We start from the raw sequence: 41,576 nt of genomic DNA, 5'->3' as shown, positions 1-41,576 counted from the left end.
CGCACTAATTCAACCAGCTTCTGCTTTAATTCACCGGTGTATTTCTTGTTTGGTATTCCTTTTGGCATATAAAATCACCCCACTTGTTAGTATTATACCACATGTCTAACAAATGGGGTTCACTTCAAAATGTTGGCTTTTTTTCTGCTTTATGGTTTTGTTTAAAGCTGACAGATCCCACGTGGAATATACTGCCCTTTGTTTTCGGCAATAACCCGGCCTTTTTCGACTATGATTTCTCCGTTTAACAGGACAACTTCTGCTCGGCCCTTGGTTTTGACACCTTCATAGGGTGTATAGTCAACATTTTGGTATTGGTCTTTCTGAGTAATAGTGCCCTTATATTCCGGATCCCAGATAACAATATCGGCATCACTTCCAGGTTTTAAGGCTCCCTTCTGCGGATACATGCCAAAAATTTTAGCTGGTGTTTCTGAGAGCTGGGCCGCCATCTGATTTAGGGTCATTTTGTTTTTACACACGCCAAAGGTATACATCAGTACCGGTCGTGTTTCTACACCGGGCATGCCGTTTGGAATTTTACTGAAGTCATTTTTACCAAGATCCTTTCCGCCTTTCATATTAAAGCTGCAATGATCACTGCCGATGGTATCAACAATTCCAGAACCAACAGCCTCCCAAAGCGCTTTTTCGTCCGATGGTTTTCGTGCCGGAGGCGCAAAAACATATTTTGCACTCTCGAAACCTTCCAGTTCATAACAGCTGTCATCAAGCAGCAGATATTGCGGACAGGTTTCAATAAAGACTTTTTGCCCGCGCCGGCGGGCATTCAGGCACTCTGCAAGCCCCCGCTCAGTACTGAGGTGTACCACATAAACAGCAGATTCAGCAGCTTCTGCGATGGCTAAAAAGCGATTGACAGCCTCTGCTTCTACAAAATCGGGCCTGGAAAGGGGATGGGCGGCAGGGCTCGTGCGGCCCTGCCGTTTTTGTTCGGCAATCAGTGCGTTGACAAGATCGCCGTTTTCACAGTGCATGGAGACAAGCCCGCCAAAGGTTTTAACAGCTTCTAAAATCTCAAAAATTTCACGGTCATTGGAGCGTAGATTATCATAGGCCATATAGAGCTTAAAGGAGGTTACCCCTGAATCCTTCATTGTTTTCAGCTCACTGCGTATCGTTTCATTCCAGTCGGTAATGGCCATATGAAAGCCATAATGGCAGGAGGAACGGTTATCCGCCAGCCCATGCCAGTTTTTCAAAGCCTCTGTCAGGCTTTGGCCTTTATCCTGAGTGGCAAAATCAATGATGGTGGTGGTACCGCCGGAAACAGCGCCTTTTGTCGCAGAGACAAAATCATCTGCTGTGTGGGCAGTACCGGTGTCCATATCCAGATGTGTGTGTGGATCGATAAAGCCTGGGAAAATGTACTTCCCAGCAGCCTCGATGATTTTGGCTTCTGAGTCTTCGATCTTTTGGCCTATTTGGGCGATTTTATCATTTTCCACCAAAATATCGGCGTTAACCGTATCTGTGGAAGAAAAAAGAATACCGCCCTTGATGATTGTTTTTTTCATAATAACACCTCATTTTACAATGGAAATTTGCGTATGAAACAAGAGTAGGGACGTCTTATAAGACGTCCCTGATATAAAGTTTTTAAAGGAGATAGCTGTAATTATTGACTACCGCTTTAATAATATCATTGATACCCTGAGGCAGTGTATTGTCACCGATAGAGGCATCAATAACATTGCCTTCAAGGCGGACCTTAACACAATGGTCACCTGTGACCAGAAAACCACTGTTACTGCTGTCTTCAAAGTCGGAAAGGGTGTGATAGAGGGTAAACTTATCTTTGTAAGGTGCACTGTCATATGGACAGAAGGTCTGGCAGTTACCACATTCGTTACACATTCTGTCAACATGGACAATCTGACGCATCTTATGGTGCGGTACAAAAAGGGCCAGATTTGCACGGTTTGGACACACATCCATACAGGATTCACAGACAGTTGAGCATTCCAGACAACGGCTGCATTCTGTTGATTCACATTTTGGTTCGGCCAGAATACCCCGTTTAGCCAGAGCTCTTTCATAATTGCCGGTATTTTTAGAATAGGTGGAAGCAGGTTCGAGCGCTTCGGCTTTTACAATGGTATCGGTAACCTTGCGCGCGTCTGCAATGGCCTGTACAACGGTGGCAGCGCCTAATTGAGCGTCACCGGCTACAAATATATTGTCACGGGCTTCCAGCGTGTCTTTGTTTACTTCGACACGGTCACGGTCTGTCAGAGCGATTTTATTCTGAGCAAACCATTCTTTGTCAATTTTTGCGCCAACCGAGGCGATGACAGTATTAGCTGGAATATCCATGAATTCATCGGTGTTTTCAGGACTTCTTCTGCCAGACGAATCCGGTGCGCCGAGCACCATCTTACGGCAGGAAAGGAGGCTGCCGTCAAATTTTTCAGGGGAGAGAAGCTCATAGAATTTCACGCCGTCTTCCAATGCCATTGCAAGCTCTTCTTCGTCGGCTGGCATATAACGTTTTGTTCTGCGGTATACCAGATGGACATTTTCAACACCTGGGGCTTTTTTGGCAGCTCTGGCGGCATCCATGGCGGTATTGCCACCACCGATCACTACAACGTCCTTTCCAAGTTTCAGGCTGGAAGCATCTTTTCTGAAGCTTTGTAAAAAGTCGAGTACGTTGATTGCCTGTTCACCCTCCAGTTTATACGGGCTTGGCCCCCAGGCGCCGGTAGCGGCGATAACATATTTAAAGCCCTTGCTTTTCAGTTCTTCTACAGAGCTGATTTCTTTGTTTGTAACGACTTCTACACCGTAGGCTTCCATGAGATTTACATCATTTTCTACGATTTCGGCATCGACACGGAACTCAGGAACTACATGGCGTACAATCCCCCCCAGACTTTCATTGCGTTCAAAGATTGTAGCAGAGATCCCATTTCTTGCCAGAAAGTAAGCGGCGGAGATACCGGCAGGGCCGCCACCGATAATGGCCACCTTGGCATCTGTACGTTTTTCAATGGGTTTGATCTCTTTGAGTAAATCGTCATAACCCAGCTCGGCAGCGTTAAGCTTCACATCACGGATACACAGAGGGGCCTCATAGAAATTACGTGTACAGTTGTCCATGCAGCGGTGGTTACAGATGGTACCGGTGATAAACGGAAGTGGATTCTTCGCAGTGATAACTTTAAGCGCTTCCAGAGGCCTGTTTTCGCCCAGAAGTTCAATATAATCCGGGATATCCTGAGAAATTGGGCAGGCTTCAGAACAGGGGGCTGTAAAACAGTCAACCAACGGTACTTTTTTGTCAAATTTTCTGGATGGCAAAGGTTTTATGGCGCCTTTTACATTATGAGGGTTGGTTCGGGCACGTTTTGCGAGCATGGATAAAGCCGAAGGCTTTAGATTTTGTACTTCCTTGAAATTATAAGAGACAAGATCCTCTGCCATTTGGTCAAGTCGGTTGTATCCACCGGGTTTTAACAGGGTGGTGGCCAGGGTGATCGGCCAGACACCTGCTTTAAAGATGTCTTTAATGTTAAAGATATCTGCACCGCCAGAGTAAGAAATACGCAGATCGCCGTCAAAGGCTTTTGCCAGGCGGTTTGCCAGTTCGATTGAACATGGGAACAGGGACCGGCCTGACATGTACATATCTTCGCTTGGCAAAACACCATCAATAACCTTTTGTGGGAAGGTATTTGTGATTTTTACCCCAAAGGCAACGCCTTTATCGGCGGCTTCTTTTTTCAGGCGGGTAAACATGGGGACAGCGTCCTTGAACTGAAGGTCATGTAAGAAGTGATAGTCGTCAAAATCCATGTAGTCATAACCCATGCTGTCCAGAATTTCACGGGCGGATTCGTAGCCTAACATGGTGGGATTACACTTGACAAAAGTATTCAAACCTTTTTCGTTAATCAGGTAGCTGGCGATTCGTTCAATTTCATCGGGTGGACAGCCGTGGAGGGTAGAAAGGGTGATGGAGCGGCTGACAACCGGAGTAATATTTCTGACATAACCAGCGTCAATGTTATCAAACTGATCTAAATGAGCCAGGGTGTAATCCATACATTCTTGCCACACGGCAGAGTTTTCAGCATTTTTCATCCCCTCGATATAATGATCGATTTTTTCAGTCTGAACACCGGCAAAATCATAGCCGACACTCATGTTAAAGATAAAGCCGTCTGGGCTTCCGAAGCCCATTTCCTTGGCTAAAAGCTTGATGGCAAACCAGGCCTTTACATATTCATCATAGGCTTCTTCCACGCGCAGCTCGGTAGACCATTCACAGTTGTAGCATTCATCGCCGGCTGTGATACAGGGCTTGGAAACAAGCGCGGCAAGGTCTTCGCCGTCTACGGGCTGTACAGTTTTTAATTCAAAGAAACGGGCACCGCCAACATAAGCGGCGATGATGTTCTGTGCCAGCTGGTTGTGCGGACCTGCAGCGGGGCCAAAGGGGGTTTCCAGCATCTCGCCAAAAATTGAGAGCGTCTGCTGGTCGTTTTTTTTGTAAAGTTTGTGAACACCAAAAATACTTTTTTCTTTTTTGTATTCACTTAAGATCCAGTTGATCATCTCGCCAAAGGGGATAGGGTACATTTTATCACTCATTTTGATACTCCTTTTTATGGTGGAACATATTTTTATTTTATAACAGGGCAGTGATGTTATCTGTGATTAATGCGATCAGCTAATTTTTTAGCGGCTTCGCGTGATTTTGCCAGAATAGCTTCTTCATCAATGTTCAGCAGCTCACGGTCTTTCATAAGAACCTTGCCGTTAATCATAGTGGTAATGACGGAGCGGCCGCACATACCAAATAGAATATGTGAATTATAATTGTCAGCGTTCATCGGGGTGGTTGGGTTGTAATCTGTTATGATGATGTCGGCAGCGGCTCCCGGGGCAAGCACACCTAATGTTTTGCCAAAAAGGCGTTTTGCGATGGCTGGGTTATTGTTAAACAGCATCTGGGGGATTTCGCCCCAGGCCACATTTGGATCACAATTGAAATGTTTGTGAAGGATATTGGCGACCTTGTAGGATTCGATCATATCATTGGTGTAGCCATCTGTTCCGAGACCGATGAGAATACCGCGTTTTACAAGCTCCAGCACTGGTGGACAGCCGACAGCGTTTCCCATATTGGACTCTGGGTTATGTACGACCATGGTGTTGGTATCTTTGAGAATTGCCATTTCTTCGCCATTGATATGAATGCAATGAACAGCAATGGTGTTTTCGCCTAAAATATTTTTATCAAATAGGCGGTTGACTACACGTTTACCATATTTTTCTAAAGAGTCATAAACATCGTCCAGCCCCTCAGCGACATGTACATGATAACCGGCGTAATCCGGTTTTTCGGCATTGCAGTAATCCAGCGTTTCGTCGGTCAGGGTAAAGGCGGCGTGCAGGCCGAGCATGCCGTGGACCATGCCGGTTTTGTCTTCGTGGGCGGCTTTGATAAAATCAATATTTTCTTTAACGGCGGCTTTCATTTTATCGGCACCGTCTCTGTCAGAAACCTCGTAGCAAAGGCTGGTACGTACGCCCAGCTCTTTGGCGACATCAGCAATTGTGAAGAGGCTGTCCTTAATCTCGCCATAGCTGGCGTGGTGATCGACCACAGTGGTAACACCCTGCTTGATACAGTCGATATAAGTATCGTATGCGCTGTATTTATTGTCTTCGTTTGTCAGGTTGCGGTCAATGGTCCACCATTGGCCATCTAAAATATCCATGAAATTTTGAGGATTAAAGCCTTCAATGGAAAGTCCTCTTGCAAAGGTGCTGTAAATATGGTTATGGGTGTTGATCAGCCCTGGCATGATGACACCGCCTTTGGCATCAATAAATTCAGCATCGGGATATTGTGTTTTCATTTCTTCCGTAGAAGCAACGTTTACAATTTCATTACCTTCCACCGCGACACAACCATTATCTAAATACGTGTTCTTTTCATCTCGGGTAATTAACCGACCATTTCCAATTAAAATCATTGTTTTCTCCTTGATTATTATTATTTTGAATGGATATAGAAAATGGTGTGTTTTTCTATATCACGGATGAATACTGCAAAACATTGAATATGCGAAGGTTTTTATATGAGATGCAGCAACCTTTTAATAGACTTGCGAGACAATAATACTTTATTATCCTAACGATAATTTATCATGTTTTAAAACAAAAAGCAAGCCTTTTTAAAAAAAATTATTAAATCTATTTTGGCAATATAATAAATTTTTATTTTTTTTAAAAACAGGGGTTGCGCTTCTTCAAAAATGGTGTTATGATAGACACATAAATCAAACAAATTGTCAGGTAACCTGATAAACTGTTTGGTTAATTGAAAAAGTCGATATGCGAAGGAATTAATTAAGATGCAAGGAGAAACACTGAATTTATTAAAAAATTTGGCCCATGGCATTGCTACCCAGTTTGGCAGCAACTGTGAAGTGGTAGTGCATGATCTTACAACTGAAAATAAAGAGAGCACGGTTGTCTATATAGAGAATGGACATGTTACCAACCGCAAGCTGGGAGACGGGCCCTCCCATGTGGTGCTGGAAGCTCTGAAAAAAAGCCCCGAAGATTTACAGGATCATCTGGATTATATGACAAAAACGGCAGATGGCAAAATTTTAAAATCGAGTACGGTTTATATCAGAGATAAAGGCAATAAGGTTATTGGTATCTTTTCGATTAATTATGACATTACAGGCTTATTGATGGTGGAGAACTCACTTCAGTCTCTTATCGGAACCCAAAAAGAAAAAGAGGAAGAAGTGGAGAACATTCCTACAAATGTTAATGACTTACTGGACGATCTGCTTGAACAGTCTGTTCGACTGGTTGGAAAGCCGGTGGCCTTAATGAACAAAGAGGATAAGATCAAGGCGCTTAAATTTTTAAATGATGCCGGAGCTTTACTGATCACCAAAGCAAGCGAAAAGCTGACAGCTTACTTTGGAATATCCAAGTACACGCTGTACAGCTATATAGATCAGAGCAGTTCTGATCCATCAGAAAAGAAATAGGCGAAGACCATCACGGCCCTGAAAACAATTTAGTATTACACTTTAACAGGAGAGAACAATGGAAAAAATCAAATGGGTATCCAATGAGATGCCAAAAACGGACGATAAGGAATTATCGGTGATGTCCATCGAATCGGTTAAGAAGGCGAAAGCTTTTCATGAAAGCTTTCCGCAGTATTCACAGACACCGCTTGTAAAGCTTGACAAAATGTCAGAGTATCTGGGCATCGGAAGTTTGTTTGTGAAAGATGAATCTTACCGTTTTGGTCTCAATGCCTTTAAGGTTTTAGGTGGTTCCTTTGCGATGGCGAGGTATATTGCACAAAAGCTGGGCAGAGATGTCTCTGAGCTGGACTATGATTATCTGACGTCCGATAAACTGAAAGAAGAATTTGGACAGGCCACTTTTTTTACAGCTACTGACGGTAACCATGGACGTGGCGTTGCGTGGGCGGCTAATAAACTCGGACAAGAGGCAGTCGTCTATATGCCGAAAGGCTCCAGCCCGATTCGATTGGAAAACATTTTAAAAGAGAACGCGGAGGCGTCCATTACAGATGTAAACTATGACGAATGTGTCCGTATAGCGGCGGCTGAAGCAGAAAAAACAGAAAACGGCGTGGTTGTTCAGGATACGGCATGGGATGGCTATGAAGAAATTCCCGCCTGGATCATGCAGGGCTACGGGACAATGGCGCTGGAAGCAGCTGAGCAGTTAAAGACTGCTGGCTGTGAACGTCCGACACATATTTTTATTCAGGCAGGTGTTGGATCCCTGGCCGGAGCAGTACAAGGATTTTTCGCAAACCTGTTCCCGGGAAACTGCCCTACAACGGTTGTAGTTGAAGCGGATGAAGCAGCCTGCTTATATAAATCGGCCTCTGCTGGAGACGGTAAGATCCGTTTTGTGGATGGAGATATGCAAACGATCATGGCCGGTTTGGCCTGCGGTGAGCCGAACACCATATCATGGGAAATTTTGAAAAATAACAGTTCCTTTTTCGTTTCCTGCCCGGACTGGGTGGCGGCAAAAGGTATGAGAATGCTGGCGGCGCCGGTGAAAGGGGATACGCCTGTAACCTCCGGTGAGTCCGGAGCGGTATCCATGGGCTTAATTGCAACTTTAATGGAAAGCGATGACTATAAAGATCTGAGAGAGAGCATGGGTCTGGACCATAGTTCTAAGATCATCATGTTCTCAACTGAAGGGGATACAGATCCCGAAAATTACCGCGCTATTGTCTGGAATGGCGCACACCCATCAATTTAAATTAATCAGGAGGCAAATAAAAATGGATTTTGAAGCAATCAAAAAAGCGGCACAGGGTTATGAAGAGGATATGACAAAATTCCTCCGCAATATTGTTAAAAACCCGGGTGAAAGCTGTGATGAGGAAAAGCATATTAATACCATTGCTGAAGAAATGCGTAAGCTCGGTTTTGACAAAGTGGAAATTGACCCACAGGGGAATGTCTTGGGATATATGGGAACCGGCGATACCCTGATCGGTTTTGACGCTCATATAGACACCGTTGGCGTTGGCAATATGGATAACTGGGATTTCGATCCCTATGAAGGCTTTGAATCGGATAGCGAAATCGGGGGGCGTGGAACCTCTGATCAGCTTGGCGGGATTGTGTCCGCTGTATATGGCGCTAAAATTATGAAAGACCTGGGTATGCTGAATGATAAATACAGCGTGCTGGTGACCGGTACAGTTCAGGAAGAGGATTGCGATGGTCTGTGCTGGCAGTATATCATCAATGAAGACAAGGTCCGTCCCGAATTTGTCGTTTCTACCGAGCCGACAGATGGCGGTATTTACCGTGGACAGCGTGGCCGCATGGAAATCCGGATCGACGTTGCGGGTGTCTCTTGTCACGGATCAGCTCCGGAGCGTGGCGACAACGCCATTTATAAAATGGCGGATATTCTCCAGGATGTCCGTGCCCTTAATGAAAATGATGCTGAAGAAGGTACGGAAATCAAGGGTCTGGTTAAAATGCTGGATGAAAAATACAATCCGGAGTGGAAGGAAGCCCGCTTCTTAGGCCGTGGTACTGTCACCACTTCGGAAATCTTCTTTAGCTCACCAAGCCGCTGTGCAGTAGCGGATGGCTGTTCGGTTTCTCTGGACCGCCGTATGACTGCCGGGGAAACCTGGGAAAGCTGTCTGGAAGAAATCCGCAATCTGCCAAATGTAAAAAAATACGGGAATGATGTGAAGGTTTCGATGTATGAATATGACCGTCCTTCTTACACCGGATGTGTTTATCCGATCGAATGCTATTTCCCAACATGGGTTATTCCGGAAGACCACAAGGTTACTAAAGCATTGGAAGAAGCTTACAAGGGAATGTACGGTGAAGAACGCATCGGCTCTTCTGAGACAGTGGCAGAACGGAAAGCCCGTCCGCTGACAGATAAATGGACTTTCTCAACGAATGGTGTGTCCATCATGGGACGTAACGGTATTCCGGTAATTGGTTTTGGCCCTGGAGCAGAAGCGCAGGCTCATGCACCAAACGAAAAAACCTGGAAACAGGATCTTGTGACCTGTGCCGCTGTTTACGCTGCTTTACCGACTGTTTACACCAAATAAAAAACTTCGGCTGTGGATAAAGGATAATTTGCGATGTTGTTACTTTTATCCTGAGCTTTAAACTATAAGCATTAATTTATAAAAATCAAGGAGATTAAAAAATGGATAAAACTTTACAAACCTATATCGATAAACTGAATGCGTTGAATTTTAAAGAAATGTACGAAAATGACTTTTTCCTGACCTGGGAAAAAACACCGGAAGAGCTGGAAGCTGTGTTCACCGTGGCTGACGCTTTAAGATATATGCGTGAAAATAATATTTCTACTAAAATTTTTGAGAGTGGTCTGGGAATTTCCCTGTTCCGTGATAATTCAACCCGTACCCGTTTCAGCTTTGCCTCTGCCTGCAACCTCTTAGGTCTGGAAGTACAGGATTTAGATGAAGGTAAGTCTCAGGTAGCCCACGGAGAGACTGTGCGTGAAACTGCCAATATGATCTCCTTTATGGCAGATGTTATCGGTATTCGGGATGATATGTACATTGGCAAAGGGAACGCCTATATGCATGAAGTGGTCGATGCTGTGACTGAGGGCCACAAAGACGGTATTCTGGAACAGAAACCAACCTTAGTCAACCTGCAGTGCGACATTGACCATCCAACACAGGCAATGGCCGACGCCCTCCATCTAATCCATTATTTTGGCGGTATTGAAAACCTTAAGGGTAAAAAAGTCGCGATGACCTGGGCCTACTCCCCATCCTATGGAAAACCGTTATCTGTACCGCAGGGGATTGTCGGTCTGATGACCCGTCTGGGCATGGACGTTACTCTGGCACATCCGGAAGGATATGAAATTATGTCTGACGTAGAAGAAGTGGCTAAAAAGAATGCAGCTGAAAGCGGTGGATCTTTTACAAAGACCAACAGCATGGCAGAAGCTTTTAAAGACGCTGACGTTGTTTATCCCAAGAGCTGGGCACCCTTCTCCGCAATGGAAGAACGGACCATCTTATACGGCAACGGTGACCAGGAAGGCATCGATCGCTTAGAAAAAGAACTGCTCGCTCAGAATGCAAATCATAAAGACTGGGAATGCACCGAAGAGTTGATGAAAACAACCAAAAACGGCAAAGCGCTTTATATGCACTGCCTCCCAGCTGACATTACTGGCGTTAGCTGTGAAGAAGGCGAAGTTGAAGCCTCTGTATTCGACCGCTATCGTACAGAATTATATAAAGAAGCAAGCTACAAGCCGTATATTATTGCCGCTATGATCTTCCTGGCAAAGGAAAAAGATCCTCAGGCAACCTTAAAGGCTCTGGAAGAAAGAGGTATTGACCGCTTCTTTACCAAATAAAAGCGAGCCGAAAAATAAATTTGAGGATGGCCGGGCCCTTTGCTCAGCCATCCATCCATTTTTCATTTAAAGGAGAAAACCATGAGCAAGAAAATTGTGATCGCCCTAGGTGGAAACGCTTTAGGCAACAATTTACCAGAACAAATGGCGGCGGTTAAAAATACAGCCAAAGCCATTGCGGATTTAATAGAGGAAGGAAATGAAGTCGTTATTTCTCACGGAAACGGGCCGCAGGTTGGTATGATCAATCTGGCCATGGGTGAGCTGGCAAAGGCAGACCCTGGAAATCCGGTGGCGCCTTTATCTGTTTGTGTGGCGATGAGCCAGGGATATATTGGCTATGATCTTCAGAATGCGTTGAGGGAGGAGCTCCTTGACCGGGGAATTCACAAACCGGTTTCAAGCATTATTACCCAGATGCGCGTCGATCCTGACGATGAAGCCTTCAGCCATCCAACAAAACCCATTGGACGTTTCATGACAAAAGAAGAAGCGGACGAAATGGTTCGCGAAAGAAATTATGATGTTGTGGAGGATGCGGGCCGGGGCTATCGGCGTGTTGTCGCCTCCCCCAAACCCGTTGAGATAATTGAAATTGAAACCGTTAAAACTCTGGCAGAGGCCGGGCAGGTCGTTGTGGCAGCCGGGGGCGGCGGAATCCCTGTTTACGCTCAGGGAAATCATTTAAAAGGTGCTGCCGCTGTAGTGGACAAGGATTTTGGAAGCTGTCTGCTGGCAAAGGAAATCGGCGCAGACTGTCTGATTATTTTAACAGCTGTCGAAAAGGTTGCCATTAATTTCGGCAAGCCGAATGAAGAATGGCTGTCTGAAATCAGTGTTGAAGAAGCTCAAAAATACGCTGATGAGGGACAGTTTGCTCCTGGCTCCATGCTGCCGAAGGTTCAGGCGGCAATGGAATTTGCAAAATCGGGTTCAGACCGTTTTGCGTTGATCACTCTGCTTGAAAAGGCAAAAGACGGTATCCAGGGAAAAACAGGAACGATTATCAAATAAATAAGTTAAATTTTTAACAAGTAATAAGAAGGAGAATATTATGAGTAAAACAGTTATCAATGCAGCGAAAGCACCAGCCGCTGTCGGACCTTATTCACATGCCAATGCCGCAGGAGAAACTATTTATATTTCAGGCCAGCTGGGTCTGGATCCGGAAACCGGTATTCTGGCAGAAGGTGTGGAGGCCCAGGCTAAAACAGGTTTTGAAAATTTAAAAACCATTTTAACCGAAGCCGGTGTTTCTTTTGAAAACGTTGTGAAAACAACAGTCTTTTTAACAGACATGAATGACTTTGCCGCGGTTAATGATATTTACGCGCAGTATTTTACAGGCGAGTATCCGGCGCGTTCCTGCGTTCAGGTTGCAGCACTGCCAAAAGGGGCTTCTTTTGAGATTGAAGCCATTGCAGCAAAATAACGATGCGTTAACACACCGTGCACAAAGTGTTCTTGGAGGGCTGCCCTTAACGGTCCTCTAAGGTCATGAGGAGAAAATCATGAATAACGATAAAGATAATGTCATTTATCAACTTAAGGGAATGCCGAAAATTAAAGAAGCGATCCCGTTGGCACTGCAGCATGTTGCAGCGATGATTGTTGGCTGTGTCACTCCAGCCATTATTGTGGCCGGTACGGGCGGCTTATCGCCGGCCGATACACGGATTCTTATTCAGGCGGCGCTTATCATCTCCGGTATCGCCACGCTTATTCAGCTGTTTCCACCCTTCAGGAAGGTGGGCTCTGGTCTTCCAGTTATTATGGGGGTCAGCTTTGCCTATCTTCCAACCATGATTGGTATTGTCAGCGATTATAATATTGCGACTATATTGGGCTCGCAGGTTATTGGCGGCGTTGTGGGGATACTGATTGGTATTTTCATTAAAAAGCTCCGCAAGCTTTTCCCACCGGTAGTTACCGGTACTGTGGTTTTTACCATTGGTCTGTCATTATACCCTACCGCCATTAAATATATGGCAGGGGGAGCAGGAAGTGAAAATTTTGGCTCTCCAATGAACTGGATTATCGCCATGATCACACTGGTACTGGTTATTTTCTTTAATAACTTTACCAAAGGCTTTGCCCGCCTGGCGTCCATTCTTTTGTCGATGATCATCGGTTATGTCATCGCCCTGTTCTGTGGAATGATTGATTTCACGACTGTACAGGAGGCCAGCTGGTTTATGCTGCCGGCGGTAGGGCATTTTGGATATGAATTTCATTTGCCTGCGATTATATCCATGTCAATTTTGTTTGTTGTCAACTCGGTGGAATCCATCGGCCAGTTTTCCGCACTCAGTGTGGGTGCCATGGATCGTGAACCTACGACAGACGAGTTGTCAAGAGGACTGATGGGCAATGGTGTCTCCAGCATGATCGGTTCAATTTTCGGTGGGCTTCCAACGTCTACCTTTGGCCAAAATGTCGGTATTGTTGTGACGAACCGGGTTATTAACCGTGTAGTCATCGGATTTGCAGCGGGCTTTATTGTGCTGGCTGGCCTTTTCCCCAAATTTTCAGCTTTAATGATGACCATCCCGTACTGTGTACTGGGAGGCGCGACAATTTCAGTTTTTGCGACCATTACCATGACCGGGGTTAAGCTTTTTATGCAGAGCGAACTGACTCAGAGAAATGCTACCATTGTAGGCCTGTCAGTTGCACTTGGCATTGGCATTTCCCAGGTGCCTGGCGCGATGGAGCAGCTTCCAGCCTGGATCGACAGTCTTTTCGGAGAGTCGGCCGTTGTGGTTTCAACCCTGTCTGCAATCCTTTTAAACTTAATTTTGCCAAAGAATACGCCCTTTGAAAGTGAAGATCTTTAAAAAAATCGACACAATAATAAATTATTATTGAACTTTTCTCCAAAATCTGCGATAATAGGGATATAACATTTTTAAACAATGATTATAAGCGTTCTTTGTTTATATGAATCAAAGTTCAGAAGGAGAATAATTATGGCAAAAGATCTTGAATCCTACAAAGTACTGGTAGACTTTTTAGCAGATTATTTAGGAGAAAACACAGAGGTGGTACTGCACGACCTCTCGGACTGTCAGTCATCGATTGTGGCAATCCGAAATGGCGATATCAGTGGACGTGAATTAGGGGCACCGGTTACGGACTATGGCCTTAAGCTTATTAAGAATGAGGCCTACAAAGAAGCGCCATACCGTGTAAACTATCGGGGAATGTCTCCGAGAGGCAACATTATACGTTCGGCAACGTATTTTATTAAGGATGATGACGGCGAGCTGATCGGTCTGCTCTGTCTGAATATGGATTGTCAGAAATTTGCGGAAGCCCGGGATATCCTGGAATCGCTCATTACAGTTGAACCACTCAGAAAAGATGAAGAGACTGAAGAAAACTTCAATATTAATGTCAAAGAGCTGGTCATCAATAACATGAGCCGTGTGCTGCCAAGCAATCACGGAGACCTCAGGAAAATGGGCAAGCAGGAAAAAATTGAAGTGGTTGAAAGACTTCAGGGACTTGGAACCTTTATGGTTAAAGGGACTATCTGGCACGTGGCGGACATGCTCGGCGTTTCGGTACCGACCGTTTACCGCTACCTGGCTACCATTAAGAAGGAAAATGAATAAAAAACTTTGTGTGCAAAATGAGAACATGAAACTGTCAGCGCTGTTCGGTATCGAACAGCCTGACTTTGTTACGGTCACCGGAGGCGGTGGTAAGACGTCTCTGCTTACCTGTCTGGCAAGTGAGCTTAGGGATAAGGGCAGAACCCTTTTAACCACCACCACAAAAATGCGCTATCCAGACGCCTTTGACGGGGAGGTCATCATAACAGCGTCGTATATGTGGCTGTTGAACTGCTTGGTGAAACAGGACCGTGATCTGTATTATTTTGCAGAACGCTGTATTGAGGATCATAAGGTGAAGGGGGCGGCACCCGAACTGCTGGACTGTCTTTTTAAAGAGCTGCCGGACTGGATTTTTCTGAATGAAGGAGACGGAGCTGGAGGAAAGCCCTATAAAATATACAGAGAGTGGGAACCTGTTATTCCCAAAAACACAACAAAACTGATCCATGTGATTGGCTGTGAGCTTTTAAACGAATCCATAAGCGATGCGAATCTGCACCGCTGCCCTCAGAAATTGAAGGGAAAACGCTTTGACCTCGATTTTTTCAGGGAGAGTATGGACTGGTTTGTGAGTGAGAAACTGAGAAACTTTGAAATTCCCAAATTTTTGCTTGTCAATAAGGCAGATAAAGGAAATGAAAAGAAAGCGGAGATGCTTTGTGAAGCGGCAAAACCTTATTTTGACGGTTGTATTGCTGCGTCTTTGTGTGAAAGGACCTGGTATTTATGTTAGGAGCTGTTATTCTTGGAGCAGGACTGTCGCGCCGCATGGGCAGTGAAAAGCTTCTCTTGCCCATAGGCAGAAAAAGAATCCTGGAAAAAACCATTGATAGTGTGGCAGAAAGCTTTGAGAACTTTGAGAGTGTAATCGTTATTGTAACACGAGAAGCTGTTCTTAACGGTATCGAGACGCGTAAAGGGGTTATTTATTTAGTTAATGATCAGCCAGAGCTTGGACAGTCGACTTCTTTAAAAATAGCAGTCGCTTATCTCGCGAGACATTACCCAGAGTGTCAGGGCATTCTTGTGTTTCTCGGTGACCAGCCCCTGGTCAGCAAGGAACTGGCAGGTAAAATAGAACAGGTGATTACGAAAAATCCGATGAGCATAATAATGCCGGAATACAGGGGACAGAAAGGCCACCCCGTGGCTTTTGGAAAATGTTGGTTTAAGGAACTGTTGAAAGTCTCGGGCGATGCCGGCGGCCGGGGGATTATAAAAAAGCACCCCGAGGTCCTGATAAAAATTCAGGGAGACAGAACCTGCGTCATGGACGCTGACACCCCTGAGGACTATCAGCGTTTACTGGAATATTATGAAAAGGAATGGGCTGAGAATGAAAATTAGTGAAACGATTATTGTGCGCGGAGCCGGAGACATTGCCACTGGAACCATATACCGGCTTTATAAGGCGGGCTTCAGAGTGATTGCCCTGGATATTGAAGCCCCTACTGTTATCCGGCGGACTGTCGCGTTTGCCCAGGCCATTCAGGATGGTATGGCTGTTGTGGAGGATATGGCGGCAAGGCGTTGTGAGTCCATTGAGGAGGTGTGCTATTGCCTGAAAAAGGGTGAGATACCCGTCTGTGTCGATCCAAAGGGTGATATGATTCGTATGGTTCGTCCAGATGCAGTGGTCGATGCCATACTCGCCAAAAAGAATCTTGGAACTACTCGGGATATGGCAAAAGCTGTTATTGCTCTCGGCCCTGGATTTACTGCGAAAGAGGATGTTGACGCCGTGATTGAGACCAACAGGGGTCACCACCTTGGAAGAATTCTGTATGAGGGAATGGCGGCAAGAAATACCGGTATTCCCGGAAACATTGGCGGCTATACACACGAACGGGTGATCCACGCGCCAGATTCTGGAACGATCCGGCTGTGCCATGACATCGGGGATCTGGTAAAAAAGGACGAATGTCTTGCCCTTATAGGAGAAACCCCGGTTATATCCAAGCTCGACGGCGTGCTGCGCGGTATGATTGCCGACGGTACGAGTGTTAAAAAAGGGCTGAAAATTGCTGACGTTGATCCACGGGGAGATATAGCCTATTGCTATACAATCTCGGATAAGGCCCGGAATATCAGCGGCGGGGTTCTGGAAGCGGTCATGTATTTATTGAAGGAGTAGAAGCGGTGCAACAGGGCAATGAAAGCTTAAGGAGCGTGCAGAATGAAAGGAATTTATTTTGACAATGCCAGTACCAGCTGGCCAAAAGCTCCGGGAGTGGCGTCTGAGATGGCAGACTATCTGGAGAATATCGGCTGTAATGTGGGACGAGGGAGCTATGAACGGGCATATGCGGTATCAAGAAGGGTTTACGAAACCCGTGAGAAGCTGCGCTGCCTGTTTGACGCCGAGGATAACAAAAACGTAATTTTCACAGCGAATGTCACGCAGGCGGTCAACATGGTGCTCAAGGGTTTTCTGAGACAGGGAGACCATGTGCTTATTTCGGGTCTGGAGCATAACGCCGTGGTGAGACCACTGGAACATCTGAAGCAGACAGGCCTTACCTGCGATGTGATTCCATGTGACAATCTGGGTAACTTAGAAGTAACGTGTATTGAAAAAATGATAAAGCCAGAAACCAGGGCTGTTGTTATGACGCACGGCTCCAATGTAAGCGGGAATATTTTGCCCATTGAGTCTGTTGGACGGATATGTAAAAGCCACGGTCTGCATTTTATTGTGGATACGGCCCAGACAGCAGGTCTGCACAATGTCAGCATGAAAAGAGCCAATATCAGCGCTCTGTGCTTTACCGGGCACAAAGGACTGATGGGTCCGCAGGGTATTGGTGGCTTTCTGGTGACAGACGAATTGGCAGAGCAGATGGCCCCACTGTTAGACGGAGGGACAGGAAGTGTATCAGACCAGCTTGATATGCCAGACTTTTTGCCAGATCGCTTTGAGGCCGGGACGCTGAATCTCCCGGGAATCTATGGACTCAGCAGCGCACTGGATTATCTGAACTCCGTTGATAAAAACGAGCTGCTTATGATTGAAGAACAGTTAACAAAAGCTTTTATCCGTGGTATCGAAGCTATTGATGGCCTGCAACTTGTCGGAACTGCGGATCACCGGAACCGCTGTGCCCTGGTTTCGGTAGATTGTCTGACAAAGGACAATGCGCAGGTAGCCTTTGAGCTGGACAGGGATTACGGCATTATGACACGGGTGGGAATGCACTGCGCCCCACTTGCGCACAGGTCCTTGGAAACATACCCACAGGGAACACTGCGTTTTTCCTTCAGCCATTTCAATACACTGGATGAAGTGGCCTGCGCTTTGGAGGCACTTCAAAAAATTACAGCAGAATGAAAGGACAAATGTCATGTCAGAAAACAAACCGAAACGCCTGACCGAAATGGTCAGAAATTGTGGATGTGCCGCGAAGCTTGGACCAGGAGCACTGTCAAAGGTCTTGAAAGACCTTGAACTAAAAGACTGTGACAGCCTGATCATCGGGCTGGAAAACTCGGATGATGCTGCGGCTTACAGGATTAATGACAAGCAGATACTGCTCCAGACCCTGGATTTTTTTCCGCCCATTGTGGATGATCCCTATCTCTTTGGACAAATTGCCGCGACCAATGCCCTGAGCGATATTTACGCCATGGGCGGAAAGCCGCTGACTGCGATGAATATTGTCTGTTTTCCAGAAAGGGAAGACAAGAAAATTTTGTCTGAAATTCTGAGAGGCGGCGCGGATAAGATACAGGAAGCCGGCGCTGTTTTGGTAGGCGGACACTCAGTCGATGATCCAGAGCCAAAATACGGCCTGTCCGTGACGGGCATAACGGACTGCCTGCACCTTCATGGGAACTGCCATGCACAGGAGGGGGATAAGCTCATTCTTACCAAGCCTGTCGGAACTGGGATTATCGTATCCGCGATCAAGGGCGGTATTGCGACGCCTGAATCACGCGAAGCCGCGATTTTGTCCATGACGACGCTGAATAAGACGGCCTGTGAGGTTATGGGCTTATACGATGAGGTGCACGGCTGTACCGATATTACGGGTTTCAGCCTGGGTGGCCATGGAATCGAGATGGCCAAGGCCAGTCATCTGAGTATGGAGCTTGAGGCTTCGGCCATTCCACTTCTGCCTGGAGTCATCGAACTGGCGGAGATGGGGATTGTGCCTGGCGGCACATATCGGAACAGAGAATACTTCGGACCAGATTACAGATCATCGGTGAGTGGCGGGATGGAGGATATTATTTTTGACCCTCAGACTTCCGGCGGTCTGCTGATCAGTGTGGCGCCCTCTGAGTCAGAGAATCTTTTAAAAACGCTGAAGGTTGAGCTGAAAACAGACTGCGCCCTTGTGGGACAACTTATAGACAGGCAGGACAAGGCCCTGATTATAAAAGAATAAAGGAGGAAGCACAATGACTAAAATAATTGATGCCACGGGTAAGGCGTGCCCTATGCCAGTTATCATGGCAAAAAAAGAAATTGAAGCAAACCATGACAGCTTTATCATAACCGTTGACAACGCCATTGCGGTTGAAAACCTGAAAAAACTGGCTGTGAGTCAAAGTTATGATGCTGTGGTAAGCGGCAGCGGAGAACGTTTTGAAGTTCGGTTTATTACAGATGGCCGGGAAATACCAGAGACAGAAATGATTGTATTGCCAGATAGCATCGCCGCCATCCGGGGAACAGGCAAGTGGGTTGTCTTTATGGGAAAGGACTATATTGGTGAGGGTGACTATGAGCTGGGGAGCGCTTTGGTAAAAATGTTTTTTTATACTCTTTCCCAGGCCGATGATGTGCCGGAGAGCATCTTGTTTATGAACAGCGGTGTTAAGCTGCCTACCCTGGATGAGCAGGTTGTTTCCCATTTACAGGCTCTGGAGGACCGGGGGGTGAAAATACTGGTCTGCGGAACCTGCCTTGACTATTATAAGCTCAAGGGTGACCTGAAACTTGGTGAAATCAGCAATATGTATGACATTACAGAAAAGATGTTTGCCGCCTCAAAGGTCATTGCGCTGTGATCATGAAAAGACAGGATGATTACTTACTGGCCTTTGCCAATACCCATGCAGCGATGACCGCTGAAGGAATTTTAAAAGGTCTTTTTGAAATTACGATTATTCCAACGTTAAGGGAGATTTCAGCGGGCTGCGGTATTTCAATAAGTATTAAGGCATCGGATATAGAGGCCGTATTAAAGCAGCTGAAAACAGCGAAATTTAATGAATCGCTGATGGACATCTACGCAGTGTGCTGCAGAGACGGAAAGATCTGTCCCCAGCCTGTGTGTTCAAAATAAAATTAAATGAGGCAGTAAAATGGAAAGTGTAAAAACAACAGAGGCCGTGGGGCTGATATTATGCCACGACATGACACAAATCATAAAAGATGAGTTTAAAGGCCCGAGGTTTCGGAAGGGCCATGTGATTCAGGAAAAAGATATCCCAGTGCTTTTATCCATGGGAAAGGAGCATGTCTATATTTGGAAAAACGATCCAGGCATGGTTCATGAGAATGCCGGGGCCGAGGTTCTGTACCGGTTATGCGCAGGTGAGCATATGTCCCCTTCGGAGGTAAAAGAAGGAAAAATTGAGGTGATCGCAGAGATTGACGGATTGCTGAAGGTGAACAGCGAAAAGCTGAAAGCGCTCAATGCCCTGGGTGAGCTCATGATCGCTACCCGGCATGGGAATTTTCCAGTTAAAAGGGGGGACAAGCTGGCAGGAACCCGGATTATTCCACTGGCTATTGAGAAGGATAAGCTGGACTGCGCTGTAGCCCTGGGGGGCGGAGAGCCCATTCTCGAGCTGCTCCCTTTTAAAAGAAAGAAGGCGGCTGTCATCAATACTGGGAGTGAACTTTACGCGGGGCGGATTGAGGATGCTTTTGGTCCTGTGATCAAAGATAAGCTGGAGGAATGTGGCGTCGAGGTTATGGCACAGGAGATTCTTCCCGATGATGAGGCGTTAGTTTCAGAAAAAATCAGTGAATTCATTGAAAAAGGCGCCGAGATGGTCATCTGTACCGGAGGAATGAGCGTGGATCCGGACGATATTACACCCAACGCCATAAAAAAGACAGGCGCTGAGATTGTCAGCTACGGGGCGCCGGTATTGCCGGGGGCGATGTTCTTACTGGCTTATGAGGGAGAAATACCCATCATGGGGCTGCCGGGATGCGTGATGTACGCCAAAAGAACGGTGTTTGATCTGGTGCTCCCAAGGGTAGTGGCAGGGGAAAAGCTGGTGCAGGAGGATTTATCCTCTCTGGGTGAGGGTGGCCTGTGTCTGAACTGTGAAGTCTGCACCTACCCAAACTGTGGTTTTGGAAAGTAGAGGATGACATGAAAGATTTTTACAGAGCACTTAAGCTATCAAAAAAGACAAATGAACCCCTGGCTGTCGTTACGATTATTCATTTTCATGGTTCTGCGCCCAGAGGGACGGGTGCCTGGATGGCTGTTTATAAGGATGGCACCACCATTGGTACCGTGGGTGGTGGTGCCATGGAATACGATGCTCAGCAGGAAGCAAAGAAACTGTATGAAACCAGGACTTCTTTTATGAAGGAATACATACTGAGGCCAAATGAAGCTGGTGACCTCGGTATGGTATGCGGCGGAAACGCCATGTTGTATTTTCAGTATTTATCTCCGGATAACCCACAGACAGAAAATCTGATAGAAGAGCTTGGCAGAGCATATAAATCCAATGAGGATGCCTGGCTTCTCACCAGTTGGGAAAAGCCTGCGGTGTTTGAGATGGCTGTAGTCAATGAAAGGATAAAAGAAACAATGCCTTATAACCTCGAGTTGTTTCAAAAAGAAAGTCGTTTACTTAAGAAGAATAAAATCTGTTTCTTTTCTCGGCCATTGTTGCTAAACGAACGGGTTTATGTGTTTGGCGGAGGGCATATCGCTAAAGAGCTTGTGCCAGTGCTCAGCCATCTGGATTTTAAATGCGTGGTTATTGATGATCGGGAGGCGTTTGCTAACAAGGAGGCCTTTCCAGACGCGGACGAGGTCTTTGTCAGTGATTTTAAAAATATCAGCACGTTTTTAAAGATTGGCCCTTCAGATTATGTGGTCATAATGACCAGAGGGCATCAGAATGATTATCTGGTCGAGGCGCAGGTCCTTAAAACAAAAGCTCATTATATAGGTGTTATCGGCAGCAGGAAAAAGACAGCGGTTGTTAATGAAAAGCTCATGAGGATTGATGGCTTTACACAGGAAAGACTGAATATGGTTTATACGCCGATCGGAAAGGCAATCAAAGCTAAAACACCGGCAGAAATAGCGATCAGTATCGCCGCGGAGCTGATTGAGGTGAGGGCATCGGACAATGTATAAAAGCTTTTAAATAATGGAGGTGATTGTATGGCAGAGGGTTACTCACCCCTCCTGATTTCATTAAAAACAGCCCTTCTGGCAACAGCTGTCACTGTCGTCCTCGGGATTCAGGCAGCCCGGCTGGTTATCCGTCTTCCAGAAAAGGCCCAGTGGCTGACCGATGGCATCCTGACGCTTCCGCTGGTTTTGCCTCCGACAGTTATTGGTTTTTTCCTGCTGATGATTTTTGGCAAAAATAGCCCTTTGGGGCAGGCACTGCTGCAGTTTGGGATACGCGTTGTTTTTTCGTGGAGCGGAGCGGTTGTCGCCGCCATTGTTGTTTCTTTTCCGCTCATGTACCGCACGACAAAGGCTGCTTTTGAACAGATGGATCAGAACCTCATTGATGCCGGGAGGACGCTGGGGCTTTCGGAGCGCTACATTTTCTGGCAGATCAGAGTTCCGGTTTGCTTTCCGGGGATTGGAGCTGGTATGGTACTGGCCTTTGCCCGGGCTATTGGCGAATTTGGGGCGACACTTATGATTGCAGGGAACATTCCTGGCAAAACACAAACCGTTCCTCTGATCATCTACACGGCAACGGCGGCCGGAGATATGCGTTTAGCCATGCAGTGGGTCGCAGTTATCGTCGCCATCTCGCTGCTTTCCATCGGCGGCATGAATATCTGGCTGGCCCGGCAGGGAAGAAAGACAGGCGGAGCATGAGTATATTGGTAGATATTGAAAAGCGATTTAAAGGGTTTAATCTGAAAGTACAATTTGAAAGCGGTGAGGGGGTGACCGGTCTGCTGGGTGCTTCCGGGTCGGGGAAAAGTATGACCCTGCGATGTATTGCAGGGATTGAAAAGCCGGATAAAGGAAGAATCATAGTCGATGGTATTACCTACTTTGACGCTGAAAAGAAAATCAACCTGTCGCCCCAAAAAAGGAACGCTGGCTATCTTTTTCAAAATTATGCACTATTTCCGAATATGACAGTAAGCCAGAATATTATAGCCGGGATGAAAAAAGGCGCGGACGATACACAGAAAATCCTGGAGCAGATGCTCGAGCGTTTTCAAATTAATAAATTAGAGAACCGTTACCCGGCACAGCTTTCGGGCGGACAGCAGCAGCGAGTGGCGTTGGCAAGAATTTTTGCGCGCAGCCCGAAAGTCCTCATGCTGGATGAACCCTTCTCTGCTTTGGACACCTTTTTAAAGTGGGAGCTGCAGTGTGAGGTTTCAAAAATTTTGAAAGACTATGAAGGGACCACGCTATTTGTCTCACATTCGAGAGATGAAGTCTTTGCCATTTGTGAGCGTGTTGCAGTAATCAATGAAGGAAAAATCGACCAATTTGGTGCGTTACGAAATGTTTTTGCAAACCCGAGCTGTGTATCTGCTACGAAATTAACTGGTTGTAAGAATGTTTCAAGGATAATCCCCTTGCAAGATCATTGCTTTGAGGCGGTGGACTGGGGTTGTGTGTTTTGCTCGGATGTTCTGCTTTCGCAGGATATGACCCATGCGGGCATCCGGGCGCATTTTTTTGAACCGGCAGAACAACCAGGTGAAAATACCATTCAAATAGAGATTATGAATGTTATCGAATCCCAATTTAAGGTGTCTGTTTTATTCAAACCTTATGGAAAGGAGGTGAACCATCCGCTGTGCTGGGATTTTGAACGTGTTCACTTTGGAAAAGAACCTGGGCGTGAATATCCAAAATATTTAAAAATTTCACCCCAAAATATCATATTAATGAAAGGATAAAAAGCATGAAAAATGTAAAAAGATTGATTGTTACTTTTTTGGCAGGAGCCTTAGTTTTTAGCTTTACCGCTTGCAGCACACAAAACAATGCACAAACAGGGGACAGCACAGACAATATCAACCTGACCATTTCGGCAGCTGCCAGTTTAAAAAATGCCATGGAGGAGCTGACACCAATGTACGAGGAGGCCAGCAAAGGGCAGACACTAACTTTTAATTATGGCGGTTCCGGTGATCTTCAGAAACAGATTGAGAATGGTGAGCCGGTGGATGTTTTTATTTCTGCTGCACAAAAGCAGATGGACGCTTTGGAACAGGAGGGGCTTCTGGCAGATGGAACCCGTGAAGATTTGCTGAAAAACAATCTGGTTTTAATTGCGCCAAAGGGCAATGCGGAGATTACGGCCATTGAGGATCTTGGTACAGATAAAGCTGCCCGGGTAGCTTTAGGCGAACCGAGCGTAGTACCCGCCGGCCAATATGCGGAGGAAGCGCTGACCAGCCTTAACCTTTTAGACAACGTTAAGGCAAAAGCGGTTTACGGTAAAGATGTTACACAGGTATTGACCTATGTAGAAAATGGAGAAGTGGATGCAGGGCTGGTCTACGAAACAGACGCAAAATCAGTCCCGGAAAAGGTTACCATTGTCAGCAAAGTTCCAGAAAGCAGTTACAGAACCGTCGTTTATCCAATGGCTGTTCTTAAGGGCAGTACCCAGCAGGATGCAGCTAAAAATTTTGAAAGCTTTTTAAAAAGTGATGAAGCGAAAGCTGTTTTTAAAAAATACGGCTTTGAGTCCTTATAAATTAAAGATGGAATTTTAAAAGTAGATATTAAAAAACGGGGAATGCCGGATGCGTGTAATTTGTGTCTAACGAGGTGCTTGCTGTTAAACAATTAAAATCAGCCTCCCTAATTTACTTTTTAGCGGCTCCCGGCTAAAGCTCCGGGGGCTTTTTGAGGTTAAAGTGATGGATGAAAATTGTGGTTGATTTTAGCGCATTCCATGATTGTACAAAAAGAATAAAAGCCAATTTGTTTTTACGCAGTGTTGCCATCACACTTGCTTATATATATTTAATAGGAAGATAAATTTAAATTATCGTGGATTTTTGGTGTAAAAGGGTATAAAATATCAACGGAGTGAATATAATTTCATTCTGGGAATCCATTATTTATAAAAAGCCACGCTATTATTACTGATTAGTGACTAAAGATACTACAATTATGAGCTTTTGTCTAAAATATGTAATTTAAACCATTTCAAAAATAAAAATAGTGGTTGCTTTGTATACACAAAGTGCTATAATGGGTTCAGACTAGAATTAATTTTTGAAGAAGGAGGTCGTTATTAGGATGATAAATGAAGTGCTTCATCAGATTATCGATCTGGACAACCGGGCCAAAAAAATTAAAGCCAGCGCCACAGCCCGTGCGGAAAAAATCGTATCCGATACCAAAGACGAATTAAAAGAAGAAGAGACGAATGTTATCACCGCTGCAAAAGAAGAAAGTAAAAACAATTATGACGTTGAAATCAGGAAAGCTGAAGAAGAGAAAGATAACGCCATAAAAGAAATGTCTAGCTCGATTAAATCATTGCGAGAGCAGTATGAAAGTGCAAAAAAAGAAAGTGCTAAAAGAGTTTTGGACGAACTGTTTCAGTCGATCTGATTCTTGAAAAATTTAAAGAAAAGTAGTGAAGATTAATGGCGAATAGTAATCATGCGTGTGTGAACACGAAATTATTGGCAATGAAGTCAAAGATGCTTGGAACTCAGGATTACGAGGCGCTGATTAAAGCCCCTTCGCTGGATGACCTTTTTTATTACCTGAAGGACAATACCTATTACGGGCCATTTCTGGAGGAGGTTCACACGGACCATCTTCACCGCCTGGAACTGGAAGTGCCCCTCACCCGGATGAAGATTTATGAAATTGAGAAGCTGATGCATTATCTGCAGGGAGAAGAAAAGACCTTTGTAAAAACTTTGCTGATCCGTTCAGATATTGAAAGCCTTCGTGTTTTGATCCGCGGGATTGCCCGTGGAGATAATCTTGAAGAGCTCGCCGGGTTTCTGGTCTATTCAGAAAAGTACACAAACATACCCTTTGACAAATTGGTAAAAACAAAAGATTGGGACAGCTTTAAAAAAGCCCTGGTCGGCACAGATTATTATCGTCTTCTCGAAATCTACAAGCAGGTAACCGTAGAGGATGACCTCTTTCCCATTGAAAAAGGGCTGGAACGCTATTACTACGATAAGCTGAAGAACAACCTGAACAAGCTGGATCAGAAGAAGAACAAGGACCTTATCAAGACAACGCGTGAGGGCATTGATCTTTTAAACCTGGTTTGGTTTTATCGTGGGAAGAAGTTCTACCACCTTTCCCGTGAGGAGCTGCTGGCCTATGCGCTGCGCGGCGGTCTTAAGATTAAAGAGAAAGATATTCAGCATATGAGTGAGATCAAAAACATGGATGCCCTCCATGAAGTCATGAAATCCTACAGTGAATATGCTTTTCTGTTTAATCATTCGAAAACACTGGACCTGTATATGGAAAGAAGACGTGAGCGATTTATGTACTATGCCTATCTGAAGCTGTTTAACGGAACAGAAGCTGGCCTGGGAAAAGTCGTTGCATTCATACGGCTCATTGAATACGAAATTGAGGATATTACCTCCATTATCGAAAGCAAGCGCTACCGTATGTCTGCATTAGAAACAGAAAAATTTTTAATCAGATCTTTTGAATAAGATGTGAAAGGAAGTATTATATGGCTATAGAAAATGTTATGATGATGAACGTTGTAGGCAAAATAAACTACGTCGACCGTTTCGCTAAAGACATTTTTCTTTTCAATGATATCCAGATTGTTGATGCCATGAACGAAATTGATACCGGGCGTTTTACTTTGCCAGTCTGCGAAGAAAACATCGGTGAGCTGCTGGGATTTGCCCAGCTCGTTCCTGGCGAGAACATGGTGGATGAGAAGATTTTTGTGCAGAAGGTACAAAAATTAAATGAGCTTTACGACAATAAGCTGACCCTGGATACAAAAGCCCTGTCCAAAAAGGAATACGACCTTGGTGAAATTCTTGAAAAAGCCGATCGTTTCCAAAACTATCTGGATACGGAATTTGAAAATCTTGGAAAAGCGCGGGAAGAACTTAAAAAAGTTAACACGAGTATTGAAGCCTACGAATACATCAAAAATATTGATGTAAAGATGGAAGATTTAAACAACATGGAATACTTCACCTATACCATCGGCTCTGTCTCTAAAGACAACGCGGCCAGGTTAAAGAGTATTTACAACACGGTTACTTCCATTGTGTTCCATGTGGGGGACACCAGCCAGAACGAAGAGGTCTTTCTGATTATTTCACCTAAGGATTTTGAGGTGGAGACCAACCGTATTTTAAAGGCGTTGAATTTCAAGCTGGTTGAAGGCTATGACGATGCTTATGTAAAAGTACCGGGAGATATTTTAACAGACCTGGGGCTTGAGAAAGTAAAACTGGAAAAAACAATTTTCGAAAATGAAACGCTGCTTAGAAAACACCGCGATGAAAACAGAGTGGAAGCAGAAGAAGTTTTTAATGTGCTCACACTTTATGCAAACTTGAATATCATTAAAAAGTACATGGCTTTCAGCGATGAAAACTTCTATTTTTCCGGCTGGGTCTCCAAAAAAGACAGAGCGGCCCTGGAAAAGATCGCTGCGCAGTATGACAATATGATTGTCATGTTCACCGATCCCGACGCGGCCAATAAACCGCCGACAAAAATGAAAAACAACTGGGTTTTCAGGCCCTTTGAGACACTGGTAAAAATGTACGGGGTGCCAGCATATAACGAGTTAGATCCCACCCCATTTCTCAGTATCACATATTTATTTTGCTTTGGGTATATGTTTGGGGATGTAGGCCAAGGTCTTGTCCTATTACTGGCCGGCTATATCTTAGGCAAACGGGGAGTAGAATTGGGGCATGTTATTGCACGGATGGCATGCAGTTCCATTATTTTTGGCTTCATATACGGAAGTATATTTGGTAATGAGTCGATTCTGCCGACACTTTGGGTCAGACCTTTTGAAAACATCAATACGGTGCTTTTGACGGCAGTTGTGATCGGTGTGGTTATGCTGTTTATTGCTTATCTGTACAGCATCATCAACAAGCTGCGAGCGGGGGACATTAAAGAAGGACTCTTTGGCAAGAATGGTATTGCCGGCTTTGTCCTTTATATCAGCATCTTGTTGTGCGCGCTCTGCGCTACGGGGATCATCCCGGGCGGCAGTGCCTTTACACCGTTTTTGGCAGTTCTTGCAGTCGCGTTGGTCATCTTGGTGCTGCTGCGTGAGCCTATCGCCAATACCATCAGAAAAAGAAAATTATACGATACATCCGCAGGGGATTATTATGTGGAAAGCGGATTTGAGCTTTTTGAAATGCTGCTGGCCATGCTCAGCAACACCCTGTCGTTTATCAGAGTCGGGGCCTTCGCGCTGACTCACGTTGGACTGTTTATGGCATTTGAAACTCTGGCCACAATGGTGGGCGGCGGTTTCGGCGGTGTGATTGTTCTGATCATTGGTAATGTTTTAATCATCGTGCTGGAAGGTCTGATCGACTTTATCCAGTGCCTGAGATTACAGTTCTATGAACTGTTCAGTAAGTATTATACAGGCGACGGGGAAGAATTCGTCCCTCTGAGCAGTGAAATCAGAAACACACTTTAATCAAAATAACATGATCAATATTTCTATCCCTGATGGGATACACGAAGAAAAAGGAGTTTAAAATGAGTATTTTAACAATTATTACAATTTTAGCTGGTCTTTTAGTTCTGGCAACCATTGCCGGTGGTGTTTATTTTATTTATAAGGACTGCACCTCTGAACAGAGCCGCCTGAAAAAGTTTTTAAGATTTAATTTAGCCGGATTTATCCCGACTATGGCTGCTGCTTTAATTATGTTTGCTCCATCTGCTGTTGCTGCTGCTACCAATCCTGCCGGCATGTCCGACGCTGGTCTGGGTTACATTGGCGCCGCACTGTCTACCGGTTTGGCCTGTGTGGGTGCAGGTTACGCTGTTGGTGTCGTTGGTTCCGCCGCTCTTGGCGCTGTATCCGAAAATGAAAAGATTCTTGGTAAAACTCTGATCTACGTAGGCCTGGCTGAAGGGGTTGCCATTTACGGATTAATTATCTCTATCATGATCATCGGTAGTCTCTAAGCCTTTAAGGATATGACAAAATGAAATCTTTTGTGATCAGCGAAAATCGTGATTCCTATTTAGGCATGAAATTAGCTGGAATCGAAGGCGCCTACGTCAGAGATCAGGAAACCATTGAAAGTACGTTTAAAGAAGCCCTGAAGAACAGGGAAATCGGCATTATTTTTCTGACCGAAAAGGCTTATTTAATGATCGAGGATCTCGTACTGGATACCAAAAAAAAGGTTCTCTTCCCTTTGATCACGGTCATACCGGACCGCTATGGTTATCAGAGAGAGCAGGGAATCATCACCCAATATATTAAAGAATCCGTAGGATTGTAAGGAAGTGAACACATGATATCAGTTGAAGAAAAACTTGGTGTCTTTACACAATATCTCCTAAGGAAACAACGCGAATGGGGCAAGCAGACCATCAATACAGCGAAGGATAAAAAGCTGGAAATGGTGAAGGCTTCTGGTGAAAAAATCAAGGAAGAAAAACGCAGTATCGAAGAACGCGGTTACCACGTTATTTTCCGTGATAAGAACAAAATCATCGCCCAGGGTAAAAACACTGCAAAAACAGAGCTTTTGGAAGAAAAAAGCCGTATTTTGGAGGATTTTAAACAGGCGGTGCTGGATGAAGCCAGAAATTATGTCGGCACAGAAATCTACCGCGGTTACCTTGTAAAATGTCTGGAAAAGGTTCCGAGCATTTTGAGAGACCGCAGGGATATCATTATTTTTGTAAATGACCCGGACAGTGCGTTTGTCAAACAAAACGCCTCAAAGGTTCTGCCCGATTACACCATCACATTTGATGCATTACCTGCAGGCACCATTGGGGGCATTGTAGTCAGAGACACAGACAATCGTATAAATTGTGACTTTACCGTTGAAAATCTTGTTCGTACCAACTACAAGACAATCGGTATGCACTTAAATGAAGTAATGGAAAAGCAGGTGGGTTAATTGAGTAATGAAGTAAAGAATGAAGTAAAAGGCGTTATTTCAGGCATCAACGGACCCGTTGTTACAGGAACCAATATGACCGCCTTCAAAATGCGTGAAATGGTCATGGTTGGCAAGAAAAAGCTGATCGGTGAAGTCATTGTACTGGACGGCGACATCGGAACGATCCAGGTATATGAAGAAACCGAAGGCCTGATGCCCGGCGAGGAAATCCTGTCAACCGGGATGCCTTTAAGCGTAAAGCTTGGACCGGGGATGCTAAAAAATATGTTCGATGGTATCCAGCGTCCGCTGGAAAAAATTCAGGAAATCTCACCGGTTTTTATTCCGGAAGGGATCGGCCTGATGTCCATTGATGAAGAAAAAATGTGGGATTACAAAGCCAGACTGAGTGTTGGCGATACCGTAAAACCCGGACAGATCTTTGGGACTGTACAGGAAACCCTGATGATTGAGCACCGCCTCATGGTGCCGCCGAACGTAAAGGGCACTGTTGTGGAAGCCAGAGAAGACGGCAGTTACAATATCGAAACAGTATTGGTTGTTGTTGAGGATGAAAGAAAGAGACGGCACGAGCTCAAAATGTACCAGGAATGGCCGGTAAGAACACCGCGTCCGACCAGGTTCAGAAGAGAGCCGGAAAAACCACTGGTCACCGGCCAGCGTATCATTGACTTTTTCTTCCCCATTGCCAAGGGCGGTACAGCAGCCATCCCTGGTGGTTTTGGTACAGGTAAGACCACAACCCAGCATCAGCTGGCCAAATGGTCTGATGCGGATATTATTATTTATATCGGCTGCGGCGAACGTGGTAATGAAATGACCGAGGTTATCGAAGATTTCCCAGGCCTCATCGACCCGAAATCCGGCGAATCCATCATGGAACGTACGGTTATGATCGCCAACACCTCAAACATGCCGGTTGCGGCCCGTGAAGCCAGTATTTATACGGGCATTACCATGGCAGAATATTTCAGAGATATGGGCTATGACGTGGCCATGATGGCAGACTCCACCTCCCGTTGGGCAGAAGCCCTGCGTGAAATCTCCGGCCGTCTGGAAGAAATGCCGGCTGAAGAAGGTTATCCGGCCTATCTCTCATCCCGTATCGCAGAGTTTTACGAACGCGCAGGCTCTGTAGACACCTTGTGCGGGGAGGAGGGCTCCATCAGTATTGTCGGCGCCGTATCACCGGCTGGCGGGGACTTCTCAGAACCTGTTACCGAAAATACCAAGCGCTATGTCAACACCTTCCTGGCGCTGGATAAGAACCTGGCTTACGCCCGCCACTATCCTGCCATCAACTGGATGGAAAGCTATTCCGGCTATGTGAAGCTGCTGACGGACTGGTATGAAGATAACGTGGCGGAGGACAGCATCCAGCTTCGGAATAAAATGCTGGATCTTCTGTTTCAGGAAAACAAGCTTCAGGAAATGGTTATGCTCATCGGTGAAGACGCGCTGCCAGATGACCAGCGCTGGGTACTCAGTATCGCCAAGCTCATCCGAGTCGGCTTCCTGCAGCAAAATACCTTTGACGATACCGATACCTATGTACCGCTTGAAAAACAGTACCGCATGTTAAAGATTATGGATTATCTCTATGAAAAAGGGCTGGTTGGCCTGAAGCAGGGGATACCGACATCTGTGCTGTACAATGAAAAAATCTTTGATGATGTCATCAAGATGAAATACAATATTCCGAATGATGATTTTAGTGGTATTGATGTCCTGAGACAGGATATTGATGAATACTACGATGATCTCATGCGCAGATATCAGGATTAAGGAGGCACAGTATGCAGAGAGAATATCTAAAAATAGACAACATTAACGGGCCTCTTATTCTGATCACAGACGTTGAGGATGTTTTTTACGGCGAGGTTGTAAACATTCAGGACCAGGCCACCGGCGAAGTGAAAAAGGGGAAGGTCATCAAAATTGATGGCACGACCATCACCGTCCAGGTGTTCCAGTCCACAGCCGGCCTGGCAGCAGAAAACAGCGTTACCCGCTTTACAGGCGACGCCTTTAAAATCCCGATGTCCATGGACCTCATGGGCCGTGTGTTTAACGGGATTGGAGAGCCCATTGATAACGGTGCGGATATCTTCAGTACCATTGAATCCAATATCAACGGGGCGCCCATCAACCCCATGAGCCGTGAATACCCGCGTAACTTTATTCAGACGGGTATCTCCGCTATCGACGTGCTGATGACCCTTATCCGTGGCCAGAAGCTGCCGATCTTCTCCGGAAACGGCCTGTCACATAACGAGCTGGCCGCACAGATCGTGCGTCAGGCAAAGCTGAGTGACGACGTGGACGAACAGTTCGCCATTGTGTTTGCCGCCATTGGTGTTAAGCACGATGATGAAAAGTTCTTCCGCAAAACCTTCGAGGAAGCCAATGTCATGGACCGGGTTGTCATGTTTGTCAACTATGCCGATGACCCGGTAGCAGAAAGAAACACCGCGCCGCGGTGTGCGCTGACGGTTGCCGAATATCTGGCTTTCCAGAAAGACATGCACATTCTGGTTGTCATGAGCGATATTACCGCTTACTGCGAGGGCTTACGTGAAATTTCCTCCGCCCGTGAAGAAGTACCAAGCCGTAAGGGCTACCCTGGCTACATGTACTCCGACCTGGCGGCACTATACGAACGCGCTGGTATGTTAAAGAGCAGCAAGGGTTCGATCACCTTCTTGCCGATTCTGACCATGCCGAATGATGATATCACCCACCCGATTCCTGACTTAACGGGTTATATTACCGAAGGCCAGATCGTGTTGGGACGTGATTTGTTCCAGCGGAGTATTTATCCGCCGATTGATGTCCTGCCATCCCTCTCCCGTCTTATGAAGGACGGTATCGGGGAGGGGTACACCCGTGAAGACCATCAGGATCTGGCCAACCAGCTGTTTGCCGCTTATTCCAGAGTGCAGGAAGTCCGTGACCTGTCCCAGATTATGGGTGAGGATGACCTTTCCGAAACTGACAAGCTGTATATGGAGTTTGGCCGCGCCTTTGAAGATGAATTCCTGAGCCAGGACTTTGATGAAAACCGGACCATTTATGAAAGTCTGGACCTTGGCTGGAAGCTGTTAACCATTCTGCCAGTCACAGAGCTTGACCGTCTGAGTCCAAAACTGATCGAAAAATATCTGCCAAAGAAGAATGCGTAGGTGATCATTTATGGCCATTAAAATCACGCCGACTAAGGCAAATTTAATCAAGTCGAAGTCAAGCCTGGCCTTTTCAACCAAAGGGTATAACCTGCTCGATAAAAAGCGGACCGTCCTGATTCAGGAAATCATGAAGCTGGTCAAGCAGTCCGAGGAGATCGAACAGCAAATCACCGAAATTTTTAAGGAAGCTTATATTGCATTACAGCAGGTAACCATCAGCATGGGCCTCAACCACGTTGAGGAATATGCCTTATCCATCCCGCAGGAAGAAGACTTTGACGTTCGTACCCGAAGCGTCATGGGCGTCGATATTCCAGAGATCGTGGATAACGTGGACAAGAATAAAAATTTCAGCCTGCCCTATGGCTTCCATGAAAATAATCCGGCCCTGGATGTGGCCATCGAGAAATTTAACGAGGTTAAGCATCTATCCTATAAATTGGCAGAAATCGAGAGTACAGCCTTCAAGCTGTCCATTGAGATCAAAAAAACACAGAAAAGTGCCAATGCTCTGGATAAAATTCAGATTCCAAAGCTTAAGGATCAAATTAAATACATCGAAGAAAGCATCGAAGAAAAAGACAGGGAAGAGAACTTCCGCATTAAAAAGGTCAAAAAACATAATCAATCATAACGTAACGTTACAAAAACCACCGTTTTCGGTGGTTTTTCTTATTTTGCCTGTTTTTCAGGTCATCTTTACAAAGTCGACCAAATTTTTTGAAATTGTTACAATATTAAGATTTATTGACACTTTAGTTGAATTTTGATAAAATTTATAGTGAAATTATTATTTTTTCTATTATACTTTCAACCGTTTTTCCAAAAGAAGAACACAAGAAAATGAAAGGAAGCAATTATTTATGAGTGAATTCATGAGCAGTCATTGGAAAAAGATCGTTGGTATGATTTTCTTAATCGTATTGACCGTTGCCATGGGCATTGCCTGTGCCTTTACAATGACCAAGAACATTGAAGTATCACTGGACGAAAACACCGGAAACGGCAGCGTCCAGACCCAGACACTGGCCAGCCAGCGTCAGTCCCAGATCGGCGAAGTGCTCAAGCAAAAGGGCTATCCTGTCGATACCAGTGAGTACACTGTCAGCGTCCCCCTTGATACCAAGGTGAAAGATGTCGACAATGTTACCATTAAAAAGAACGCCAAGGGAACCTTAAACGTGGACGGAAACGGCCATACCTATGATTCCACAGCCGACACGGTCGGAGACCTGTTAAAGGATCAGAACATTACCTTGGGTGCGAGCGATGTAGTGGTGCCATCAGCAGATACCCCCTTGACCACAGAGGTTAAAGAGGTCAAAATCGTCCGCCGTGAGGAAAAGGAAGAAAGCCGTATGGAGGCCATTCCCTTTGAGGTTAAACAGACTGTTAATCCTGAGCTTGAAGATGGAAAACAGAATATCATAACCGCAGGCGTAAACGGCAGCAAGAAAATTACCGATAAGCTGATCTACGAGGATGGCATTCTGGTCAGCCGTGAAACCGTATCGGCTCAGACCGTGCTGGAGCCAGTGACCGAAGTCATTGAAGTCGGCAGCAAGGTAACCACCGAAGTAAAACAGGAAACCCGTGAAGAATCCATTGCCTTTTCCAGCCAGAAGGTCGAAAACCCAGAGCTGGAACAGGGAAAAACCAATGTAAAAACCGCTGGTGTCAACGGCACAGCCAAGATCACCGAAAATGTAACCTACGAAAATGGCAAGGAAACTGCCCGTTCAGTTGTTTCTAAGGAAACCATTAAAGAGCCGGTGACCGAAGTCGTAGAGGTTGGAACAAAAGCCGCAGAACCGGCGCCAACTCCGACACCTGAACCCACACCCGAGGCCACACAGCCAGAAGCTCCCGCAGAACAGCCTGCTCCTGCACCGGAACCTGCTCCAGCCCCAACGCCAGAGCCCGCCCCGGCACCTGAGCCAGAACCTGAACAGCCTGCAGAAGAAAGCAATGGGATTGATCTGAGTAATGCGACCCATTTTACCGCAAACTGTACCGCTTATGTGGCAACCGGTAACGCGACAGCTTCCGGCGCATGGCCCACATCCGGCCATACCATCGCAGCCGATCTGTCCAATTATCCCATTGGCACCAGAATCTATATTCCATATTTTGACACTGTATTTACCGTAGAAGACAGTGGCGGTGCTGTAAAAGGCAATGTCATTGACATCTTCTTTGACAGCTACGCCGAAGCCATCAGCTTTGGACGCCGTAATCTGGATGCTTATGTGTTAAATTAAATCGAAATCGTAAACCTCTCTGCGCACCGGGTAATCCCGGTTTTGCAGAGAGGTTTTTTTGTTGAAGAATATTGATGAAAGCTTTAAAGTGTACGCGGTCCTGAATTCTTGGGACGGTTGAGATATACTCATTATAAAAAGAAAAAGACTCGTAGACTATTCAAAGTCTGCGAACAAAACGCTGTGTCAAAGTCCTAGCAACCACCTTGGAAAAATTTGACCATATCCTTGACCAGAGAAGGATTTGAAATTAAAAATGAAAATATAAAGAAAATGGCTCAAAATCAAGATATTCAAGCTTTATTCTAACCATGTTTTGACCACATCAGTCTTTTATAAATAAGAAACGAAAATTTGACGAAAAACACTTTTATTGTTAAAATATAGACATAAATTGACTTTGAAGAAAAATATTTAATTTTTTTAAAAAAGTTGATGCTTTTTTCATTACCTAATGTTATAATAGGTATCGCAGTTAAATTATAAAAAAGTGAAATAAAAAAAAGACTCGCAGACTTTGAATAGTCTGCGAACAAATGGAGGCCCTAAAATGAGTGCGGGATACGCCATCACGACGTACAAAATACAGCTGAATTACAAGCATTTAGACTGGTTTAAACAAACCCAGTCTCTCTTTGACGCTGTCCTGGCATTCTACTATGAGCTGCTCGAGAAGCAGCCCGAAGCACTCAGTCTCTCCAATCAAAATTTACTGCGCCATTTAGAGCTGCAGACCATAAAACAGCGAGACGGCACCCCGCCCGAAACGCCCCTGCCCTTTGAGAAAATCCCCCTGTACTTTAGACGCGCCGCCATCAACGCGGCCATCAGCATGTATAGGAGTTATATGGGAAAGCTCAAGGCGTGGCAGGAAGGCCCGATAAAAAGCGGAAAGCCCAGCCCGCCAAAGTGTCTGCATATGTCCGTGCTCTACTACAAAGGCATGTACAAAGACTTTGACGAAAAAAGCATACTGCTCAAGCTCTACACCGGCAAAACCTGGGCCTGGGTCAAGCACCGTTATACGGGTAGACCCTTTCCAGAAAACGCCGAGCTTATGAGCCCGACCATTGTCATCAAAAAGAAAAAAGTCATGCTCCACATCCCCGTCAAGGAGATCGTGGAAGACAGCCGGACCGCCAAAGAGCGCGTAAAACAAAACGAAAAGTTTGTCGCCGTGGCCTTAACCGGTTCCGACAGCCTCGCAGTTTGTACCACCATCGAAGCAGACGGTCGTGCCACCACCCCATATTTCATTAAAGGCGGAAAAGAACTGGCCCACCGTAGGAAGCTGCTTCTAGGGTATACCAAACGCGGCATTGCTGGGAACGATATGACGCACACTGTAGGGAACGCTGCCCTCAGCGTTCCGCAAGAGCATCGTCCAAATGCGAAATATTATGAAAAAATCACCCGCATCACCGACCACTACGCCCATGAGGTAAGCCGAAAGATCGTCGATTACGCCATTAAACAGGGCGCCAAACTCATCGTCCTGCCCGAGCTCAAAGAAAGCTTCAATCAGGCGAAAAAGCCCTACCTGGGCAAAACACCCTACGACTTTATCGGAAGGCGCATCGCGCGATACGTCCAGTACAAAGCCTGGCGAAAAGGCCTGGTCGCCATGACCAGCAAGCCCTACTACGCCAGCACACGATGCTACCACTGCGATGCCCCCATCGCCAGGCACAACACCGAGTACCAGAACCCCAGCGCCAACTTCTACGGCGGAAAAAACTTCGTCTGTAAAGAAGGCCACCGGGGGAGTACAGCGCTGAACAGCGCGAGGAATCTGGGAAAAGGGTTTTATTACAAATTTTATCAGGGTGTTGCCTGATAAACATAGTGGTTGAGCTAATTATAATTAAATCCTGTGAAGAAATTTATAGGTGTGCTTTTCGTCTATAAGGCCAGAAGTACAGGTTTAGCACCACCTGTTTTTATTTCGCGTCGCATTGTGTTTGGTTTTTTCTATGTATTATAGAAAAGATAAACACAATGCGACGAAAGTAAAGATTAAAGGATCATTTTTGATCATGAGTGCTACGAGTTTTAAATTTAAGCATAAGGAAATCTTGAAATGAACATACCATTTTCACCGCCTGATATCCGACAGGAAGATATTGATGAAGTCATCGCAGCCCTTAAATCCGGCTGGATCACTACCGGCCCCCGAACAAAGGCCTTTGAAAAAAAGCTTTCAGAATACTGCCATACCCAAAAGACCGCCTGCCTCAGCGCAGCCACCACCGCCCTGGAGCTGACCCTGAGAATCCTCGGCGTTGGGCCAGGCGATGAGGTCATTGTGCCTGCCTATACCTATACCGCCTCCGCCAGCGTGGTGGCGCATGTGGGGGCAAAGCTCGTGCTGGTAGACAGTACTCCGAACGCTTTTCACGTCAATCCCAAAGCCATCGAAAAAGCCATTACCAGGCGAACCAAAGCCGTGATCCCCGTGGACATCGGCGGCGTCATGTGCGATTACGACGAAATCTTTGAAGCCGTTGAGGCCAAAAGAAGCCTGTTTAAGCCCGGAAAAAACGACCTTCAGAAAGCCATCGGCCGGGTAGCCGTCATCGCCGACGGCGCCCACTCCTTAGGAGCACAGTACAGAGGCAGAATGAGCGGGGAAGTCGCCGACTTCACCACCTTCTCCTTCCATGCCGTCAAGAACCTGACCACCGCCGAAGGCGGAGCCGTGACCTGGAAACCCACCAAAGGCATTGACGATGAAACCATCTATCACCAGTTCATGCTCTGGTCCCTCCACGGGCAGTCCAAAGACGCCCTGGCAAAAACACAAAAAGGCGCCTGGGAATACGACATCATCTATCCCGGTTATAAATGCAATATGACCGATCTGCAGGCCGCCTTGGGCCTGAAACAGCTCGAACGGTACGACGCGATTATCAAACGCAGAAAAGAAATCATTCAAAGATATAACGATGCATTTGCAGACCTGCCCGTCGAAGTGATGCCCCACGACACCAAAGACAAGCACTCCAGCGCCCATCTCTATCTTATGCGGCTAAAGGATAAAAATAGCGATTACCGCAACGCCCTGATCACCGAGCTGGCAGAGCGTGGCATTGCCACAAACGTCCACTATAAGCCACTGCCCATGCACACCGCCTATAAAAACCTGGGGTTTGATATGAAGCAGTACCCCTGGGCCTATACGATGTATAAGAATGAGATCACCCTGCCGCTGCATACCTGTCTGAGTGATGAGGAAGTGGACTATATCATAAAAAATATACAAGAGATCATTCAAAGAGAAATGCAAAGCGAGGCCATAGCGTCATGATTTATAAAAAGTATGGAAAAAGATGCTGTGACATAATCCTGTCCATTGTAGGTCTTCCCTTCTTTGCCATCGTTTTTATCCCAACAGCCATCGCCATTAAGGCAGAAGACCGCGGACCGGTTTTTTACAATGCCCCGAGGTTAGGAAAAGACGGCAAAACCTTTAAAATGTATAAATTCAGGTCGATGAAAGTCAACGCACCAGATATCCGTTTAGAAGACGGCTCGACATACAATGGTGAAGATGACCCAAGAGTGACGAAGATTGGCAAGTTTATCCGCAAAACGAGTATTGATGAGACACCACAGCTGCTGAACGTGCTTAAAGGCGATATGAGCTTTATTGGGCCGAGACCAGATTTACCAGAACACCAAAAAGAATACATTGGTGATGAAAAAAGAAAATTAGAAGTAAGACCCGGTATTTCAGGGTATTCACAAGCTTATTACCGCAACTCCATTGAATGGAAAGAGCGTATTAAAAACGATATTTACTATATTGACCACTTGACACTCAGATTAGATATCAAAGTTTTTTTAAAAACAATCACAACCATTCTTAAAAAAGATAGTGTGTTTGTAATAGATAAACCGATGGAGAAACAAAAATGCTGAACACACAAAATCCTTTTACAGTAAAAAAGCTGGAATGGGACAGCGAGTATTTTGGCGTTTCATCTTGCCGGGTTGATTTGAACAGAGAAATCAATCAAAAAGATTTCATGACAATGATGCAGGAAGTCAGAGATTATCACTTCGTATCCCTGAACAATCATGGAAATCAAGCCTATAACAACTATTTAATAGGCAAGAACACAAATGCCTTTTTAGTAGATACAAATATTCAATTCATAAAAAGAATAAAAACTAAACAGGAAACAATCGATTCGTTAAAGTTAAATTTTTTTGTAAATAATAGGCAGCAAAGAAATGAAGACATACTGACAATTTCAAAAGAAGCATTCACTATTTCAAAATTTACAAACGACCCTTTTTTAAAAGAAAGAAAAGGAGAGCTCGTCTATTACCATTGGGCTAAGAATGCTTTTAAACAAGAAGATAAATATTTTTTAAAAGCTCAATTCAATGAAAAAATTTATGGTTTCATTCTGTTTAGAATGGAAGAAGAAAGCGCAGTGATTGAACTGATCGCAGTGGATAAACAACAGAAAGGAAAGCATGTTGGAAGAAATATGCTTAAATATCTGGAAAGTTACTTGAGTCAACTAAGCACAAAAACCTTAAAAGTAGGAACACAGTTGGATAATGTAGATGCTATTAATTTTTACCATAGCTGTAATTTTAAAGAAAAAGAAAAAATGACTGTTTACCATTGGTGGGAATAAAATATGAGGATTTTATATATATCAACAATTTTCCCAAAAGAAAATGAGGGATCAACAATATATACGGATCTAGCTGAGGAGTTAACATTAAAAGGTCATCAAGTGGTGGTAGCGGTAGCTGATTCGCAAGTAAAAGAGAATAGCTTGAAGAAAGAAAGAGGCATACCTGTTTTAAGAATAAAAGTAAAGCCTTACTACAATGTCAGTTATTTTAAAAAAGGGATAGCTGCTTTAACGATGAACAAAAAATTGACTAGAGGAATTCAAAAAATTATTACTAATGACGTTTTTGATTTTATTCTATTTGAATCACCTCCGGTAACATTATATCAGACCGTTCGGTCGTGTATGTATTACTATGATTGTCCATCGTATTTAATGTTAAAAGATATTTTTCCTCAAAATGGTGTTGATCTAGGATTATATAAAAAGAATGGTTTAATTCATGCTTTTTTTCAAAGAAAAGAAAGATCACTTTATCAAACAGCCACTTATATTGGTTGTATGTCTGAAGCGAATCGAGAATACCTTATCAAACATAATCCGTATATAGATAGTTCTAAAGTGAAAATTTTTCCTAATACCAAGAAGATTAAAGAACGAGTATTTGTTAAAAATAAAAATTTAAGTTATAGAAAAAAATATCAAATTCCGCAAGAGGCAGTTGTTTTTGTCTTCGGTGGAAATATGGGAAAACCTCAGGCCATTGATTTTTTGGTGCAAGCGGTTATTCGACTTAAAGATGAAAAAAATATTTTCTTTTTATTAGTTGGCCGAGGATCTGAAAAAGAAAAAGCAAAAAAAGAATTAAATTTAGCAAAAGCGAAAAACTTTCGGCTGATCGATAACTTACCTCGAAAGGATTATGAAGCTCTTATTCAAGAATGCGATGTTGGACTAATTCTATTAGACCATCGATTTACTATTCCGAACTATCCATCAAGGGTTTTATCTTACATGGAACAAGGAATGCCAGTTATAGCGGCAACAGACAGAGTAACAGACATTTTAAAAATGATTAAAGAAAGTCGATGTGGTCTTACTGGTTATTCTGATGAAATGGATGTATTTATTAATAATATCCATCAGTTAGCCCAAAACAAAGAAAAGAGGGTAGTGATGGGAAATAACGGCAGAAAATATTTAGAGAAAAATTTTGACATATGTTATTCAATACAACAACTAGAACAACTAGAACAACAATTTAGTTTAGGAGTAAGCCATGTTTGAAGGAGAAACCCTACTCATCACGGGCGGTACCGGCAGCTTCGGCCACGCCGTGCTCAACCGCTTTTTAAAAACCGAAATCAAGGAAATCCGCATTTTCTCAAGAGACGAAAAGAAACAGGACGACATGCGCCATGAATATCAAGCCAAATGCCCAGAGATCAGTGAAAAAATAAAATTCTATATCGGCGATGTGAGGAACCTGCGGAGTGTGAAGGACGCCATGCACGGCGTGGACTATGTCTTCCACGCCGCTGCCTTAAAACAGGTGCCCTCCTGCGAGTTTTTTCCTATTGAGGCCGTCAAGACCAACGTTATCGGCACTGACAACGTGCTGACCGCTGCCATCGAAGAAGGCGTCAAAAAAGTCATCTGTCTGTCCA

Annotated in this window: 39 protein-coding genes; 36 read left to right on the top strand and 3 right to left on the bottom strand. The window is 45.0% G+C overall.

Going from position 1 to position 41,576, the window contains the following annotated elements:
• Positions 1-161: 161 nt before the first annotated feature.
• The 3 genes from hydA to ssnA form a co-directional block, all read right to left on the bottom strand.
• Positions 162-1,538, bottom strand: coding sequence for a dihydropyrimidinase (hydA, locus tag FYJ53_RS20660; RefSeq protein ID WP_148430466.1), 1,377 nt, complete (start codon positions 1,536-1,538; stop codon positions 162-164).
• A gap of 82 nt (positions 1,539-1,620) precedes the next feature.
• Complete coding sequence (ygfK, locus tag FYJ53_RS20655; protein ID WP_090412760.1) at positions 1,621-4,617, bottom strand: putative selenate reductase subunit YgfK; 2,997 nt, start codon at positions 4,615-4,617, stop codon at positions 1,621-1,623.
• A gap of 56 nt (positions 4,618-4,673) precedes the next feature.
• Positions 4,674-6,008 (bottom strand): putative aminohydrolase SsnA, encoded by a 1,335-nt coding sequence (gene ssnA / locus FYJ53_RS20650; RefSeq protein WP_148430468.1) that lies wholly within the window; start codon positions 6,006-6,008, stop codon positions 4,674-4,676.
• Between the two features lie 381 nt (positions 6,009-6,389).
• Between ssnA and FYJ53_RS20645 the strand changes: the two genes are divergently transcribed.
• From FYJ53_RS20645 to FYJ53_RS20470, 36 genes are all read left to right on the top strand, one after another.
• Entirely contained in the window at positions 6,390-7,046 is a 657-nt protein-coding gene (locus FYJ53_RS20645; RefSeq protein ID WP_013380748.1) for a transcriptional regulator, read from the top strand.
• A 58-nt stretch (positions 7,047-7,104) separates the two neighbouring features.
• Complete coding sequence (gene dpaL, locus FYJ53_RS20640; protein WP_148430469.1) at positions 7,105-8,316, top strand: diaminopropionate ammonia-lyase; 1,212 nt, start codon at positions 7,105-7,107, stop codon at positions 8,314-8,316.
• Between the two features lie 22 nt (positions 8,317-8,338).
• Positions 8,339-9,649 (top strand): YgeY family selenium metabolism-linked hydrolase, encoded by a 1,311-nt coding sequence (locus FYJ53_RS20635; RefSeq protein WP_013380746.1) that lies wholly within the window; start codon positions 8,339-8,341, stop codon positions 9,647-9,649.
• A 101-nt stretch (positions 9,650-9,750) separates the two neighbouring features.
• Entirely contained in the window at positions 9,751-10,950 is a 1,200-nt protein-coding gene (ygeW, locus tag FYJ53_RS20630) for a knotted carbamoyltransferase YgeW (RefSeq protein ID WP_148430471.1), read from the top strand.
• A gap of 81 nt (positions 10,951-11,031) precedes the next feature.
• Positions 11,032-11,964, top strand: coding sequence for a carbamate kinase (arcC, locus tag FYJ53_RS20625; RefSeq protein ID WP_090412753.1), 933 nt, complete (start codon positions 11,032-11,034; stop codon positions 11,962-11,964).
• Positions 11,965-12,004: 40 nt separating this feature from the next.
• Positions 12,005-12,382 carry a RidA family protein gene (locus FYJ53_RS20620; RefSeq protein ID WP_148430473.1) on the top strand — a complete coding sequence of 126 codons (378 nt, stop codon included), beginning with the start codon at positions 12,005-12,007 and terminating at the stop codon, positions 12,380-12,382.
• A 79-nt stretch (positions 12,383-12,461) separates the two neighbouring features.
• Positions 12,462-13,787: a uracil-xanthine permease family protein gene (locus FYJ53_RS20615; RefSeq protein WP_148430476.1), complete on the top strand. Its 1,326-nt coding sequence runs from the start codon at positions 12,462-12,464 to the stop codon at positions 13,785-13,787.
• A 132-nt stretch (positions 13,788-13,919) separates the two neighbouring features.
• On the top strand, positions 13,920-14,567 hold the full coding sequence (locus FYJ53_RS20610; RefSeq protein WP_013380741.1) for a transcriptional regulator: 648 nt from the start codon (positions 13,920-13,922) through the stop codon (positions 14,565-14,567).
• The gene (gene yqeC / locus FYJ53_RS20605) at positions 14,560-15,303 is read left to right on the top strand and encodes a selenium cofactor biosynthesis protein YqeC (protein ID WP_090412745.1); all 744 of its coding nucleotides are present in this window, start codon (positions 14,560-14,562) and stop codon (positions 15,301-15,303) included. The genes FYJ53_RS20610 and yqeC overlap by 8 nt, the downstream gene beginning before the upstream one ends.
• Positions 15,297-15,917, top strand: coding sequence for an NTP transferase domain-containing protein (locus tag FYJ53_RS20600; RefSeq protein ID WP_148430478.1), 621 nt, complete (start codon positions 15,297-15,299; stop codon positions 15,915-15,917). Before yqeC ends, FYJ53_RS20600 begins: the two co-directional genes overlap by 7 nt.
• Entirely contained in the window at positions 15,907-16,704 is a 798-nt protein-coding gene (gene yqeB / locus FYJ53_RS20595) for a selenium-dependent molybdenum cofactor biosynthesis protein YqeB (protein ID WP_148430480.1), read from the top strand. The genes FYJ53_RS20600 and yqeB overlap by 11 nt, the downstream gene beginning before the upstream one ends.
• Positions 16,705-16,746: 42 nt before the next feature.
• Positions 16,747-17,898 (top strand): aminotransferase class V-fold PLP-dependent enzyme, encoded by a 1,152-nt coding sequence (locus tag FYJ53_RS20590; RefSeq protein ID WP_148430482.1) that lies wholly within the window; start codon positions 16,747-16,749, stop codon positions 17,896-17,898.
• 13 nt (positions 17,899-17,911) lie between these two features.
• On the top strand, positions 17,912-18,958 hold the full coding sequence (gene selD, locus FYJ53_RS20585; protein ID WP_148430484.1) for a selenide, water dikinase SelD: 1,047 nt from the start codon (positions 17,912-17,914) through the stop codon (positions 18,956-18,958).
• 13 nt (positions 18,959-18,971) lie between these two features.
• Entirely contained in the window at positions 18,972-19,583 is a 612-nt protein-coding gene (yedF, locus tag FYJ53_RS20580; RefSeq protein WP_148430486.1) for a sulfurtransferase-like selenium metabolism protein YedF, read from the top strand.
• Between the two features lie 2 nt (positions 19,584-19,585).
• Positions 19,586-19,861, top strand: coding sequence for a DUF3343 domain-containing protein (locus FYJ53_RS20575; RefSeq protein ID WP_227930311.1), 276 nt, complete (start codon positions 19,586-19,588; stop codon positions 19,859-19,861).
• 19 nt (positions 19,862-19,880) lie between these two features.
• Entirely contained in the window at positions 19,881-20,897 is a 1,017-nt protein-coding gene (locus FYJ53_RS20570) for a molybdopterin-binding protein (RefSeq protein WP_148430490.1), read from the top strand.
• An 8-nt stretch (positions 20,898-20,905) separates the two neighbouring features.
• Positions 20,906-21,913: an XdhC family protein gene (locus tag FYJ53_RS20565; RefSeq protein WP_090412723.1), complete on the top strand. Its 1,008-nt coding sequence runs from the start codon at positions 20,906-20,908 to the stop codon at positions 21,911-21,913.
• 27 nt (positions 21,914-21,940) lie between these two features.
• Positions 21,941-22,618 carry a molybdate ABC transporter permease subunit gene (gene modB, locus FYJ53_RS20560; protein ID WP_148430492.1) on the top strand — a complete coding sequence of 226 codons (678 nt, stop codon included), beginning with the start codon at positions 21,941-21,943 and terminating at the stop codon, positions 22,616-22,618.
• Positions 22,615-23,667 carry a sulfate/molybdate ABC transporter ATP-binding protein gene (locus FYJ53_RS20555; protein WP_148430494.1) on the top strand — a complete coding sequence of 351 codons (1,053 nt, stop codon included), beginning with the start codon at positions 22,615-22,617 and terminating at the stop codon, positions 23,665-23,667. The genes modB and FYJ53_RS20555 overlap by 4 nt, the downstream gene beginning before the upstream one ends.
• A 5-nt stretch (positions 23,668-23,672) precedes the next feature.
• Positions 23,673-24,473, top strand: coding sequence for a molybdate ABC transporter substrate-binding protein (gene modA, locus FYJ53_RS20550; RefSeq protein WP_148430496.1), 801 nt, complete (start codon positions 23,673-23,675; stop codon positions 24,471-24,473).
• A gap of 551 nt (positions 24,474-25,024) precedes the next feature.
• On the top strand, positions 25,025-25,342 hold the full coding sequence (locus FYJ53_RS20545; RefSeq protein ID WP_070081240.1) for a hypothetical protein: 318 nt from the start codon (positions 25,025-25,027) through the stop codon (positions 25,340-25,342).
• Between the two features lie 35 nt (positions 25,343-25,377).
• The gene (locus FYJ53_RS20540) at positions 25,378-26,427 is read left to right on the top strand and encodes a V-type ATPase subunit (RefSeq protein ID WP_148430498.1); all 1,050 of its coding nucleotides are present in this window, start codon (positions 25,378-25,380) and stop codon (positions 26,425-26,427) included.
• Positions 26,428-26,447: 20 nt separating this feature from the next.
• Complete coding sequence (locus tag FYJ53_RS20535) at positions 26,448-28,415, top strand: V-type ATP synthase subunit I (RefSeq protein WP_013380725.1); 1,968 nt, start codon at positions 26,448-26,450, stop codon at positions 28,413-28,415.
• Positions 28,416-28,477: 62 nt separating this feature from the next.
• On the top strand, positions 28,478-28,912 hold the full coding sequence (locus FYJ53_RS20530; RefSeq protein ID WP_013380724.1) for an ATP synthase subunit C: 435 nt from the start codon (positions 28,478-28,480) through the stop codon (positions 28,910-28,912).
• Positions 28,913-28,932: 20 nt separating this feature from the next.
• A complete protein-coding gene (locus FYJ53_RS20525) occupies positions 28,933-29,235 on the top strand; it encodes a V-type ATP synthase subunit F (RefSeq protein ID WP_148430500.1) in 303 nt (100 codons plus the stop codon).
• A gap of 12 nt (positions 29,236-29,247) precedes the next feature.
• The gene (locus FYJ53_RS20520; protein WP_070081239.1) at positions 29,248-29,865 is read left to right on the top strand and encodes a V-type ATP synthase subunit E; all 618 of its coding nucleotides are present in this window, start codon (positions 29,248-29,250) and stop codon (positions 29,863-29,865) included.
• On the top strand, positions 29,866-31,653 hold the full coding sequence (locus FYJ53_RS20515) for a V-type ATP synthase subunit A (RefSeq protein WP_148430502.1): 1,788 nt from the start codon (positions 29,866-29,868) through the stop codon (positions 31,651-31,653).
• Between the two features lie 11 nt (positions 31,654-31,664).
• Positions 31,665-33,050, top strand: a complete 1,386-nt coding sequence (locus tag FYJ53_RS20510) for a V-type ATP synthase subunit B (RefSeq protein WP_038351487.1) — start codon at positions 31,665-31,667, stop codon at positions 33,048-33,050.
• Positions 33,051-33,060: 10 nt separating this feature from the next.
• The gene (locus tag FYJ53_RS20505; RefSeq protein ID WP_013380719.1) at positions 33,061-33,687 is read left to right on the top strand and encodes a V-type ATP synthase subunit D; all 627 of its coding nucleotides are present in this window, start codon (positions 33,061-33,063) and stop codon (positions 33,685-33,687) included.
• Positions 33,688-33,916: 229 nt separating this feature from the next.
• On the top strand, positions 33,917-35,314 hold the full coding sequence (locus FYJ53_RS20500) for a 3D domain-containing protein (protein WP_148430504.1): 1,398 nt from the start codon (positions 33,917-33,919) through the stop codon (positions 35,312-35,314).
• A gap of 550 nt (positions 35,315-35,864) precedes the next feature.
• Entirely contained in the window at positions 35,865-37,151 is a 1,287-nt protein-coding gene (locus FYJ53_RS20495; RefSeq protein ID WP_154557727.1) for a hypothetical protein, read from the top strand.
• A 243-nt stretch (positions 37,152-37,394) separates the two neighbouring features.
• A complete protein-coding gene (locus FYJ53_RS20490; RefSeq protein WP_148430508.1) occupies positions 37,395-38,621 on the top strand; it encodes a DegT/DnrJ/EryC1/StrS aminotransferase family protein in 1,227 nt (408 codons plus the stop codon).
• Positions 38,618-39,235 (top strand): sugar transferase, encoded by a 618-nt coding sequence (locus FYJ53_RS20485; RefSeq protein ID WP_154557726.1) that lies wholly within the window; start codon positions 38,618-38,620, stop codon positions 39,233-39,235. The genes FYJ53_RS20490 and FYJ53_RS20485 overlap by 4 nt, the downstream gene beginning before the upstream one ends.
• Positions 39,229-39,966, top strand: coding sequence for an N-acetyltransferase (locus FYJ53_RS20480; RefSeq protein WP_148430509.1), 738 nt, complete (start codon positions 39,229-39,231; stop codon positions 39,964-39,966). The genes FYJ53_RS20485 and FYJ53_RS20480 overlap by 7 nt, the downstream gene beginning before the upstream one ends.
• 3 nt (positions 39,967-39,969) lie before the next feature.
• Entirely contained in the window at positions 39,970-41,196 is a 1,227-nt protein-coding gene (locus FYJ53_RS20475; protein ID WP_148430511.1) for a glycosyltransferase family 4 protein, read from the top strand.
• The coding region (locus FYJ53_RS20470) for a polysaccharide biosynthesis protein (RefSeq protein WP_154557725.1) at positions 41,189-41,576 on the top strand (388 nt) is incomplete at its 3' end. The genes FYJ53_RS20475 and FYJ53_RS20470, both read left to right, overlap by 8 nt.

This window comes from Eubacterium sp. BL-380-WT-2B (assembly GCF_009696115.1).
Taxonomy (GTDB): Bacteria; Bacillota; Clostridia; order Eubacteriales; family Eubacteriaceae; genus Eubacterium; species Eubacterium callanderi.
The sequence above is the reverse complement of the archived record's forward strand: the minus strand, read 5'-3'. Positions and strand labels throughout refer to the sequence as shown.

Excerpts from the sequence above, each read along its gene's own strand:
- FYJ53_RS20475 (WP_148430511.1), top strand. The coding sequence starts at position 39,970 with ATGAGGATTTTATATATATCAACAATTTTCCCAAAAGAAAATGAGGGA.
- FYJ53_RS20600 (WP_148430478.1), top strand. The coding sequence starts at position 15,297 with ATGTTAGGAGCTGTTATTCTTGGAGCAGGACTGTCGCGCCGCATGGGC.
- FYJ53_RS20485 (WP_154557726.1), top strand. The coding sequence starts at position 38,618 with ATGATTTATAAAAAGTATGGAAAAAGATGCTGTGACATAATCCTGTCC.
- FYJ53_RS20555 (WP_148430494.1), top strand. The coding sequence starts at position 22,615 with ATGAGTATATTGGTAGATATTGAAAAGCGATTTAAAGGGTTTAATCTG.
- FYJ53_RS20495 (WP_154557727.1), top strand. The coding sequence starts at position 35,865 with ATGAGTGCGGGATACGCCATCACGACGTACAAAATACAGCTGAATTAC.
- FYJ53_RS20480 (WP_148430509.1), top strand. The coding sequence starts at position 39,229 with ATGCTGAACACACAAAATCCTTTTACAGTAAAAAAGCTGGAATGGGAC.
- FYJ53_RS20545 (WP_070081240.1), top strand. The coding sequence starts at position 25,025 with ATGATAAATGAAGTGCTTCATCAGATTATCGATCTGGACAACCGGGCC.
- FYJ53_RS20635 (WP_013380746.1), top strand. The coding sequence starts at position 8,339 with ATGGATTTTGAAGCAATCAAAAAAGCGGCACAGGGTTATGAAGAGGAT.
- FYJ53_RS20590 (WP_148430482.1), top strand. The coding sequence starts at position 16,747 with ATGAAAGGAATTTATTTTGACAATGCCAGTACCAGCTGGCCAAAAGCT.
- yqeB (WP_148430480.1), top strand. The coding sequence starts at position 15,907 with ATGAAAATTAGTGAAACGATTATTGTGCGCGGAGCCGGAGACATTGCC.
- FYJ53_RS20645 (WP_013380748.1), top strand. The coding sequence starts at position 6,390 with ATGCAAGGAGAAACACTGAATTTATTAAAAAATTTGGCCCATGGCATT.
- yedF (WP_148430486.1), top strand. The coding sequence starts at position 18,972 with ATGACTAAAATAATTGATGCCACGGGTAAGGCGTGCCCTATGCCAGTT.
- FYJ53_RS20535 (WP_013380725.1), top strand. The coding sequence starts at position 26,448 with ATGGCTATAGAAAATGTTATGATGATGAACGTTGTAGGCAAAATAAAC.
- hydA (WP_148430466.1), bottom strand. The coding sequence starts at position 1,538 with ATGAAAAAAACAATCATCAAGGGCGGTATTCTTTTTTCTTCCACAGAT.
- FYJ53_RS20540 (WP_148430498.1), top strand. The coding sequence starts at position 25,378 with ATGGCGAATAGTAATCATGCGTGTGTGAACACGAAATTATTGGCAATG.
- FYJ53_RS20565 (WP_090412723.1), top strand. The coding sequence starts at position 20,906 with ATGAAAGATTTTTACAGAGCACTTAAGCTATCAAAAAAGACAAATGAA.
- FYJ53_RS20490 (WP_148430508.1), top strand. The coding sequence starts at position 37,395 with ATGAACATACCATTTTCACCGCCTGATATCCGACAGGAAGATATTGAT.
- modB (WP_148430492.1), top strand. The coding sequence starts at position 21,941 with ATGGCAGAGGGTTACTCACCCCTCCTGATTTCATTAAAAACAGCCCTT.
- FYJ53_RS20530 (WP_013380724.1), top strand. The coding sequence starts at position 28,478 with ATGAGTATTTTAACAATTATTACAATTTTAGCTGGTCTTTTAGTTCTG.
- ygeW (WP_148430471.1), top strand. The coding sequence starts at position 9,751 with ATGGATAAAACTTTACAAACCTATATCGATAAACTGAATGCGTTGAAT.
- FYJ53_RS20500 (WP_148430504.1), top strand. The coding sequence starts at position 33,917 with ATGAGTGAATTCATGAGCAGTCATTGGAAAAAGATCGTTGGTATGATT.
- modA (WP_148430496.1), top strand. The coding sequence starts at position 23,673 with ATGAAAAATGTAAAAAGATTGATTGTTACTTTTTTGGCAGGAGCCTTA.
- FYJ53_RS20525 (WP_148430500.1), top strand. The coding sequence starts at position 28,933 with ATGAAATCTTTTGTGATCAGCGAAAATCGTGATTCCTATTTAGGCATG.
- FYJ53_RS20610 (WP_013380741.1), top strand. The coding sequence starts at position 13,920 with ATGGCAAAAGATCTTGAATCCTACAAAGTACTGGTAGACTTTTTAGCA.
- dpaL (WP_148430469.1), top strand. The coding sequence starts at position 7,105 with ATGGAAAAAATCAAATGGGTATCCAATGAGATGCCAAAAACGGACGAT.
- FYJ53_RS20510 (WP_038351487.1), top strand. The coding sequence starts at position 31,665 with ATGCAGAGAGAATATCTAAAAATAGACAACATTAACGGGCCTCTTATT.
- arcC (WP_090412753.1), top strand. The coding sequence starts at position 11,032 with ATGAGCAAGAAAATTGTGATCGCCCTAGGTGGAAACGCTTTAGGCAAC.
- selD (WP_148430484.1), top strand. The coding sequence starts at position 17,912 with ATGTCAGAAAACAAACCGAAACGCCTGACCGAAATGGTCAGAAATTGT.
- FYJ53_RS20505 (WP_013380719.1), top strand. The coding sequence starts at position 33,061 with ATGGCCATTAAAATCACGCCGACTAAGGCAAATTTAATCAAGTCGAAG.
- yqeC (WP_090412745.1), top strand. The coding sequence starts at position 14,560 with ATGAATAAAAAACTTTGTGTGCAAAATGAGAACATGAAACTGTCAGCG.
- FYJ53_RS20615 (WP_148430476.1), top strand. The coding sequence starts at position 12,462 with ATGAATAACGATAAAGATAATGTCATTTATCAACTTAAGGGAATGCCG.
- FYJ53_RS20520 (WP_070081239.1), top strand. The coding sequence starts at position 29,248 with ATGATATCAGTTGAAGAAAAACTTGGTGTCTTTACACAATATCTCCTA.
- FYJ53_RS20620 (WP_148430473.1), top strand. The coding sequence starts at position 12,005 with ATGAGTAAAACAGTTATCAATGCAGCGAAAGCACCAGCCGCTGTCGGA.
- ssnA (WP_148430468.1), bottom strand. The coding sequence starts at position 6,008 with ATGATTTTAATTGGAAATGGTCGGTTAATTACCCGAGATGAAAAGAAC.
- ygfK (WP_090412760.1), bottom strand. The coding sequence starts at position 4,617 with ATGAGTGATAAAATGTACCCTATCCCCTTTGGCGAGATGATCAACTGG.
- FYJ53_RS20570 (WP_148430490.1), top strand. The coding sequence starts at position 19,881 with ATGGAAAGTGTAAAAACAACAGAGGCCGTGGGGCTGATATTATGCCAC.
- FYJ53_RS20575 (WP_227930311.1), top strand. The coding sequence starts at position 19,586 with ATGAAAAGACAGGATGATTACTTACTGGCCTTTGCCAATACCCATGCA.